Raw genomic sequence first — 57194 nt, 5'->3', positions numbered from 1 at the left:
ACGTGGGGTAGCCGGCGGTGCTCTCCACCGTGAAGCCGGAAGGGCAGCTGGACGGATACGTGCAGTAGCCGGTGCATTTGACGGGCAGGGGCCCCGGCAGGTCCACGCACTCGTACTCTCCGCGGCCCTGGATCGTCTGGCGCCGGGTCTCGAACCCCCCTGACGTCACCGAGGTTCGGCTGCCGAGCTCTCGATACAACACGTAGTCGTTCTTGAACGACTCGTCATTCGTGCAGAGGCCGCCGTTGCAGTGGGCGACCGCGGCGAACAGCCCGGACTCCTGGCCTTCCAGGAGATAGCGCTCCCCCGCGATCTCGACCGCATGGTCTTCACCACCCAGCTCGCCGATCAAGCCCGCCTTCGCCGCGGCGATCTCGTCGGGCGAGCCGATCGACACGCCGGCCACCTTGATGGGCCGGCCGCCCTCGTCTCGTTCGACCATCACCGGCCCCATCTCGAGCTCTTCGGCCCGCCTGGCGACCCACCCGAGCGCGTCGTGCTCGCTCGCGAAGCGCAGCCCGCCGTCAGCCGAGGGCTGGGCGAGAGGGGCGGCGTCGTCCGCCTCGGTCGACGCGGCGGTGCAGCCCATCATGAACGCCGCGGCGAACAGGGGCGCGGCTCGGTACGTTCGGCGAGGATTGTTGGCGAGAAGCCTGTGAGTTCTGTCGGTCATGGCGCGATCCTTTGTGGCCTTGGGTGTCTGAGGAAATTTCAGCTCGACGCTGAGCCCGGGCGTGTCCCGGCGCGGGGCGATGTGGGTTGAAGCGATGTCGGGCACCTGGAGTTCGCCGAGCGACGTCTCCGGCGGGTGTCCTCGTTCCCCACGGCCGGCGTCCAATCACGCTCCGTGCCACGCCCGCGTCGAGGGCCCACGACCTGGCCAGGCGCTCCGGGGACACGACGCCGCGCGGCGTGAGCGCGGGAGGGCCTGCGCTGGTTTGCTCAAGTTGAGCAGGGACTCGCGCAATCGGGGCGGCGTTGCGCAGGAATGGCCAGGCGCACGGGGCACAGCGGCGGAGACATCCGCGCGGCACGAAGGCACGTTACACAGGGCGCCAGCCCGCGACTGATGATCGGGATGCGGGGCGGAGGTCCCGAGGGGCGCGCGGCGATCACACCTCTTCGGGCGCGCGGCCGGCGCGCTCCTTCGGGCGCGCGGCGAGCCGCGCCTCTTCCAGCACCCCGGGCAGCCGGAGGACGCGCAGGGGACCCTCGGACGAGACCAGACCGGCGAGCGTCGGGTCGGTCATCACCTCGTGGAGATCGCGCTCCGCTTCGTCGACCGTGCAGCGCCGCCGCACGAGGCGGACGACCTGGGAGTAGTCCACGTGATCCGGATCGTGCGCGAGCCCGAGCGGTTGCCACAAGGTGTGCTGGCCATACCTGTGGGCCGCTCCCGGGTCGAACCAGCCGTAGTTGGCGGCCCGGTCGGGGTGGTCCGCGAGGCGGTTGGTCAATACCCAGTGCTTGCCCACGTTCTCGATGAGCCCGGTCCTCCCCGCGACCTGCTCCTCGAGGCGGCGGTGGTGCTCCAGCATGCGGGAGGTGTTCGCCATCGAGGCATCCGGGGCGCCGATGCACGGCGGGATCCGCACGGTGGCCTGCTCCCACACGAGGTCGCAGAGGCGCGTCGTCAGCATCGCGCACTCGAGCAGATCCGCGATTCGCTGGGTCGTCCGGGCCGAGACGTTGACGCGGACGGAGTCCTCCGCGTCGCCGATACGGAGCGCGTCGGCGCTCACGAGGAACGTCGCGCGGCGCTCGTCGAGCTGGCTGTACACCGGGACCCACGAGATCGGCGCCAGGTGGCCGGCCTGCACCGCTTCGAGGATGGCCTCCTCGCGCGCGGCGCACGCGTGCTCTGGAAGGCCTGCGACGAAATCGGTGCCTCTCAGGACGTCTGTCATGCTCCCCCTCCCGCGAGCGCGACCGCGGCGCTCCAGGGGGAAGCGTGAACGGAAGCGGACGCGGCAGGAAGAGGTTTCGCGCTCTCGCCTGCGGCGTGCCCACGGCCGCGCGCAGCTGCGCCGCTTTGCGCTGTCCGTCCGCTCGCCCTAAGCTCCGCCCCATGTCGCCCTCGGCGAGTCGCCTCTCCCCGCGTCCATCCCGCGCTTCGCGCTTCCTCGTCGCCGCCTGCACCGCCGTCCTTACCGCACAGGCCGCCGGCTGCGGATCGAGCGCCGCCCGGGGGCCCGACGCGGGCGCCGAGATCGCGTCGATCGACGCGCGCCTGCGCGGCAGCTTCCGGCTCGTCCGGTTCGAGCCCGAGGTCCCGCTCGAGCCGATGCTCGCGTCGATGCTCGAGTTCCAGTACGCGCACCTGGTCGTCCGCTTCGACGGAAAGCGCATCCTCGCCGACTCGCCCGGCCTCCACGTGGACCGCGCCTACGAGATCCGCGATCCCGCGTGGGATCGGTTCAAGCTGGTCTCCTACGACGAGGCGGGGGTCGCCTACGAGGCGCTGTGCGAGTTCTCGGACCAGGGAGAGCTCGTCGTGCACGCGCAGACGCCGCCCTGGAAGGGCGTCGCCACGCTCCGGCGGGCGCAGTAAGTCTCTTCAGTTGAGAAAATCGAACCGGCTCCGGCAATGCGCTGAATCCACTCGCCGGATGAGAATTTGTGGCCCGTTGGCGTAATGCTCCGGCGGCCGTTCTGCGCGCGCAGCTCGGCGTTCTTGACCTTGCGTCACCGCCCCGGCGGCTCTAATCCGTCGCGCACGGCCTGACTGTCGGCTCATGGCGAGTCGACTCCACAGGGGAGACCTCGTGTCGCAACGCGGTGAAGGCGCGTCGGGTGATCCGCTCATCCGGCGCGCCCCAGGTGACGCCCAGGCGCTTCCGGTCCCGTCGCGCGGCCGGGCAGCGGTGGACGGAGCGGCGCGAGCGCTCCCGGCAGCGAGCGCCTCGCTCGCCGAGCTCGCCCAGCTCGCGTCGTCCCAGCCTGCCTGGAAGGGCCGGCGGTCGGCTCGTCCCTGGCTCGCCGACCCGTACCTCGGTGAGCCGTTCGGCGCGCCGCTTCCTGCCGTACCCGTCAACCAGGCCGACGAGCGCCCCGCGCCGGCTCGCGGGCGAGCCCGTCGACGTCGCGCCGCAGGTGCTTGATCTGCCGCGCGAGGCGGCCGACGCCCTCCTCCACCTGGATCCCGAGCTGCGCGACCTGCTGCTCCAGGCTGCGGAGGCGGTCCTCGTGCGCGGCGAGCGTCGGCGGCGTCTCCGGGCCTCCGAGCTCGTAGACCGTGGTGCGCGACACCCGCATCGTCTCCGGCTCCTTCGCGGTGGAGGGCGGCTGCGTCACCTCGCCCCCCGACCAGAGCCTCGCGGACGCGCGCGGCGAGCGCCGGCGCCCGGGCGCGGTCACGTCGCCTTGAGGAACCTGCGGGCGCCTTCCCATACCGCACCTTCCAGCTCTGATGCCATGTCCGGGCCCAGCGTCAGCGCGTGTCGCCCCGAGGCCACGAGGACGAGCTCCGTCGCGCGGAGGAGCGCGACGGACAGCCGCGCCACCGGTCCGCTCGGCGGATCGACGGACCACGCGACGGCCGTCTGGGTCAGCCGGTGCGAGCCCGCGATCGACGGCCTCGACTTGAGCCTGAGCGCCGGGAGCGGCCTGTAGGCCCCTTCATCGATCACGAAGGTCGCCGTCACATCGACGCTCGCCGCCTCGCCCCCTGGCCAGCCTGTCGCGATGCGGTGAAGCACCTTCGGCCACCCTCCGACGGCGCGGCTGGAGCCCTTGATCCGCTGCGGGATGGACCCTTCCGGCATCATCTCCCAGCGCAGCTTGAGCTGGGCGCTCGTCTCCTCCCCGGGGACCGGACGGAGATCTCCGTAGAGGTACAGGGGATCCACCTCCGCGGTTGTCCCCGTCGGGAGCGCGTAGAAGTAAGCGGAGTAGTCGACCTTCGTCCCGCTCTTCCCCGCACCCGGGATCGCCGACATGCCCGTGGCCTTGACGAACCTGCCCCACTCCCGCGGCGAGGCGCTGGCGCGGAGCACCGCCTCCAGCGAGTCGAGCGTGACGCCGCGCCCGCGCTTCCCCGACTCCGGCGCCGACCCACCTCCGGCACTGCCCTTCACCCGCGCAGCACGTGCTGACACCGGCATGTGATACACGTGGCCATTGTATCTACGGAGAAAAAATTATCACTCGGAGGAGACATTTTGTGATTTTGGTAGGTTAGTGTATGTCTTTGTGGTTTGTTTGGCGGTAAGTGCTGCCCTCAGGGAGCGACTCGCGCGCCCTCTACTTTCGCTCACGCGGCGGGGCCGGGGCCCGTGGGGGCGATGTGGCCTTCCGGTGGGGTTCTCGTCGCGTCGCCGTGGAGTCGCCACGTCCGCCGAGGCGCGCTGTCCGCCTATCAGAGCGGGTGTTCGGTTCGCCGAGAAGCGTTGCGCATCGAGTCATGACGCCCGCGGATCTGCCCGCGCGGCCCTGGGCGCCTGTCCTGCGACGAGGCGGCGGCTCGTCCGGTCCCATGGAGTGGTCGCACCCTGAAGCGTACGCTCGCACACGAGACGAACCGCGAGATGCCCGCAGACAGCGGATCTGGTGCGTCACGGTGCGTCGACGGGACAGGAGGACGTGCGCTGTCGGAGGCGCTGCGCGTGCCTTCCTTGTGCTCGAAGTTCACCCGGCGGGGTCGTCCTTTGATAAGATAGCTAGGACGGACGTAACTGTCCACACGGCGTGCCAAGGGAATCACCGGATCATGAACGACGGCGAAGCGGATGTTCTCGCTACGATGCGAGCGGAATTGGAGGTGCTCCGCTGGCGCAACGCCGAGCTCGAGCGGGAGCTCGCCGAGAAGCAGCGCGTGGAGACCGCCCTGCGGGAGAGCGAGGCGCGCTACAGGGGCATCGTCGAGGACCAGACCGAGCTCATTTGCCGCTTTCGGATGGATGGCACGCTGACCTTCGTCAACGACATCTACTGCCGGTACTTCGAGAAGACGCGGGAGGAGCTGGTCGGCCACCGCTTCATGCCGATGGTCCCCGAAGAGGACGGGCCGCACCTCGCCCGGCAGTTCGCGAAGCTCGGCCCCGAGAACCCGATCGTCCACACAGAGCACCGCGTCATCCTCCCGAACGGCGCGGTGCGCTGGATGCACTGGACCAACCGCGCACCGCTCGGCGAGGGGGGGCCGCTCGCCGAGTTCCAGGCGATCGGCGTCGACGTCACCGAGCGCCGGCACGCCGAGGACGAGGTGAGGCGCCTCAACGCCGAGCTCGAGCTGCGCGTGGCGGACAAGACGAAGCGGCTCGAGCAGATGGTCCGCGAGCTGTCGACCCCGCTCATGCCGGTGGCGGATCAGGTCATCGCGGTGCCGCTGATCGGCTTCCTCGACAGCGACCGCGCCGCGGCGACGCTCGAGACAGTGCTCAACGGGGTCGTCACGCACAGCGCCAGGACGGTGGTCCTCGACATCACCGGCGTGGGGGTCATCGACTCGCAGGTAGCCGACTCGCTCATCCGGCTGGCCAAGGCGGTGAACCTCCTCGGCTCCCAGGTGGTGCTCACCGGCATCCAGCCGCGGATCGCGCAGACGCTGGTCGCGCAGGGCGTCGGTGTGGGTGGCGTCGTGACGCTCCGGACGCTGAAAGAGGGTATCGCGTTCGCCCTGCGGCGCGGGCTCACCGCCCCTCGACCTTCGGCCCGCCAGGGCAGCTAGCTCCGAGCCCCGGAGATCCCGCCAGGGATCACCGCACCACGGAACCAGAACAACCGCGGAGCGGACGCCGAGGCTCGGCGCGCAACATCGAGGAAACAAAGGAAACAAAGCGAGTGCCGCTCGCGCTGCGCCTGCTCGTTCGGGCTCACCGGACAGCCGGCGTGCGCCGGAGGGGGCGCGCCTGCCCACTATCCAGTCTCACGTGCGATCGTGTAGCCTCATCGACGATGGCGCACACGCAAACGACTGCTCAACCCGACGTGCATTCGGCTGCTCACGGCGCGAAAGCCAGCGAGGGCTTTCAGCAGATAGGAGGGGACATCGACTCGCGCTACATCAACGAAGATATCGCGCCCGTGCGCTTGGACCAGCGCAAATGGGGGATGAAGGACATCGCTGCGCTGTGGGTCTCCATGTGCGCCTGCACCCCGACGTACATGCTCGCCTCGGGCCTGATCGCCGAGGGGATGAGCTGGGGGCAGGCCGTCCTCACGATCCTCCTCGGCAACGTCATCGTGCTCATGCCCATGATCCTCAACGCGCACGCGGGCACGAAGTACGGCATCCCGTTCCCCGTCTACTGCCGGAGCGCCTTCGGCATCCGAGGGGCGAACGTGCCCGCGGTGCTGCGCGCCCTCGTGGCCTGCGGCTGGTTCGGGATCGGGACGTGGCTCGGCGGGTGGGCCATCTACAAGATCGTGGCGGTCTTCGTCCCGTCGATAGAGCAGATGCCGCCGACGCCGCTGGGCATCAACGTCGCGCAGCTCGTCTGCTTCCTGCTCTTCTGGGGCGTCAACATCTGGATCATTCGCATGGGCATCGAGTCGATCCGGATCCTGCTGAATATCAAGGCGCCTCTCCTGATCGGCCTCGGCCTGGCGCTGCTCCTCTGGGCCTATAGCCGCGCCGGCGGGTTCGGCCCGATGCTCGAGAAGCCCTCGTCCTTCGGGGTGGGGCAGCCCAAGGAGGGCCAGTTCTGGGTCTTCTTCTTCCCGGCGCTCACGGCGATGGTCGGCTTCTGGGCCACCCTGGCCCTCAACATCCCGGACTTCACTCGCTACGCGCACTCGCAGCGCGATCAGGTCATCGGGCAGGCGATCGGCCTGCCGCCCACGATGGCGTTCTTCTCGTTCATCGGCGTCGCCGTCACCTCCGCCACGGTCGTCATCTACGGCGAGACGCTCTGGGATCCGGTCGTCGTCATCACCCGCTTCGAGAACCCGGTCGTCTTGATCATCTCGCTCGCGGCCCTCTGCATCGCCAACCTGGCGACCAACATCGCCGCGAACGTCGTGAGCCCGGCCAACGATTTCTCGAACCTCTGGCCGTCGCGGATCTCCTTCCGCACCGGCGGCCTCATCACCGGGATCATCGGGATCCTGATGCAGCCGTGGCGGCTCGTCAGCGACCCGACGGGGTATATCTTCACCTGGCTCGTCGGCTACTCCGCGCTGCTCGGGCCCCTCGGCGCGATCCTGATCGCGGAGTACTACGTCGTCCGCAGGACCAACCTCGATCTCACCCAGCTCTACAAGCGGGAAGGGATCTACTGGTACGCGGGCGGGTGGAACCCCGTCGCGATCGTCGCCCTCGTCCTCGGCGTCTTGCCCAACTTGCCTGGCTTCTTCGGCACCATCAAGGTCGCGACGGTCTCCAAGGCATGGATGGATCTCTACAGCTACGCCTGGTTCACGGGCTTCGCCATCTCGTTCGTCGTCTACGTCGCCCTCTCGCTGATTCGCCGCCCGGCCAAGCTCGCCGCGGCCTGACCCTCATCGCCTCGCGCCGAGGCGCGCGACCCCACCGCCCATCCAACTCGGCATCAGCGCCGTCGGCCGCGAACGCCGCATCTCCCCCGCGGCGCGCGCCCCCGAGACGCCCTCTGCCTCGGGAGCGCCGCCGGCGCCTCGCCGGCGCGCGCCGCCCCGACGGGTCGCTCTTTTTTTGTAGGCGAGCATTCATCTCGTGATCAACGACGAGACTCGCCGATGGCAACAACGTTGTTGTGGGTCGGGGCCCCACCGTGGGAGACCTGTGGTGTGTTGTGGAGCGCTCCCGCCGCCGAGGCGCTCCGCGCTTTAAAAGTGTCTTGCCAAACAACGTGTGTTGATTCCATTCGTCTGTCTCTTGCTCCGTGGGCGCCTTTCGATGGATCATGAAATGTCGCTCTTCTCCCGCCTTCGAGGTGCCCATGAACAAGATCGTCCTCTGGTCGCTCCCGGCTCTCGCCCTGGCCGCATGCGCTGATAACGGCACGCCTGTCGACGAAACCCCGACCGTCGCGGGCGCCCCGATCACGGTCGCCGCCGCCCGGCCCTACTCCCTCTTCGAGAGCGGCCAGGTCCGCCCTCTCGCCCTCTCGCCCGACGGCTCGATGCTCTTCGCCGTCAACACGCCTGACAACCGGCTCGAGATCTTCAAGGTCCGGAGCGGCACGCTCGAGCACCGCGGCTCCGTCTCCGTGGGACTGGAGCCGGTGGCTGTGGCGGCCCGCAGCGACGACGAGGTCTGGGTCGTCAACCACCTCTCCGACAGTGTGAGCGTGGTCGACGTCTCGAGGCCAGCGAGGCCTCGCATCGTGCGCACCCTCCTCGTCGGCGACGAGCCTCGCGACATCGTCTTTGCCGGCGCCGGCAAGAGCCGCGCCTTCATCACCACGGCGCACCGCGGCCAGAACAGCCCTGTCGATCCGGCGCTCACCACGCCGGGCGTGGGCCGCGCCGACGTCTGGGTCTTCTCGGCGGCGGGCTCGAGCCCCGCGCCGCTCAACATCATCACCCTCTTCAGCGACACGCCGCGCGCGCTCGCCGCCACGCCCGACGGCTCACGCGTCTATGCGGCGGCCTTCCACTCCGGAAACCGCACCACGGTGATCGAGACCAACGTGGTCAACCTGGGCCTCGGCCTGCCCCCGCCGACCACCAACGCCGCCGGGGTCGCGCAGCCCTCGGCGCCCCTCATCGTCAAATTCGACGGGACGCACTGGGTGGACGAGCTGAATCGATCCTGGGACGACAAGGTGAACCTCTCGTTGCCCGACAAGGACGTCTTCGTCATCGACGCCCTGGCCAACCCGCCCGCGCCCGTCGAGGGGCCCGGGGGCGTGTTCCGCGGAGTCGGCACGGTCCTCTACAACATGGCCGTCAACCCGGTGAGCGGGCGCGTCTACGTGGCCAACACGGAGGCGTTCAACGAGAATCGCTTCGAGGGCCCCGGCGTCTTCGCCGGCCACACCGTGCGCGGCCGCTTCAACCACAACAACATCACGGTGATCGATCCCGCGACGGGCGGCGTCGCCCCGCGGCACCTGAACAAACACATCGATTACAACGCGTGCTGCGCGCCGGTCCCGAACGCCGAGAACCGCAAGAGCCTCGCGCTGCCCACGGGCATGGCCGTCTCCAGCAACGGAAAGAAGCTCTACGTCGCCGCGCTCGGCTCGGACAAGATCGGCGTCTTCAACACCGCCGCGCTCGAGGCCGACACCTTCGTGCCGAGGCTCGCGCGCCAGATCCCGGTCTCCGGCGGCGGGCCGACCGGCGTGGTGCTGGACGAGGCGCGAGGGCAGCTCTACGCCCTCACGCGCTTCGACAACTCCATCTCGATCATCGACGTCGGCGCCAGGGCCGAGATCGCGCACGTGCCCATGTACAGCCCCGAGCCGGAGAGCGTGGTCCGCGGCCGCCGCTTCCTCTACGACGCGTCGTTCACGTCGAGCCACGGCGACTCGGCGTGCGCGAGCTGCCATGTCTTCGGCGATCTCGACAGCCTGGCGTGGGACCTCGGCGACCCCGACGCGGTGAACACGCCGATGCCAGGCCCGTTCGTGCTCGATCCGGCGATCTTCGGCGCGCCCCGCGAGTTCGCCGCGCTCAAGGGGCCGATGACGACGCAGAGCCTGCGCGGGATGGCCAACCACGGGCCGATGCACTGGCGCGGAGACCGCACCGGCGGGAACGACGCGCCGAGCGCGCAGCCGGACAGCGGCACCTTCGACGAGGAGGCCGCGTTCAAGAAGTTCAGCGTCGCCTTCGTCGGCCTGCTCGGGCGGGACGCGCCCATCCCCGCGGCGGACATGCAGGCGTTCACCGACTTCACCATGCAGATGATGTATCCGCCCAACCCCATCCGTCAGCTGGACAACTCGCTCACGGCCGATCAGGCGGCGGGCAAGGCCTTCTTCACCCTGCCGCCCAGCGAGGGCGGCGCGTGCGCCTCGTGCCACGTGCTCGATCCCACGGCCAACGCCGAGCACGGGGTCGCGTTTCCCGGCTTCTTCGGGACCGACGGGCGCTACACGTTCGATTTCATCTTCCAGAGCTTCAAGGTCGCCCAGCTCCGCAACGTCTATCAGAAGGTGGGTATGTTCGGCATGGTGCAGAACCCCCGGTTCAACAACCGGAACTTCGAGTTCCAGGGCGATCAGATCCGCGGGTTCGGCTTTGGCCACGACGGGACGATGGATACGATCTTCCGCTTCCACGATCAGAACGGCTTCAACGAGGCGCCGGGGATCGCCGGCTTCCCGCCGGGCGCGGCGGGCGACGTGCTGCGCGGGCAGGTGACCGACTTCCTGCACGCCTTCGACAGCAACCTGGCGCCCATCGTGGGCCAGCAAGCGACGCTCGCCGGCACGGGGGACACGGCCGCCGAGCTGCGGGTGGATCTCCTGATCGCGCGCGCCGACGCGGGGGAGTGCGATCTGGTGGCGAAGGTCCGCATGCACGGGGAGGAGGCGGGCTTCCTCTATCAACAGGGCGCTGGCACATTCCTGCGGGACAGGGCGGCGAGCGCGGCGATCAGCGCGGCGGCGCTGCGCGCGATCGCGGCGTCGGGCAAGGCGCTGACCTTCACCTGCGCGCCGCCGGGCTCGGGGGTGCGGATGGCGCTCGACCGCGACGGCGATGGGGCGCTCGACGGCGACGAGGCGGACGCGTTGACCGACCCGGCCGATCCGGCGAGCGTGCCCTGAGCCTGGGGCCGCGGCGCGCCGCCTCGCGCGCGGTCATCTTCCCCCGATGACCGCGCCGCTCACCGCGTGTCGAGGAGGGCAGGGGGCCCGCCCCGCGCCAGCCGGCGCTCGCCGCCCCGACGCCGGAGAGCCAGCCAGATCAGGTGATGGTGAGTCGGACGCTCCCTGCCTCATCCTCTGCTCGCTGGAGCTGATGGGCGAGCATGCGCCTCCAGGGGATCTCCCCGAGGAGGATGTCGTCGATCGCCCAGGTGAGGTGCTCCATGGCGGCTCCCAGGGCCTTCATCCCGTTCGTGAAGATGAGCTCCGTGTCGGGCGTGGTGAACGGCCGCGGCTCCAGGGCCCCCGCGGCGGCGATCGCGGGCGTCATCAGGACCGGGCCCGCGGCGATCACGTCGGGCAGGTGCTCGACGCGGGTGCCGGCCCGCCGGGCGCCGGCCACGCGTCGCTTCACCGCCTCCGCCGGGTTTCCCTCCAGGGCCTTGTCGACGCGGAGGTTCAGCGCCCAGATGGCCGCGTACCAGGGGTTGCGGATCGCCGGAAAGCCCCTGTCCCGCTGGATGGCCCCGTCCTCCAGCGAGATCCTCGGCGCGATCATCTTCAGCGGCACGGGGGCGCGCGTCAGCCGCTTCACCGCCGCTACCTGGCGACACGCCTTCACGACGGACTGCCCCTGGCTCTTCGCGGGCACCTTCGCCTGCGCATACAGCGTGTGCTTGACCTCGATGTACGCCAGGACGGCCTCGGCTGGCACGCGCTCCCGGATCGCGAGGTCGCCGCCCAGCCCGCGCAGCGTCGGGAAGCGCGCGGCGTCGTAGATGATGATGTCCTCGCCCTGCTTGTCCCCCGTGACATCCACCACCCAGCCGCGACAGACGCCGGCGCGCTCGGGGAGGAACTTCCGGAGCGCATGGCACATCGCGATCTCCAGCTCGGGACCGAGCTCGAGGGTCGCGAGGGCGCGGAGCTTCCGGAACTCGTCTTCCAGGTGCTCGACGATCTCCTCGGACCAGCCGTCGTAGAACCCGCCGCGCGGCGGGGCCTCCGCGAGGCCGCCCGGCGCGGCCCCGCCGCCGCGCTTCGACGCGGCGATCCCTGGCCGCGTGGTCGTCTTCGCGCGCTTGCCTGCCATCTTCACGTCACCCCCGCCGAGGCTTCCTCGCAAGCCACGCCCGGTCTCCCCACGGGCACGTGAAATCCAGTGGCTTCGTCAGGATCCAGAGCACCGGCAGCGGCGGCGGCGCCGGGGGCGTGGGCCCCGCGCCGTCCGTGAAATAGATCACGCCGGAGACCTTCCGCGCCGCCAGGAACTCCGGGGCGAACACCGGCCGCAGATCGGTCCCGCCGCGGCCGCCGACCTCGTCGAGCCGCCCGTCGAACGCGTACACGCGACCGATCTCCACGTCGCACTCGACCACGGTGATGCGCGCCGACTCGCTCATCACCTGCAGCTGCCGGGCGATCTCCGAGAGCTCCTCGCGCCGCATGCTCATCGACGTGTCGATCGCGACGAGCACCGACGGCTTCGTGATCGCGCGGGGCGCGTACGTCCTGCCCGGGACCTCGCCGACGCGGCCCGGGAAGCGCCGGTTCGGCCGCGCGTACGTGTGCACCGGCGCGCGCTCCCTCGCCACGAACATCCTGAGCGCTGTCTTCCAGTCGAGCGGGTGCGCGGGCGGGCCCAGCGCGTCCGTCAGCTCCTCGATGAGCCGCCCCGGCGTCTTGCCCGCGAGCAGCAGGCCGGGCACGTCCGCCGGATCGCCGTCGTTCGCGAGCGCGTCCGCCTCCTCGGCGGCGCGCAGCAGGAGCTGCCGCGTCTGCTCCACCGCGCCCGGCTCCCGCGAGGGGCGCCGGAGCACGCGGTGATCGTCGACGGCCTCGCCGCCGCGCTGCGGGAGCTTGCCCTCCCGCGCCGCGCTCACGAGCAGCTCGTAGCGCTCGAGCGTGCTCTGGCCGCCGCGCAGGCCGATCGGGGCGTAGGGCTGCCAGCGGATCGGATCGGGCAGCGGCTCCTCGATGTACTCGTTGGCCGACATCTCCAGGGCGAGGTCCATGAGCTCCGGCTCGTCGGCGCCCGCGAACTTGGGGTGGCACAGGTGCCCGAGCGCGACGTGGTGCACCTCGTGGAGGAGCACGCCCCGCAGGAACACGGGCTCGTCCATGAACGACTCCACGTTGACGTGGAGGAAGAAGCGGCCATCGAACAGCGAGACGGCCATGCGCTTGACCGAGGGATCCGCGACCGGCGCGAGCCGCGCGAGGATCGCCGCGTAGCAGGGGTACCGCTCCAGGAAGCCGGGATCGCGCACGAAGGCGTCGAGCCACGCGGCGAGCGCGTCCTCGGGCACCTCGCCGCGCCCCGCGGTCTCGCTCATTGCGGCCGGACCGGCGTGACGCCGTGCTTCTTCAGCGCCGCCGCGAGCCGGAGGGCCCAGCGCTCCGGCAGCTGCGCGAGCAGCTGGCCCAGGCACACGCGCGCGACGTTGCTCCGCCGCACGTCGACGAGCTTCGCCTGCTGCGCGAGGTGCGCCGACAGCGCTGTCACGACGAGCCCCACGCGGTGCTGCCGCAGCGGATCGGCGCGCCACGCCAGCACCTTCTGCTCGGCGGCGCTGCCCGCGTAGTTCTGGAGCAGCTCCTCGGGGCGGACGTCGATGAGCTGCGTGGCCGTCGCGTTGCCGCCGAGCGCGTCCTGGAGCCGCTCGCGGTGGTCGCCCGGCAGGTCGGCGAGCAGCGCCTCGAACGCCCCCAGCGACAGCTTGCGCTGCGCCGCGAGCACGCCGACCTCCGGCCCCTCGAGCAGCGGCGCGAGCCGCGTCGTCACCTCGTCGAACCGGTCGGTCTCTCCGCGCTCGCGCGCCGCGCGCAGCACCTTGCCCGCCGGCGAGCTCGGCCCGTAATCGGCGAGCAGCGCGCGCAGATCGAACGGCAGCCGCGTCGACCAGGTGTCCTTCGACGCGAGCAGGAGCTCGACCCAGCTCGGGGGCAGGTACCCGCCCAGGGCGTCGCGCAGGAGCACGCCGTCCGCGAGCTCCTCGGGGCGGAGCGCGCTCAGCACGTGCGACGCATAGGTCCACGTGCGCGGGGGCACGTCGTCCAGGACGCGCTCGTGCCCCTGCGCGAGGGCGATCACGCCCGGGTGGAGCCCGTTCACCTGCGCCCAGGCGAGCCAGGACGCGCGGTCCGCGCGGACGTTCAGGTGGAGGAACCGCGCGCGGAGCGCGCGATCGAGGGGGGTCACCTGGTAATCGGCCGACTCGGGGTTGACGGCGGCGAAGCACACCCAGCCCGCGGGCAGCTCGTACTCGTGCAGCCGCCGGGCGCTGAGCAGCTGGAGCGCCGGCTGCTGGATGTACCGCTCCGCCCGGTTGAGCTCTTCGAGCATCAGGATGCCGGCGCCGTCCTGGGGCAGCACCGACGGCGCCGCGTAGGTGGTCCGGCCGTCCCGGATGACCGGCAGGCCGACGAGGTCGGGCGGCTCGAGCAGGCTCAGATCGAGCACGACGGTGGCGATGCCGAGCCGCTCGGCGAGCTGCCGGACGAGCTCGCTCTTGCCGATCCCCGTGGGCCCCTCGAGCAGCACCGCGCGGCGCGCGCGGTAGGCGAGCTCGAGCACGGCCTCGAGGCGCGGCCCGAGCGGGATGGGCGCGGAGCGTCCCTCGAGGAGGTTCGGTGAAGTCGCCGGGGTCGGCCTGCCCGGCGCGTTGCCATCGGATCTGGGCTTCGTCACGGAGGAGAGGGGGTGCCGCGCGAGGGCGCGAAGAAAGGACCGCCGGGGCCCAGGAGGCTCGGCCCTTCCGTACCCGACGGGCTTCCGGCGCGCTTCGTCTTTCTTGCCGGGTCGCCCCGAGCTCTAGCAGCCGCTGCGCGACCTGTCATTCACCACCGCCCACGCGACGGGGCGGGCCGCGGCGCGCTCAGGCGCCAAGGAGCAGCCCGAGGGCGGCTGCGAGCGCGGCGTCGCTCCACGAGGACAGCCCGCGGGGCAGGAGCACGGTCGCGTGATGAGGCTGGCCTTCGCAGCGCCGCGATCCCTCGTAGGTGCGCCCCGTCCGCGTGAGCTTGTAGCTGCAGCGCCCGATCGTGCCCGTGAGCTGCCGCTCGTCCAGCCGGTAGTCGGAGAGGGCGCCAGCCAGGAGGCCCTGCGCGCGGAGCCCTGCCTCCGCCCGGGTCACCGAGAGCTCCAGCGGCATGGCGCCGACGATGCCGGCCGCGCGCTGGCCCGTCGCGGTGACGTTCACGGTCCGGTTGAACGCCACGCCCCGGACTGTCTGCCCGTCGCGCCCTCTGTCGGCGGCGTACACGCCGAGGTTCACGTCCGGGCCGACGACGCGCCCCGGTTCGAAGTCGGCGCTGACGAGCTCGCCCCGGGCGGTCAGCAGGATGAACTCGTTCGGCCCCGCGGCGCGGAAGATGTCCTCGCGCGCAGGGGATTCGGCGCCCGGCGCCGTCCCGCACGCTGCGGTGAGCGACAGCGCGAGTAGCCAGTGAGCGCGCCCGGGGAGAAGGTTCATCCGCATCGCAACACCTCGCCGCCCGATCGGGTGTGCCCGATCGGCCATGCGCAACGTGATGCCGGTGATGCCGGACCGGTAGACGCCTGTACCGCCGGGAGCGCGCTTCACGGATCCGTTCCTGATGCCATCGGCGACGCCCCAGGCGAATCCGTCCCGAGGGCTCCTCCCACTCCGCCCCCCTCAGCTACATGCCAAGCCGAGCGGCGGTCTCCCGCACAGGAGACGGGCCCAGATCGGCGTTTTCGGCGCGCAAGCGCACTCCGGTGCGCTGAGCACCGAAAACGCCGAGGTGGGCCCGTATCCGAAGCGGGCGACCGTCGCTCGCTCTAGCGGGGGAGAACGAGGGGGGCGCAGGTCGAGACGCCTGCGCCGACGATGCGGAAGCCGATGTCCGTCATGTAGTCCGTGTCGATCGAGCCGTCCGACGGTCGATAGCGGCTCACGTTGGTGGTGCGCGACGGGGACCCGAGCTCGCTCGGGGCGGTGTAGAAATAGAAGTCGCCACCCCAGAACGAGAACGCCCAGGCGCTGGGGGTCTCGATGCCCGGCAGGTCCGTGGTCTCGATGATCTCGCCGGTCTCCTTGTCGATCTCGGCGAGCTGAACCGGGGTGGTCGTGAAGAAGCCGAAGAGGCGTCCATCCCCGGTGCCGGTGAGCTCCGCCGAGATGTCGCGCATCGAGCCGCTGAACTCGCCGACCGGCGTCACGGACGCGCCGTCGATCCTCCCCAGCCCGATGCCCGGCGTGCCCGTGGCGCCCGCCACGAACAGCTCCTCGGTGTCCGGGCGCGAGAGGTCGCTCGAGAAGCCCATGCCGAGCCGGGACCACCCGTCGGAGAGCGTGGCCCCGGAGGGCTCGCAGCTCGCGTCCTCGGTGCTGACCTTGAACAACGTCCCCTCGCTGTCGTCGGGCTCCACGTAGTTGACCCACGCCACCGCGTTGCGATCGATCGCCATCGAGTTCGGATCCATGCCGGTCCGGCACCCCAGGACACCAATCTTCGTGAACTCCTTACGATCGGGCCTGAAGCTGTAGAGCTCGTTGTCCTGTGAGAGCACATACACGAGGGATGCTCGCTCGATGCACCCGTTGTCAGGGGCCCCACTCCCGTTGCCCTCATTCCCGACGCCTCCGCTGTTCCCGCCGATATCGGTGCCGGAGCCAAACGGGTCGTCCTGGCCGCCCGCGCCGCTCCCTTCACCGCTCTCTTCGCCGCTCTCTCCGGCGCCCGAGGACGGGTCGGTCTCCGTCGCGGACGTGCCGCGGTTGGACGCGCTGCAACCGGCCGCGGCGAGCGCGATCCAGAAGCACCATCGTGCGATTCGCATATCCGCTCTCCCTTTCGCGTGATTCGCTCTTATAGCCGCGAAGCGCGCTCACGGGTACACGAAGTCGCACCCTCGCTCAATGGGGCGTCCAGGTCGAACAGCCCTTGGCGGGCGGGGTCATCAGTAGATAGGGATGACCTCGTCTGACTGGCAGCAATAGTAGGCCAGGCTCTCCGGTGTCACCTGGCCCATGGCGACTCCTCCGGTCGGGGCGCACCTGCCTGGGTCGTCCCTGATCCATCGCGCCTCCATGCTCTCGAGCCGCAGATCCGGCCCCGCGACGCACTTCGGCCCGGCCATCGTCACCGTCTCTGCGCCGAGGAGCTCGCGACAGCTGCCGTCCTCGTAGACCGAGACGAGCGCGGTGCACGTGGCGTCCTCGAGCTCCTCGCACACGCAAGGCGTGCAGCTGCGCGTGTCGTCGAAGCCCTCGGCGATCGCCAGCAGATCGGGATACGGCTCAGGGCACTCCGGCGTGTGCTGGAGGAGATAGCGGATGCACATCGTGAAGCCCCCGGACCGCTGCCTGGGGGCCGCGACACACATCATCGAGGGATTTCTGCACTTGTTCTCGTCGGCCGCGCCGGTGCACGCGCGCACCCGGGTGCTCGCGGGGGCGGCCAGCTCGGGCGGCGCTCCTCCGGGATCGTGCGTCGGGGCGCAGACGCTCACGGTCGGCGCCGGGATGAGGAGCGAGCCGAGCTCGCCCGAGGTCGCCGCGGCCGGCGCCGTACACGCGCCGCTCCACCCCTCGGGGGCGGCGAACGACGTGGACGCCGTCCCGTCGCACGTGGCCGAGGCGCTCCCCAGAAGGCCTGAAGGCAGCTCGCAGGAGGGCTTCGTGCAAACGCACGTCGGACACCTGTGCTCGCCGCCGAATCCGCTGTAACCGTCGAACAGGAGATCCGGCGCCTCCACCGGGCACTCCGGTGGGGACGTCCCGCCGGTCGCGTCGCCCCTCCAGAGCAGGATGGGAGCGTCGAACCCGAGGGACGGCGGCGGCACGCACGCGCCGTCGCACACGGGGCACGGATCATTGCACTCGTGAGCATCCAGGCTGAAGCACGGCTCGTCGCACGAATAGATCTGGACAGCGCCGCCTTCCCAGCAGCCCGCGAAGCTGCCGGCGCCGGCGAGCGCGAGCGCGATGCCGAATGGGTCCTTCCTTCTCCTCATCGTGATGGTCCTTCTCTCGCGTGTCGCGTTTCGGCTCTTCGGCAGGGGCGCCGCGACGATCGCTCGGCGCTGCCCCAAGCCTCTCTCTTCCCGCTCCTTCACGCCGGCGAGGCGACCCGACCGGGGGCGCGCGGCGCCCTTGTCACTTCGGAGCCAAGGAGAGCTCGCACTTCTATTTCATACTTGGGCAGGCGAGGACAAGGAAGCCGAATCTGCCGTGAAGGCGCGATGACTCGAGTGTATATCGAGTGTATTTCGATAGGCCCCGAGAAGATCTCAGCATTTGTTGGTCGTGCGCTTTTCGTGAGAATCTCACCGCGGAGGGTGGAAGGCAGGTGGCGCTGCCGCGCTGCCGGCGGGAATCGGGCCGCGCCGGTCGTGGCGGGCGGCGCGCGCAGGGAGGTGCGGGCAGCGCGCGCGGCGGCGGGCGAGAGCAACCTGAGCAGCCGAGGGCCTCGCGCGGCTCCGGAGCGTCCGTGGCGGAGCGACACAGCGACGTTCCCTGCGCCGTGCGTTCAGTGAGGAGCTGACGCTTGTCCAGATCCATACCATACCGTATGGTATTGTTTGAAGGTGAGGCCACGATGGATCCACTTCTCTCGAGCGCGGCGGTCGTCGTCCCGCTCATCGTGCTGGTCGCCGGCGTGTCCCGGCTCGGAGCGCCGCGCGGCGTGTCGCCATGGAAGCTGCTTGGCCTGCTCGCGATCCTGTGCGCGGCCGGGGCGCCGGGCGCGGGGGTCCCACGGCGGGACGTGCTTGCCCTGGCATCGAGCGGCGCCCTCGGGGTGCTCGCGGCGATTCACGTCTACTGGGGCCTGGGAGGCGCGTGGCCCGGGGATGCCCGGCACGAGAAGGTGGAGATGGTGGTCGGCTTGCCCAAGGGGAGTCCCTTTCCTTCCCTCGGCGCATGTCTCGTCGTGGCGTGTCTCCTCGCGTCGTCTGCCGCGCTGGTGGTGGCCCAGCGGTACGGCGGCGGCGGTTCGCCGACGCTGCTCCGGCTCGGCGCGTGGGCCGTCGCGCTGGTGCTCGGGGCGCGGGGCGTCGGCGGTTACCTCGAGGCTCGCCTTCGGCCCGACACGCGCGCGCTGCCGTATCACCGGCTGAACCGCCTCGTGTACTCGCCGCTCTCGCTCACCCTCGCCGCCGCTGTTGCGGGCGCCACGCTCGACTGACCCGCATGGCGCGCACCTCGAGGAACGACTGGCTCGACCAGGGGCTCGACGCGCTCCGCGACGGCGGCGAGGGCGCGCTGACGATCGACGGGCTCTGCGCGAGGCTCGGGCGAACGAAGGGCTCGTTCTATCATCACTTCGAGGACATCGCGGCGTTCCTCGCGGCGCTCCTCGCTCGCTGGGAGGAGCGGCAGACGTCGGCGCCGATCCACCACGCCGAGGCGGGCGGGAGCCCCGAGCAGAAGCGGCAGCGGCTCTCCGCGGTCGTGCGCTCGCTCGACGGCCGCCTCGAGCTCGCCGTGCGGGCGTGGGCGCTCCGAGACGAGCGCGCCGCGGCCGTGCTCCGGCGGGTCGACGCACGCCGCGTCGAGTACCTCGCGTCCCTGTACGCCTCCGAGGGGCGCGCGCGCGGCGCCGCCTTGCTGCTCGCGCGGCTGGAGTACGCGGCCTTCGTCGGCGCGCAGATGCTCTTCTCCGACCTCTCGGTCGAGGGCGCGCGCTCGCTCGGGCTCGCGCTCGATCGCGCGCTCGATCTCCTGGCCAAGGACGAGCGTGTCGCGCGTCCGCCGGGCGCGACACGGAGGCGGCGAGCGACCTGAGGCCTGGCGGCGCGGGCGCGCCTATCGCTGCGACCGCTCGAACGCGTCCACTGCGTCGAGCTGGGGCCGGAGCAGCGCGCGCTCCTCGTCGGAGAGCGGCGCCTCGCCGATCTCGTCGCGCAGGGCGCGGGCGCGCGCCTGTTCGCCCAGGGCGACAGCGAGCTCCAGCCGGGCGGCGAGGGCGCGGGCGCGCTCGAGCGGGTCGTCCGGCCCTTTCCGGGCGAGCGCCACGTCGAGGACCTTGGCGGCCGCGGCGTCGTCGTTCCTGAAGTCGCGCAGCCGCGCCGCCGCGCGCAGGGCCTTGCCCAGCCTCGAGTCCGAGCGCGACCCGGCGGCCCCCTCGTCGTAGTCGTCCGGCGCGTCCCGCCGGATGAAGATCACCGAGTTGCCCGCGACGTCGACCACCGTGAAGCGGCTCTGCCCCTTCTTCATGCGCGAGATCCTGGGCAGGCCGGAGATCGGCAGCTTGCCGTACGCCCGCCGCAGCCCCTCCGCGAACGTCTCGTGGAGCCGCTCGACCTCGGGGACGATCACCAGGCACGTGCTGTACGCTTGCCTGGGATCCAGCCCCTTGAGGCCCACGAAGTGCAGGTGGACCTCCCCGCGGCGCGTCGCAGCATACACGTTCGGCGCTGTCTGCTGGTGGGTGACCTCGAAGCCCAGGGCGCCGTAGAACGCCAGGGTCTCGGGCAGCGACACGCACGGGAGCACGGGAATCGTCATCGCTTCGCTCATGGGATCACGCCTTTCGAGCGGGTCGCGCAGGCGACGCCGCGTCCTCTTCGAGCACACGTCGGGCCTGTCGCAGCGCATCGAGGGTCGCGTGCAGGCTCGACAGATCGAGCCGCTTGCCGATCCGATCTGCCCACGCGGCGTGGCGCGCCTCTACCTGCTGCAGGGCCTCGCGCCCTGCCGCCGTCATCGCGATGAGCTTGGCCGTGCGGTGGTGAGGGTTCTCCACATACTCGACGAACCCCTCGCGCTCGAGGGCGTCGGCTATCTGCTGCACGCCCTGGCGGGTCAGCCCCATCGTCCGAGCGACGTTCGAGACCGGCGCCGGGCCGTGGTCCACGACGCCGAGCACCTGCCAGCGCGCGCTCGTGAGCCCCGCCGGCCTGGCCAGGGCGTCCCCGGCCTCGAGCGCCAGACCATTCAAGCGGAACACCTCGATCACCAGCTCGCTGAGCGCGGTCGCCTCCGCGGTGAGCCTCGTCATTGGAAGCAACTTGTCATATTGACAGTTATTTGTCAAAATAATCGTTTTGCCAACGTCCTCGGCCTGGCTTGCATCTCAAGGAGCTCGGCGCGGTAGGGAGGCCCGGCGGGACGTCCAAGGCGCGGATCCCATGCCAGGTTTGAAGTCTGAGATCTCAGAATTGAAAGGTGTCGGGGGTGTCCTTAAGGGTAACCCCAGGAACAGAGAAGGGGATAGCCTTGGCCCGTGTCCTGCTAAGTACGGACGTCAGAGCGCCCGTGACGGCTTCCCCCCCCCGCCGTCGAATGGGCGCTCTGTTTTTTGTCTCGCCGGATCGGGCGAGGGGACGCGAGGGGACGCGCCGCCCATCGATGTGGCTGACGGGCGCCCTGCGAGCGCGGGGATGCGCGTCCAGGGCGCGTGGGTGGCCGAGCGTGGATTGGACTCCCTGGCTTCCGCCGAGCCGATGGATTTGCTAACTCCGGGGCGCCACGGGGGAGGTTCTCCCGGCTGCCCGGCGGCGCATTGACGACATCCGCGTGAGATCCCCAGGCGCACTCTTCTCCCTCGCGCTCGCGGCCGCCGCCACCTTGCATGCGGGCGAGGCGCGCCCTCAGGCTGCAGGCCGCCCGGCCGGTGAGTCGGCAGGAACCGAGGCGGCGCAGGCGCCCGGCGTGGCCCCGGCCGAGCCGCCGGCTCCCGTGGTCACCGACGGACAGGCCGTCGCGCCCGCCGGGATCGAGGTCACCGTCGAGGGCAACCGGGCTCCGCCAGGCTCCGTCTCGCTCACGCGGCGCGACGTCCGCGAGCTGCCCGGCGCGCTCGGCGACCCCTACCGCGCCATCGAGATCCAGCCCGGCGTGACCTCCATCGCGAGCGGCATGCCGTACTACTACATCCGCGGCGCGCCGCCGGGGAACATCGGCTACTTCTTCAACGGCATCCAGGTCCCGCTCCTCTTTCACGTGGGCGCCGGCCCCAGCGTCATCCCGGCCGCGATGGTCCAGCGCGTCGAGATGCACCTCGGCCCCTATCCCTCGGACATCGGGCGGCTCGCGGGCGCGGCGATCGAGGCCGAGAGCGCGCCGCCGTCCGACGTCTGGCGCGGGGAGGGGAGCCTCCGGTTCGTCGACCTCGGCGGCGTCGTGGAGGGGCCGATGGACAGCGACACCCACGTCCTCGTGGGAGGGCGCTACGCCGCCGGCGCGGCGCTCACCTCGGCGCTCGTCCCGAGCGTCGACGTGGGCTACGCCGACTACCAGGGCCGGATGACGCACCGGCTCGGGCCGGAGGAGCGCTTCACCGTCTTCGCCTTCGGCGCGTACGACTACCTCGCCAGCATCGGCGAGGAGGACGGCGCCGAGGCGACTGACGTCCTCCTCGACAGCGACTTCCACCGCCTGGACATGCGCTACGACCGCGACGACGCCGCCTCGGGCGCGCGCGTCAGGTCGGCGCTCACCCTCGGGCTCGACCGGTCGCGCGGGGTCGGCGTGGAGAGCGCCGAGGCCTGGAAGCTCAACGCGAGGGTGAGCCTCGCCCGGCCCATCCTCGCGGGGCGCGCGCTCGTGCGGGTGGGCGTCGACGCCGCGGTCGACCGCTACGTGGTGACGCCGCGCCCCAGCGCTTCGGACGGCGAGCCCGGAGGCGGCGCGTCCACCGAGGAGGACACGCCCGCCGAGGGGACGGCCCAGCTCGACGAGAGCTTCCCCGAGCTCTTCCGCAGCCGGCTCGACCTCGCGCTGGGCGCGTGGGCCGACGCGCTGCTCGTGCTCGACGAGCGGTCGACGCTCACGCCCGGCGTGCGCGTGGACCACTACACCTCGCTCGGCAAGAGCGCGCTCGCCGTCGACCCGAGGATCGTCGGCCGCTTCGGCGTCGGCGACCACGTGCGGCTCATCCCGGCGTTCGGCCTCGCCTCGCAGCTGCCCGGCCTCGCCCCGCTGCCGGCGCTGCAGATCGGCGGCATCCCGGGGGGGCTGCAGCGCAGCCTGCAGTCGAGCTTCGGCGTCGAGGTCGACGCGGGCCCGGTCAACTTCAGCGCCACGGTGTTTCGACAGGCGACCTTCGGCCTGAGCGATCCGATCGGGACGGGCCGCGGCACGACCCTCAGCACGGAGCGCTTCCTCACGCGGAGCCTCGGCGACACGTACGGTCTCGAGCTCGGGGCGCGCGGGGCGCTCCGCCGCGACATGTTCTTCCTGGCGTCGTACACGCTGTCGCGCTCCACGCGCACGCGGGGCAGGTCGATGATCCCCTCCGCCTACGACCGGACGCACGTGGCGCACCTCGCGCTGCTCTACGACCTCGGCGCGGGCTGGCGCGCCGGGATCCGCCACGTCTTCTACACCGGCTTTCCCGCCGACGAGGCCGCCCCGGGCCGCCTCCCGCGCGAGCACCCGGACCGCATCGCGCCGTTCTACCGGCTCGACATGCGGCTGTCGAAGCGCTGGGCGCTGGGCGCGCGGAGGTACCTCGGCCTCGTGCTCGACGTGCAGAACGCGACGCTTGCGAAGGAGGTGTTCGACGTGAGCTGCGATGACAGCGGGTGCACGCCGCGGAAGATCGGGCCTATCACGATGCCGGGGCTCGCGATCGAGGGCGGTTTCTGAGGGGAATCTGAGGGGAACGCGGCCAGCGACGCCGCGGCAGACTGGCTGATCCGGCGGCTACGGGAGCTGCCGGTGAAGCACCTCGAAGAGCTGCTTCAGCATGAGGTACGTCAGCCCCCAGACGACCCGCTCGTCCACGAGCAGGCACGGGAGCTGGAGGACGTTTCCCTCGTGCGTGTACGCATAACGCGAGGTGCGCTCGCCGCGCGCGAGCGGCCCGAGCGGCGTCCAGAGCGCCTCGGCCACCTCGTCGCTCAGGGTGAGCTCCGGCGTGGAGCGCAGCGCGAAGACGAACGGGGCGACGATCATCCCGGCGCGCCGCCCGCGCGCGACCGCCGGGACCTCGGGGAGGCGCGCGAGCAGGGTCCCGTGCGCCGCGAGGTCGATCCCCACCTCCTCCCGCGTCTCGCGGATCGCGGTGGCGAGCAGGCTCTCGTCCGCCGGCTCGCGCCGCCCGCCCGGGAGCGCCATGTGCCCCGACCAGGGATCGGCCGGGTGATCGGCCCGGCGGATCAGGAGGAGCTCGGCTTCCCCGGGCTCCCGGCCCTCCGCAAGAGGATCGAGCGCCGTGCCCAGAGGCCCCGCCGGCGCCCGCAAAATAGCGGCGACCGCGGCCTGGCGCTCCTGCGTGAGCAGGTCGAGCGCGGCCTCGCGCGCGTCGAGGCGGGCCATGATGGCGGCGAGGTCGTAGGAGGAGAGCACCGTGGGCAGGATAGCATAATATCTATCGCTATTTAGCGCGCGGCGGCGGCGCTCGGGGATCGCGCTCGCGGCGGGCCCGGACTCAACACTCAAGCCGCGCAGGCCGCTCGCCGGGCCTCGGCCATGGCGTGACGCGCCGCGGCCCTCCGTGCGAGCACCGTCAGGGAGCCGCCGTGGCGAAGGTGTCCCACGCGTCGCAGAGCTCTCCCTTCAGACCGGCCTGCGGAGCGATGTCGCGATCGAGGGTGAGGCTCTCGTCCCCCTCCGCCTCATACCTCGGCCACGCGACGGCGCCCTCGCCGTTGGGGTCCCCGCTCGCCGCGTGGCGCGACCAGTACCCCATGATTTGCTGCGACATCTCGAGCTCACCCTCGGTCAGCGGCTCCGGCAACACCAGCGTCGGGTTGCCGAACACGAACTTGATCTCGGCAGAATGGAAGGAGCCGAGATCGCCGAGCAGCGAGCTCTCGGGCGCATAGGTGAAATGATAGAGATACGTCGCTGCGCCGCCGCCCGCGATCGCGCGCGCCGCCCGCCGCGTCGGGCACACGAACATCGAATCACCCAGCGCCGCGATCGCCGCCGCCTGCGCCGAGCCGTAGGTCTCGCTCGGATAGAGCGCCACCACCTCCTCGCCGTGGCCCGGGGCGAGCGTCTCGGCGAACGCCTCGAACGCGGCGTCGTCGGCGACCGCCGCGGACTCCCCCCAGAGCGTGACGAAGAGCGTGCCCTCATCCGCGTTGCTGCCGAGGATCGTCGGCACCTTCTCGAAGCTCCCGGCCTCGAGGAGCTTGCCCGGCGTGTCGGGGAGGTTCCATCCGTCGACGACCGGGAACCACGTCGGGCCGGCGCCCTCGAGGAAGGCCGCGCCCCGCGGCAGCGCGCTCATGATCTCCTGGGCCGACTTGCCGCGGAGGCACTCGAGGACGGAAGGCGCGTCGGTGCAGCCCAGCGCCTCGACGAACTCTTGGCCCTGCGCGCTGGCCGTCGCCTCGTCCGCGGCGGAGTCGCACGGTCCGCTCTCGATGATGGCGGTATGGAACAGGCCTTTGCTCCTGGGCGACACCAGGTGCATGCAGACGCTGATGCCGCCCGCGGACTCGCCGAGCAGGGTGACCCTGCCAGGATCCCCGCCGAACGCGGCGATGTTGGCCTTGACCCATTCGAGCGCGGCGCGCTGGTCCTCCAGGCCGTACGCGCCCGTCGAGGGGTGATCGGGATCCTCCGACTTGAGCTCCGGGAGGGCGAGGAACCCGAGCGGGCCAAGGCGGTAGTTGAAGGTGACCACCACCGATCCGGTCGCCTCGGAGAGCGCCCGGCCGTCGTAATCGGCCTCCCCGCCGCTGCCGAGCTCGAAGCCGCCGCCATGAATCCAGACGAGGACGGGTATGGACGAGGACGCCGGGCGCTCGGGCGTCCAGACGTTCAGGGTGAGGCAGTCCTCTCCCGAGCTCTCATTGAAGCCCGGGGTGAGCAGGTTCAGCTGCGAGCAGGGGATGCCCACCTCGACGGCAGGCCGCGGCTCGGTCCACGGCTCGTGCGGCGCGGGCGATCTCCAGCGCAGCTCCCCGACCGGCGGCGCGGCGTACGGGATGCCCAGGAAGGTGCGCGTCGCGCCGACGAGCGCGCCCTCCACCGGACCCGCCTCCGTCTCGACGAGCGGCGCAGTCGCCTCGCCGCCGGACCCACCGGCGCCGCCCGAGCCACCGGCGCCGCCCGAGCCACCGGCGCCGCCCGAGCCACCGGCGCCGCCCGCGCCGCCGGAGCCCTCCAGAGCCGGCTCGCTCGAGCTGCAGGCGGCAGCGAGCAAGCCAAGAAGAATCATGTGCGACAATGAAGGTCGAATGGGCATGATCGTCTCCGTCAAGAGCAAATCGTGAATGCAGGACCGTGCGAAGAGGAGAGCGCGGCGCCGAGGACGTGGGTGGCGATGAAGGCCGCCAGTCGGCGGAGCGACGTTCTGTGCACGCGGAATTCAACCATGAAGCGCGAGCGGTGGTGCTGGAATCTGACGTCGCTGTCTGAGAAGCTCCCACGGTGACAGCTTCGTGCCGTGGGGCAGGGCAACCTTGACACGGCGAAGGGCGCGAACTCCTTCTGTGCCCATGGCAACTCATCGAAAAGACGGGATCGCGGGCGGCGCTGGGCGTCGAGGGGCTTCGGCGCATGCGTACCAGGGCCGCGCGGCCCGCATCGGGAGATCAGGCTGCTCCGGGCTGCTGGCCTGCATGGTGATGGCCGGGAGCGCGTGCAGCTCGGATCCGGACCCCGGGGGGGCCGGGGGGACCGGCGGCACGGCCGCGTCCAGCGGGAGCGCGGGCGGCGAGGGCGCAACCACGGCGACCGGCGCGGGGGGAGAGGGGGGTGGAGGCGACATCACGCCGGTCATGCCCGATATCCACCCCGAGGTGTTCGGCACGTTCGACACGTCCGAGCTGACGGTGTTCGCGTTCAGCCAGGTGGAGGTGAACGAGGCGGATCCCCAGGTGCTGGAGCTCGCCCCGGACATGGTGCCGAGAGCGTGGCAGCGCTGGCGCGACACCGGAATCCAGGCCGACGACTATGACGCCGAGTACCTGGCGAGCTGCCGAGAGCGCGGCATCCGCTTCGTCGCGGGCAGCACCGCATCCATCGTCTTCGAGGACGAGGTCGACAGCGAGGAGCAGTTTCTGGAGCAGACCACGCGCAACGCCGCGGGCGAGCTCGTCGCCCACGACCAGATCGTGCCAGGCGCCCACCGGTCGAGCATGGCGTCCCCGAGCTACCGCGCGCGGCTCGTCGAGATGGGCAAGCTCCAGATCGACCTCGGCGTCGACGGGCTGAACTTCGACGAGATCAACGGAGGCTACGGGGGCGCGGAGTACGACGGCAACGAGGGGTTCGACGACCACCATGTCGCGGACTTCGGCAACTATCTCTGTCGCAAGCACGGCGGCCGTCCGGACGGCTGGCAGCAGGGGTTCGATCTCCTCCCCGAGGACGGGCTCGATTGCGGAGGGGCGCCCGAGACCGCCGGGAGAGGCTTCGATTTCCGCGGTTACCTCCAGCGCGTGAACGCCACGGCGAAGCCCTTCGACAGCGGGAACGAGCTGCTCGTCGAGGAGTGGGGCCGGACCGTGGGAAACCGTCCAGACCCGCAGCTCGGGACCTTCGTCGAGGTCTATCCGGCGCTCGTCTACTGGCAGGAGGTGGTGCTCGAGCTCCGCCGCTACGCGCGCGAGCAGCACGGCCGCGAGATCTTCATCTCGTCGAACGGCATCGTGCCGTTCGTCGACATGCAGAGCGTGGGCCTGTACGACTGGAACATCGACGGCGACGGCCCGCGCGGCATGAACTGGGTGCCTGTCGTGGAGGGACACCTCGACGGGACCGTGTCGTTCCAGACAGCCCTGCGGGGGCTCAAGGCGCGCTCGAAGCGCGTTCAAGAGCTCGTCGGCGGCAAGGAAGTCCCGCTGATGCTGTTCCTGGACTGGCCGAACGACATGATGAACCGCTACTACGGGCTCCCGCTGGAGGAGCGGAAGGACTATTTCCGCGTCTTCGCCGCGGAGGCCTACGCGAACGGCCTGTACTTCGCCCTGCCGCTGCACACGACAACGGACGAGAGCACGGCGACCGCGCTCGAGATGATGGAGTTCTTCGCGCGCTTCCGCGACTTCTACAAGTCCCACGAGGACCTGGTCCACGGAGCGACGGACGTCCCAGGGCCCGTGACCCTCTCCTTCGAGGAGTGCGCGTCCGCCGAGCAGCCCGAGGCGTGCGCGGGCGAGAAGAAGATGAGCCACAACCTCGTGCGCCTCGCGGACGGCCGCACGGTGCTCCACGTGATCAACCACGAGTACAGCGCAGGTGTGGTGGAGCAGGCGGGAGTGACGGCGAGCTTCCCCATGGACGCGAGCCCGACGCAGGTCACTGTCGCGTCGATCGACTTCGAGGAAGATCGCGTGGTGCCCTTCTCGTACGAGGACGGCGTGGTCACGGCCGTGGTCGGGGCGCTCCCGGCCTCCGTCGCGATCGTCGCGGAGTGAGCCGGGCAGCGCTGTCCACCCAGAACGCCTGGGGGGTCGTTACTGGCCTGTGACGTAGAACACGCCGCGCAGATCCTCGGTCGCGGAGATGGCGCCCGGCTCGCCGCCCGGGGAGCGCCAGGAGGTCACGCGGAACTGATAGTACATGCCCGGATCGAGGGGACCGCCGTACTCGACCGAGACCTCGTCGACGCCGCTCGATCCCGGGATGCTCGGCCCAGCGCACGTCGGGTCGTCCCCGAGGCACCACACGAGGTCGCCATAGGCGTTGTAGACGACCACGGTATAGAAATCCTCGCTGGAGTCGTCTCCCCACCGGAGCGTGGGCGCGGCCGTCACCGGCTCGGGATCCGTCGCGCCCGGGCCGATCAACGGCAGCGACTCGGTGATCTTGAACGAGGTCGGCAGCGAGACGTCCTCGCCGGGGCTCGGCATCTCCACGGTGACGAGCTGCGTGCCGGCGATGTTCGGATCGGGATCGCGGACGAGGCTGTCGTTCTCGAACGCGGCCAGCACCACGTATTTGCCAGCGGGTACGCCGGAGATGCTGAACTCACCGCTCACGTCGGGCGGCCCGCTGAGCGGCGTGCGCAGCCCTCGCGGCACCTCCCCGCGGACGAAGGTGTCGTTGAACGTGGACGCGACGACGACCACGACGCTTGTGGTCGAGCCGCCAGGAGCGTCGACGATGTTGAGCGTGCCAGTCAGGGTGCCGAGGGCGGCGTCCGAGCGCGCCAGATCCACGCCCGTGACCGCCGTGTCACCGACCTCCGCGGCCTTCGGATCGAGCGCGAGCCCCGCCGCGTAGCCGCTCACCGAGTAGCCGCCGGCCGGCACGTTGAAGATGGTGTAGGCGCCGCCGCGATCGGTCACCGCGCTGAACCCCTTGCCGCCCTCGTCCTCGGCCACGACGAGCACGCCGCCGGACTGCTCGTCCGCGAGCACCGAGCCCGAGATGCTCGGCAGCCCCCGCTGGTCCTCGGGCAGCGGGATCAGCGCGATATCCGTGAGCGCGGTCTCGATGCTCCACCCGTCGTCGCCCGACGTCGCCTCGCTGGAGGCGATCGGCAGGGCGGTGCGGAGCCCACCGGGGAAGGGCTGGTGGTCCTGCGCGCTCGCCCGCAGCGTGAAGATCACGTCCCCGATCGGCGCGCCGTTCTCCGTGCGGGGCACCGGCACCTCGAGCACGTAATTCCCTGCGGCGTCGGTGATCGTCACGTCCGTGATCGCGGTCGCCTGATCATCGAGCGCGAGCACGAGCGCGCCCTCGATGCCCGCGGTGCTCTCGGAGTCGAAGACGGTCCCTCTCGCCAGCACGGGCGGATAACACGCATGGTCGCCTGCGACGAGCTCGGCGCAGGTGAGCCCGCCCGCGCACAGCGGGGCCTCCGGATCGCACGCGCCGCCTTCGGCGATGCCACAGATTCCCCCTCCGTCTCGCGTCTTGCCGCAGACCGCGTCGTCGAGGCAGAGATCGGGGCCCGCTGGATCGCACGCGCCGCCAGGCGGCGTCTGGCAGGTTCCGTCAGCGCCGCACGTCGTGCCTTCTGCGCAGAAGTCCTTCGCGTCCCCGGCGCAGGGGCCTCCGAGCGGAACTCGGCATGTGCCGTCGTCGCCACAGACGGCATCGCCCAGGCAATAGTCTGTGCCGCCCGCATCGCAGCCGGCGCCCGGCGGCGCATAACAGATGTGGTCCTCGCCGCCCTCGGCGCACACGAGGCCGCTCGGGCAGCCGTCATCCGGAGCACATTCATCGCCGGCCTTCTCCGGGTCAGGCCCGCAGCCCAGCGCGACGAGCGGAAGAGCGACGGCGGCGGCCTGCGCGGCCAGACGAGCGTACTCGGCAACTTTCATTGAAGTGTCCTCCCTCTTGTAAGTTGAAATGCGACGCGGTCGCCAGCGCGGCTCAGCGCTCTCTCGCCCGGGCAATCTGGATGACGTGAGGTGATTGCCACTCTCGCCCTGGGTCAACGAGCTGGCCAGCACATGCCCCCTGCAGTGCCCGGGCGATCCGTGGACGGCTCAGCTTTTATATTGTCCGAGGAAGTGCCACTTTCCGGGCCAACGACCACGCAGGCCGACACGCGCGCTCGAGCGACGCCAAAGGTGTGTCCGGCGGCGCGCCATGCCACACAGCAGCGCTATTGCGCGAGCGGCGGCGCGTGCTCGTCCGTGCGGGTGGCACCGGAGCGCGGCTCGACCGACATCTCGCCGGTGAGCACCGTCAGCGCGACCTTGATGGCGATCGTGAGCACCATGAACCCGACGGCCCAGACGCCCGCCGTGATCTTCCACTCGGCCATCGAGGGCACGTACTCGACGAGCTCGTGCAGGGTGCTCGGCACGAAGCCCGGGATGATGAGGCCCATGCCCTTCTCGATCCAGACGCCGGCGAAGGCGGCGACGCAGGCCGCGTTGAGGTAGGCGCGGCTCCCGCGGCTCGCCGGCAGGTGCAGGAGCGCCGCGGAGGTTACGTTCAGCGCGACCGCCGACCAGATCCACGGCACGAGCGCGCTCTTGCCGTGCAGGCCGAAGAACAGGTAGGTCACCGCGGTGCTGTGCGTGCCGCCGGTGTAGAGCGACGTGAAGAGCTCCGAGCCCAGCATGAACAGGTTGAGCAGGACGGTCACGCGGAGCACGGAGGTGAGCGTGCGGATCGGCCCGTCGCCCACGCGAAACCGGGTCAGCCGGGCGACGAGCTGGAGCAGCAGGATCACGAAGGCCGGGCCGGTGATGAAGGCAGAGGCGATGAAGCGGGGGGCGAGCAGCGCCGAGTTCCAGAAGGGGCGGCCGCCGAGGCCCGCGTAGAGGAACGCCGTCACCGTGTGGATCGACACCGCCCAGCCGATGGACAGGAACACGAACGGCAGATACCACTTCCTGTCCGGCTTCCTGCCCAGGTACCTCGTGTAGATGAGGTAGCCCGAGATGTGCAGGTTGATGAACAGGTAGCCGTTCAGGACGATGACGTCCCAGGTCAGCATCGAGATCGGCCAGTTGAACCGCCCGAGCCCAGGCAAGATGTGCCAGAACCTGTCCGGGCGCCCCATGTCGGCCACGATGAACAGGAGGCACACGACGATGGCGGCGATCGCGAGCAGCTCGCCGAGGATCACGACGTCGTGCATCTCGTGGTCGTCGTAGAGATACGCCGGGATCACCATCATCACGGCGCCCGCCGCGAGCCCCACGCCGAAGGTGAAGTTCGCGATGTAAAGGCCCCACGAGACGTGGTCGCTCATGCCGGTGACCCGCATGCCCTCGGCGAGCTGGTGGGCCCAGGCGTTCGCGCCCACGAGGGCGATCGCCGTGAGCACGGTCATCCAGAGATAGAAGCGCCACGAGCCCTCGAAGCTCTGGCCGATGACCCGGAGCAGGAAGCGCGGGTAGGTGATGGCGTGCGTGTCCTTGCCCATCGTGGCTCCGCTCGCTCAGACGTCGAAGAAGTAGAAGAAGCGCGGCCGCGTGCCGAGCTCCTCCTTGAGGATGAAGATCCGCTTGTTCTCGAGCACCCAGCGGATCTCGCTCTTCGGATCCAGGAGGTTGCCGAAGACGCGCGCGCCCGTGGGGCAGGCCTCGAGGCAGGCCGGCATCCGGCCCTCGCGCGTCCGATGCAGGCAGAAGGTGCATTTCTCCACGACGCCCTGGGGCCGGATGCGGTTCGACAGGTAACCCTGGTCCGGGTTGATCTCGTCCGCGGGCACCTCGGGCTTCGTCCAGTTGAAGCGCCGCGCGTGGTAGGGGCAGGCGGCCTCGCAGTAGCGGCAGCCGATGCACCAGTTGTAATCGACGGCGACGATGCCGTCGGGCTCCTTCCAGGTCGCCTGGACGGGGCAGACCTTCACGCAAGGCGCGTTGTCGCACTGCTGGCACTGCACCGGCAGGTAGTACTTGCCCTTCGCGGGCACGGCGTGCTCGTACGTCGCGTCGCCCTTCTCCATGTCGAAGCTGCCCTGATCCATCTCGAGCACGCGAATGTAGGAGTTGTTCGTGCGCCGATCGTGGTTGTTCTCCACGTGGCACGCCTCCACGCACTTGCGACAGCCGATGCACACGCTCAGGCTGAGCGCGTAGCCGAACTGCACCCCTTCCTGCGGGCGGACGTCGCGGATCGTGACCTCGCGGCCGTACTCCTCGCGCGTCTCTCGCTCGAGGCGGTCGATGACCTCGGCGAGCTCTTCCCTCGTGAGCTCCTTGTAGTGGCGCTGCAGGAACTGATCGAGCGAGAGGTCCTTGCTCCACGCGCGGAGCGGCTCCATCGCGTGGGCGAACGCGGAGGCGCCGAGCGTGGCTCCGAGCACCTTGAGCGCGACGCGCCTGGATGTCTGGGTCATCGGTGGGCTCCTTCTCCTGCGCCGCGCGCCTCCACGAAGCGGTCGCGCGGGGGCAGGACGGGCATCGACGGCTGGAACGCCGGCACGTGCGGATCGTGGCAGTCGACGCAGTGGTTGCGCACCCGCGCGCCGCCCGCGTAACTGCCGTTCATCCCGCCATGAGCCCCGTTCGCGTAGTCGCGGAGCTGGGGGCCGTGGCACTGGGCGCAGAGCTGCATGGCGTCGCGCATCGGGAGGAGCGCGCCATCGGCCTTGCGCAGCGTGTCCTGCTCGCCGATCACATGGCACGAGGCGCAGCTCAGCCCGCCGTGCTCGAACCTCAGCCCGACGTGGAACTCGTCGAGCTCCGCCGTCGAGGTCGGCAGCGCACCGGGTCTGCGGAGCGAATGGCACGTCACGCACGCCGCGCGGATCGGCCGGCCCAGCGAGTCCCGCTTGTCCGTGGCGACACCGGAGAGCTTGTCAGGGTGGTGGATGCTCGCGGAGGCGATCGGCGTCGCGTCGAGCGCGGGGCGCAGCCCGAGCGGCTGGTCGCGACCCTGGCAGCCTGCCGCGTGCGCCACGCAAAGGAGTCCCAGCATCGCGGCGGCCCCGGGAAGATGAAGAGAGGAGTGCACGGCGCGATTCACATCGCACGCCACGTGCCATCGCGCGCGTCCGGGGCGGCGCCGCGGCCCGCGGCTCCGCGCGGTGCAGGGCGCGCGTCCGGACGCACCGTTTGCGCTGCCCCGCGGTCCGCGCGCGCCAGGGATCTCCGGTGAGGCGCAGGGCGCACGCCGCGATGGACGGGCCTCCCGGCGACGATCTCGCGTGGCGTGGACCTTGCGATGTGGCGCTCGACCCGCTCGAACACATCCACCCGATCAACCCCAACCAGGCGTTCCGATGCCCCTCAGTGCTCTTGTCATCACGCTCTCCGATGAGCCCAGCGCGCGAGCGCGGGCGTGTCGCTCGCTCGCCGCAGAGGCGGCGCTCTCGCTCGGTCCGCCCTGTGGTTCGAGGCTGCCCGCGATCGCCGAGACAGCGACCCTGCTCGCGGGCGAAGAGCTCGTGGAGCGGATGCTCTGCACCGACGGGGTGGACTTCGTCGACGTGGTCTCGGTCGACTTCTCGGATCTGGAGCCATGATGGATCGCCGCGATTTTCTGAGGTGCTCCGCGATGGGCGCGGCGACCGTGGCCGCCAGTCGGCTCGCGCTGGGCAAGGACGGCGTCGCCGCAGCCCAGGCGGCCCCCGGGGCGGGGACCGCCTCCGATGTGGTCTGGAACAAGGCGCCGTGCAGGTTCTGCGGCACCGGCTGCCACGTGCAGGTGGGCGTGAGAGGGGGCCGCGTGGTCGCGGTCGCGGGCGACCAGAGCGCGGACGTCAACAAGGGCCTGCTCTGCGTGAAGGGGTATCACGTCGGCCTCGCCCTCTACGGCAGAGACCGGCTCACGAAGCCGCTGCTCCGCAGGAACGGCAAGCTCGAGCCCATCGGCTGGGATGAGGCCATCGCGATCGTCGCGCGGCGCGCGATGCAGAACCCGGCGGGGTTCGCGCTCTACGGCAGCGGCCAGTGGACTATCCCCGAGGGGTACGCGGCCAACAAGCTCGTGAAGGCGGGGCTCGGGAACAACCAGATCGACCCGAACGCGCGCCTCTGCATGGCCTCTGCGGTGACAGGCTTCCTCTCCACCTACGGCGTGGACGAGCCGGCCGGCTGCTACGAGGATCTCGACAAGTGCGATGTGCTCCTCATGTGGGGGAACAACCCGGCCGAGATGCACCCCGTGCTCTTCTCGCGCGTCGTCGACCGGCGATCGAGGGGCGAGCAGGTGCTCCTCATCGATCTCACGACGCGGCGCACCCGCACCTCGGCCTTCTGCCAGCACACGCTGTATTTCAAGCCGAACACCGATCTTGCGATCGCGAACGGCATCGCGCACCTGCTCGTCGAGCGCGGGACGTTCGACCGGGCGTTCGTCGACAGGTTCTGCAACTTCCGCAAGCGGACGGAGCACCCCACCCTCGAGGGGCAGCCGATGAGCTTCGAGGAGTACAAGATGGCGCTCGCCGAATACACGCCGGAGCGCGTGGAGGCGATCTCGGGCGTCGCCGCGAAGGACATCCGGATGCTGGCGGATCTCTTCGGGCGCCGCGATCTGCGGATCACGAGCCTCTGGTGCATGGGGATGAACCAGCACACCCGCGGCACCGCGATCAACGATCTGGTGCACGGCGTGCACCTGCTCAGCGGCCATTTCGGCAAGCCCGGCGACGCCCCGACCAGCCTGACGGGTCAGCCGTCGGCCTGCGGCACGGTGCGCGAGGTCGGCACGCTCGCCCACGGGCTCCCCGGCGGTCTCGTCGTCACGAACGCAGAGCACCGGAAGGAGGCCGAGCACCTATGGAACCTGCCCGAGGGGCGGATCAACCCGAAGCCCGGCTACCACACGGTCGAGCTCTGGAAGCGCTTCTCGACCCCGAAGGAGCAGGGGGGCGACATCGACACCATCTGGGTCATGGTGACCAATCCAGGCCAGTCGTTGCCGAACACGAACGAGCTCTTCGACGCGAGCCGCAAGATCCCGGGCAAGTTCCTGATCGTGTCCGACGTCTACCCGACGGCCACGGTGCGCGCCGCGGACCTCGTCCTGCCCTCGGCCATGTGGGTCGAGAAGAACGGGATGTTCGGCAACTCCGAGCGCCGTACGCAGCAGTGGTTCAAGATGGTCGAGCCGCCCGGCGAGGCGCGGGACGATGCATGGCAGATCATCGCCGTGGCGCGCAAGCTCCACGACATGGGCTTCGCCGGGATGAAGGACAAGGACGGCCGTTTCCTGTTCGACATCCGGAAGGACGGCAAGGAGGTGCCGGTCTGGGACTACAGGCATTACCACGACGTCAACGTCGACGAGCAGCTCTTCGAGGAGTACCGCGAGTTCAGCCGGTTCAAGCACAAGGACCTGGCGCCGTACCGCGAGTACGTCAAGGCGCGGGGCCTGCGCTGGCCCGTCGTCGAGCAGCCCGACGGCTCGTGGCGCGAGACGCGGTTCCGCTTCGCGAGGTTCGACGACCCTTATGCCACGAAGGAGGAGATCCAGTTTTACCACTCGGTGACCAAGGACGACCGGGCGCTCATCTGGTTTCACCCCTACGAGCCGCCGCCCGAGTCGCCCGACGCGGAGTATCCCTTCTGGCTGTGCACGGGCCGCGTCCTCGAGCACTGGCACACGGGGTCGCTCACCATGAGGATACCCCAGCTACAGCGGGCGATGCCGCAGTCGTACCTGGAGATGAACCGCGAGGACGCGCGGACGCTAGGCGTCGGCGACGGCGAGGTCGTGATCCTGGAGAGCCGGCGTGGCGCGCTCGAGCTGCCTGTCTGGATCGAGGGCCGGGGCGCGCCGCCGCCTGGCACGGTGTTCGTGCCGTTCTTCGATGAGACGGTGATGGTGAACCGCGCGACGCTCGAGGCGTACGATCCGCTCTCGAAGCAGCCGGACTACAAGAAGTGCGCGGTCAGGATCCGCCGCAAACCGCAGGGCAAGCGGGGAGAGGCGCGATGAAGGACGCCCGCGGCCTGCACGTCGGCCTCGCCGCGATCGTCGCCGTCGCGGCGGCGGGCTACTTCTCGGGAGTCCGCGGCACGGAGCAGGGGGTCGCCGAGCTGCGCGGCGATCCCCCTCCGCCCTCGGCGAGCGTCGAGGCGCGCAGCTACGCCGACATGCGCGAGCGCGCGCACGGCCCGAACGCCGGCATGTACGAGGGCGCATTCGCCCGGCTCGAGGCGGCGGACGCCGATCTCTACGCGCCTGTCGAGCAGTCGGAGGCCGATCGAGAGGCGGCGCTCGAGCGGCGCGCTTCCCGCCGGGCTTATGACGGCGCGCCGCCCACGATCCCGCATCGCATCGAGCAGCTCGGCGCCCCGGATTGCCTTTCGTGCCACGAGCGCGGGCTGCGCGTCGCGAACCTCACCGCGCCCAGGATGAGCCACCGTCGCTACGAGAGCTGCACGCAGTGCCATGTCGTCGGCGCCGACCCGAGGCCGCTCGCGGAGACGCCGCCTCCGCCCGACAACACCTTTGCTGGCATGCCGTCGCCGCGGCGAGGCGCCCGCGCCTACGAGGGCGCGCCGCCCACGATCCCGCACCCGACGCTGATGCGCTCGGAGTGCGCGAGCTGCCATGGCGTCCATGGCGCCCTCGGCATGCGCTCGACCCACCCTTACCGGCAGAGCTGCACCCAGTGCCACGCGCCTTCGGCCGAGCTGGATCAGCGCGCGCCCAGGCCCCTTTCGGCGTGGCCGCCGCCGAGCATGGGAGCGGACAGGCCATGAAGCTCCCCTCCACGGAGGAGACGGATGTCGGTCCCGAGATCCCGCTGCCGCCCTTGCAGGAGGCCGTGCTCGACGACGCGACCCTCGATCAGCTCTTCTTCGACCTCGCCGAGGCCGCGGAGCTCGTCTCGGTGTCGCTCAAGGCCGGTGCGACCTCCCGCGCGGGGGATCTCCAGCGGGCCGGCAGCGCGGGCGGCGAGCTCGCCCTCGCCCGCCGCGCGCTCGGCGACGGGACCGCGCTCGGGGTGCAGATCCGTTATCGCTTCGCGGGCTCGGAGTGGTGGGACACGCTGCTCCAGGTCCCCTCCGGCGTGCGCCTCGTGCGCGTCCGGATCGAGGACGCCCTGGGATAGCGCGCCGCGTACGGGTGGCGCCGTCATTCGATGACCAGAGAGCGACTCAGAGGCCGACGGTAGCCCGGAAGAGCTGGCCGTGTCCCTCGATGGCGTAGCTCCCCGACGAGAACGGGACGAAGATCGAGCCACCCTGGCGGAGCTCGCGGGCAGCGCCGCGCGCGTCGACCAGCGAGGCCTGTCCCCGGGTGCAGAGGACGATCTCGGGGCCTCGGCGGTCATCGGTCCTCCAGGGGGCCGCGGCCTCGAGGTCGATGCGGGAGAGCCGGAACTCCGGCGCTGGGGTGTCATAAAAGGATTCCACGCCCACCCGGCGCGGCACGACGGGCTCGACACGCCACGGCGCGAAATCGAGGACGCGAACGAGCTCGTCGACGTTGACGCGCTTCGGCGTGAGCCCGCCGCGCAGCACGTTGTCGGAGCTCGCCATGATCTCGATCCCGACCCCTTGCACATAAGCGTGCAGACGGCGCGGCGGCAGGTACAGCGCCTCGCCCGGCTCGAGGTGCACGTCGTTGAGCAGGAGCGCGATCACGACGCCGACGTCGCCCGGGTAGAGCTCGTGCAGGCGGAGCGCCCAGCCAGCGGCCCGCGCGAGCCATCCGCCCGCCTGGGCGCGCTCCCGGCACGCCTCGACCACCGAGGACACGAGCTCGCGCCGGGCGGCCGGCTCGAGCGCGAGCAGGCCCTGGACGAGCCGCGCGACCGCGGCCGCGTCGATCACATCGGCGCCGCGCGGGACGAGCGCGTCCCCTGGGCCTCCGGCGAGGAGCTCGAAGACCTCCGGCAGCGCGGTGGCCGGCCGGAAACCGCAGAGGGCGTCGAACGGGGTGAGCGCGCAGATGAGCTCGGGTTTGTGGTGCGGGTCGCGGTAGGTGCGCTCGGGGGCGTCGACCGGGACGCCGGCGGCGTTCTCCGCGTCGAACCCGCGCCGCGCCTGCGCTTCGTCCGGGTGTGCCTGCAGCGACAGCGGCTGGTCGGCCGCGAGCACCTTGAGCAGAAAGGGGAGCCGAGCGCCGAAGCGTTCGCGCGTCGGTCCGCCGAGGAAGGCGTCTGCGTGCTCGGAGATCGCGTCGATCAGGCGCTCTCGGCCCCCGTCGAGCTCGATGCACGAGGAGGCTGCCGGGTGGGCTCCCATCCAGAGCTCGGCCTGCGGTTTGTCGGAGGGGCGCTGTCCGAGCAGCGTCGCGATGGCGTCCCGGGAGCCCCAGGCGTACTCCTGAACACGGTTCTCGAGCGAAAACATTGGGATAGCGCGCTCCTGCAAGGCGCCACCCTACCTCATGGCACCGGAGAAATCAGCTCTTGAGCGGGCGGTGAGGAGGCGCCGTTCCGGCTTTACGAGGTCGTGCGAGCGCTCTACGCTCGCCGGATGACGATGCGCCAGGACGACGCGAAGTTCACGCCCATCCTTGCGAGGCTGCGCGACGCCGCGCTGGCCTATCCCGAGGCCGTGGAGGAGTTCCCCTGGGGCGACCGTGTCGCCAAGGTGCGCGGGAAGATCTTCGTCTTCCTCAACACCCACGAAGGGAAGCTCGTTGTCACGGCGAAGCTCCCGCAGTCGGGCGAGGCCGCGCTCATGCTGCCGTTCGCGGAAGCCACGGGGTACAACCTCGGCAAGAGCGGCTGGGTGACGGCGCGCTTCGGGCCGAAGGATCGCGTGCCCGGGGCGATGCTGCTCGAGTGGATCGAGGAGAGCTATCGCGCGGTGGCGCCGAAGCGAGCTTTGCAGTCGCTGGATGGCGCGGCGCCGACGCCCGGGAGGCCAGGGAAGCCAATCAAGACGAGCGCTCCAGCAGCGCGTGCTGCGGCGAGCCAGCGAGAGGCGCACGCGACGGCCGCTGCCGCGGGGAAGGCTGCGGCGGAGAAGGGGACTCCCGCCAAGAGGGCTGTGGCGAAGAAGGGGGCTCCCGCCAAGAAGGTGGCAGCGGCGAAGGGAACTCCGGCAAAGAAGGCTGTGGCGAAGAAGGGGTCTCCCGCCAAGAAGGCTGTGGCGGAGAAGGGAACTCCGGCGAAGAAGGCTGCGGCGAAGAAGGGGTCTCCCGCCAAGAAGGCGGCGGAGAAGGAGAGCCGGCGAAGTCCATAACGCTTGTGAACGAGGCGGCGCCAGCGGACGCGGCCAGCGCGCCCGGCCGGTGAGGCTGAGTGCGTTCGTCGCCGCCCCCGCGCGTCGAGACGGACTCTACACGCCGACGGAGGAACATCGATGCGCCACCGCGAGCCATCCAGGGATGCGTCGTCCGAGCCGCAACCGCAACCCGCCAGGCCTCCTTCGTCCCCACCACGCTGGCGCCGGCTCCGGTTCGTGGTGCTCGCCGTCGCCGTGCTCTACCTCCTCGCGGTCGCGTCGATCTGGCTCGCCCTGCCCATCGTGGGCGACCGATGGTGGCCAGGGACGCTCTTTCTCTTCGGCCCGCGTCAGATAGTCGCCGTCCCTCTCCTCGTGATCGTGCCCGCCGCGCTCCTCGTGCAGCGCCGCGCTCTCCTCCCGGCGGCGCTGGCATCGGTGATCGTGGCCGGGCCGATCCTCGGTTTCTCGTTCTCGCTCCGGGCCCTTTCCGGAGACGCCGACAGTCCCGATCTGCGCGTCGCCTCTTTCAACACGGGGAGCCGCGCCATGAACATCGATCGACTCAAGGGCTTCGTGGCCGAGACCCGGCCCGACGTGCTCGCGCTGCAGGAGTGCTCGGCGTCGGAGCCGGAGCTGAACGCGGCATTTCCAGGATGGTCCGTCCACGTCGATACCGGGATGTGCCTTGTGAGCCGGCACCCTCTCCTCAAGGTCGAGTCCAGGGATCGCCGCGACGTCTGGAATCAAGGCGGCCACGGCGCGATCCTCCGCTACGCGATCGCGCTGCCGGACGCGCTGCGGCCGAGCTCGGAGGAGCCGCGCGGGACCCGTGTCTTCAGCTTCCTCAACCTGCATCTGGAGACGCCCCGCGAGGCGATCGAGGCGCTGATCCACGGCCTGTGGAAGCAGGCAGCGGAGCACGACCGCGTCATCGCATTGCGTGTCTGGGAGTCCGAGCTCGCGCGGCAGTGGGTCGACGAGGCGCCCTATCCGGTCGTCATCGCCGGCGACTTCAACATGCCGGTCGACAGCGCCATCTACCGGCGCTTCTGGGCAGGCTTCGAGAACGCGTTCTCGCGCGCCGGCCTGGGGTTCGGCGCGACGAAGCGGACGCGCTGGTTTGGCGTCCGCATCGACCACGTGCTCGCCGGGCCTGGCTGGACGACAGAGCGCGCATGGATCGGCCCGGATCTCGGCTCGGATCACCTCCCCATCGTCGCCGACCTGCGCTGGAGCGGTACCCCGCGCGAAGGGCGCGCGGAGCGCTAGCGCGGCGTCGCCGCGAGGACGAGCGGGGAGGCTCGAGTCTGCCCGTCATGCGCGCGCGGGGCGCGGGCCGCACAGCGGGCGCAGCGCCTCGCGCTCGGCCGCGGACAGCACCGTGATGGGATACTTCGGATCGCCGCTCGCGCGATCGAAGAACGGATGCGGCCACGCCTTGCCGCGGAGCTTCCAGCCGAGCAGCTTCCGGGCCACGTGCGCGAGGAAGCGCACGCTCGGCCTCAGCGACCCGGGCGGCGGCTCGCCGATGGCGAACTTGCCCAGGATCGCGCCGCGCGGCGCGCCGAAGACCTCGTCGCACGGGCGCGCGCCCGGCGCTTGCTGGAACAGCTCGGTGACGATGCCGATGAACGGCAGTCGCGGCGTCAACGTGTTGCCGAGCGGCGTCTTGCAGCAGCTCGCGTACCAGCGATAGAGGCCCTTGGGCGTCAGGCGCGCCGCGGCGACGAGCTCGCTGCCGCGGTCGAAGGAGACCGCCGAAGGAGCCACCTGCACGATGTCCGTGCCGCCCTGCTCATCGAGCAGGTCGGCGCGGCCGAGATGGTGCAGGAACGCCTGACAGTCGTCGCAGTAGCAGACGGCGCGGTTCACCGCGTCCGGCGATGCACCGCGCAGCCATCCATGGACCTTTCCGCAGCGACACTGGAGCTCGACGTCTCTGGACATCCGGCTCGCATAGCACGGCTCGACGCGCGCCGCGCGCGCTTCTGGTCGTCAGCGGTCGAGGAAGTCCATCAGCCAGGTCATGGCCGGCCGCATGGTGCCGTTCGGCTGCTGGAGGCCCGTGTTGGCCCTCCGGGTGGAGACAGGGGCACGTCGAATTCACTGGCCCGCGACGGAACGGCGTGCGTGCCGTCCGCCCTCCTGAAGCTGCAACGAGGATTCGATGGTCGAGCTATGCGCTCAGGGAGATACCGTTGCTCCCGCGCCCCGCGGGCGCGAGGTCAGAAGCCCGGGCGGATGTGTGGCCCGCGAGCCGCGCTCACCCCGCGGGGTGTGTCTCGGCGTCCGCGCAGCAGCGGAAGCCGACCTCGTAGCCGTAGTCGTCTTCCTTGTGAAAGGTCGTCATCGGGCGGCACTGGCTCCGGATCGGACCCCACCATCCGCCCTTGAGCCCGCTGCGGTAGGGGGCCTTCTGATCGGTGCGCACCACCCACTCGTTGACGTTGCCGTTCAGGTCGAAGACGCCCGCCCACGAGGCGCACTCCGCGCGCCCGCCGGCCGGCTCGCGGCCGTCCAGGCGCGCGAGCTCGGCGGCGCACCGCGCGTTCTGCTGGCACGCTTCGTAGTGGAGCAGCCGCTGCGAGTGGTCTGGAAAGCGGTAGTCTCGGTCCTGATTGCACGTCTCGGCATTCCGCTCGTAGCCGTAGACGTAAGGCTGCGATTCAGGGCCTTCGCAGGCGAAATTGAACTCGGCCTCGGTGCAGAGCCGCTTGCCCTCCGCCGCGCAGAGCCCGGCGGCTTGCTCCCACGAGGTCAGCGTGCGCGGCAGCGCGCCCGGGACATTCGGGTACTCGTACCGGTCCATGCAAAACGAGAGGTGCTCTGTCTTCTCAGCGACGCACCGCGACGGCTCGCGGAATCGCAAGCATCGGGCGGCAACCCCCGGCTCGCCGTGGCGCTTTGTCCATTCGGGATGGTACTCGAGGCATTCCTGCACCACGGCGCTGCAATACTCGCCCTCCACCCGCACCATCCCGTCGGGGCAGCCCTGGGTCGAGCCGGGCAGCGCGATCGGCACCTCGATCATCGCCGGCTGGTCCAGCGGCTCGTCGTTCTCTGTGGCCGGAGGCTCGACCGGCAGCGGGTCCGAGTTCTCCGCCTCCGTCGCCGGCGTCTCGACCGGCAGCGGGTCGGACATCTCCGCCGACTGCTCGGGAATCTCGACGTGCCGGGCGTCGCCTCCACCTCCGCCCCCGCTCCCGCCGCTGTCCGAGGGACCGGTGCAACTCGAGGTCACAACGCCAAGCAGTGTCAGTACCGTGAAACCCAGGATACGCACGTTAACCTCTTCCCACGTTTGGCTACATCAGCCTACAGGCGTGGGCCAAAATTGATGCTGACCCGGGCTCGCCTCGATTTCTCGCGAGCGTCGGGAGCCATCCGGAGGCATTGCAAAATCTCGGCCTGCCTCCGCACCCCGAAAAACCGGGCTACGGGGCTGTTGGCCGCGGCTTTGTCCCGTGGCGTGGCCGCCCGGTGGTCCAGGATGGCCGGCCAGCGCGGCCACCCCGGCCCGTCGGCCAGCGCGCGAACTGCGTGCCCTGCGTCCTCTTGCGCGGCGGGTTGGTCGCCGGCCGCCGTGGGCGATCCGCGGGCGTCCGCTTGAATCTGGCGGCCACGCCGACCGCCGGGTGCTCGGGCCCCAGGGCGAGGCGAGGTGGCTCGGCGTGCGCCGCGGGCGCTGGCGCCGGCGCCGACGGCCGAGCGATGCGAACGGGCACCGCGGCGCCAAGGCGCTCGACGGGGATGCGTGGATGGATCGGGCTCGGAACCAGTTCGCCAGGGCCGCTTTATCGAGTTTTGCAGAGGAGCGGGCGTGAGCGCAAGAATGGATGGGGTTACGCTACGTCATGGTGAATTGCACGAGGTAATGAGTTGCCCATTGCGGGCGTCGAGGCCGGGGCCGCCGCTTCTACGCGGGGTTCCCCTCGTCGTCCCACGTGGAGAAGCCGTGCGCGTCCGGATGATGGGTCTTCACCACGCAGAAGCGCTGGCCGGTCGGCGCCTCGAGCACCCACCACGTCGAGGCCTGCGTGACCCGCTTGGCGCCGAGCCGCTCGAGGCGGCGCACCTCGGCTTCGACGTCGTCGGTCTCGATGTCGAGGTGAACGCGGCTCCCGTGCTTCACGGTCTGCACTTCGACCGAAAGATCGCGCGCAGACGCGTCCAGGCGGACGTAGGCCTCGCCGTCTTGGCCGCGCGATCGCATCCCGAGCGCCGCGCTCCAGAAGCGGGCGGCGCCATCGAGATCGTCGGTTCGGCAGTCGATGATGAACCCAGCCAGGCGACTCTTGTGCATGCGATCTGTTAGCACGGCTACCACGGTGCAGCGGCGACGCGACGCGCCCAGGTGAGATTGCTGCCCACGCACCAGTCGATGTGGTGCGTCGCCGTGGTCAGAGGTCCAGCGTCGGCTCCTGGAGCATCAGGCTCACGTCCGCCACGCCGGGCAACGCCTGCAGGCTCGTCACGAGGCCGGCCCGCATGTCGGGGTGGCGAACGCGGATCTGGTAGGCGTGCTCCATGACGGTGCCCTGCGCCGCCTCGCGCAGGGTCACGAGCGAGAAGGTACCGCAGTGCTCGCGGAGGATGCCCGCGATCGGACCGGCGATCTCCGCGCCGGCCTGGCCGGCCGGCGCCACGAACCGGAGCAGCCCGTCCGGCTGCCGGCGCGACCCGTAGCCGGTGACGTGGAGCAAGAGCGTCGCGACGCCGAACATCGCCGCCCCCGCGATCGCCGCGCCGTAGGCCCGCGCGCCGCTCGCCATGCCGATGGTGAGCGACGCGAAGACGAACACGACGTCGCGCGGGTCGCGCATCGTGGTGCGGAACCGGATCGCGGAGACGCCCCCCGCGATCCCGATGCCGGCCGCGATGTTGTTGCCGACGGCGAGCATGAGCGTGCATGTGATGATGCTGCCCAGCGCCATGCTCTGGACGACCGTCCGCGAGTACGAGAGGCCGCGGAACGTGAGCATGTAGACGCCGGCGATGCCCTGCGTGAGCCCGAAGGCGACGAGCAGGGCGAGGAGCGCGTCGCGCCACTCGACGGCCTCGCCGTGCGAGAGCGCCGCCAGCCAGTCCATCATTGCCACCCTGCGACCCGGGTTGCCCGCGCTTCCGGGAGCATCAGCTGCGCGGTGACGCTGTAGCAGTACTTGGAGAACGAGTGCCGGACGAGTTCGAGGCGCCGCACGAGCGCCACCATCCACGCAGGCGGCCTGCGCTCGAACTTGAGCTCGAGGACGCAAACGGGCTCCGGCGTCTGCGTCTGGACGGGGTGATCGACCGGGCGCCACCCGCCCTCGGAGGCGTCGAGATCCAGCAGTTCCCTGCGCTGGCAGACGATCTTCCGGTCAAACGTCAGGCGCGCGTAGGTGTCGAGGGTGCTCTCGTACGCCTCGCGCTCATAGTCGACAAGGAGCATCGGCCTGAGGTCGTGGCGGTGGAACGCACCGATGAACTTCTCCGCGGCCTTCCGCGCGCCCGGCGGGAGGCGATCGAGCGAGGCGGGGCGGCCGGGCGCGAGCAGTTCGCGCCACTCGCTCGCTGGCACCGCCGCGCGCGACTTGATGATCACATCCTGGACGCGCCGCTTCACCTCCAGGAAGGCCGGGCTGGTCTTCCCGGGATAGGTGCGCACCCGCAGCTTGAAGCGGTCGCGCTGCTCGCGGGCGTTGGCCCAGTAGAGGTCGAACCCGCGGGTGTCGAGGTAGAGCGACCGGATGCGGTACACGCCGCCCGGGCCGGCATACCGGTCCAGCCGGCCGATCGCGCAGGCGGTGGCCCGGATCGCCGGGACCAGACGCTCCGGTACCAGGTATTTGAACTCGTATCGTTCGATGACGTCCAGGACTCTCGCCTCCTCGGTCGTCAAGGGCAAGCGCGCCGCGCTGCTACGCGTCGCAAAGTTGTTACGGTAACCACGCAATAATGACACAAATTTCGCCGGCGTCCGCAAGCGGAATCCATGGCCGCTCCGCGAGATCTTTGCGCTTTCCCTGCAACCTGCGCGCCTGCGGCAGCGCTGCTGGGGGAGCGCCCGGCGCGGCTCGGGGCCTGCGCGGGCGCTGCTCCTTGCGGTGGGCTGACAGGGGCTCGGGGCCGGCGCCAGCGGGGCGGGCCTTCGGCTGCCGGGGTGACGCGGGCCGGCGCGCTCCCCGCGAAGCGGGCGGAGGTCGCTGCCTGTTTGTGCCACGAGCGCCCAGCTCATGATCGCGTCGTCATGAGTCGATGTCGTGAGCGGTTCCTCGCCGGCGGCGACGCCGTCGCGACGCACCACGCTTGCGCTCATCGACGCGCGGTGTCGGCGCATGTGCCCGGCAGCCAGCGCGTCGATGTCGCTTTCGGCTCGGCTGGCGCGCTCGATCGGTTCGGCTCGGCGGTGTCGCCCTAACCGGCGCGAACCGCGCCGCGTCTCGGCCGCGCAGTCTCTTCCGACCCCCGATTGACCCGATCGATCTCGCGCGAAGTTGTTGAAGGCCGCCTGGATCCAGGCGAGATCGTCGAACGACCCGGATGCGTCAGGTACCCGACCTCCTCGCCGTCCTCCAGCAGATCGTGCGGCGGGCCATGGCCGTCCTCCCGCACGCGCCGCGCGGGAGCCTGCTGCTCCGCGAGGGCGACCGCTTCGTGGCCCGAGCGCTGGTCGGGTTCGACGCGCCACCTGGGGTCTCCTCGCGCGTTCCGGTCGGCGTGGAGGTCGAGGGGGGCGCGCCCGGCACGGCGGCGCCTTCTGACGGCGCGCACGCGAGCCGCATCGTCGATGCGCGGGCGTGGTACCGGACGTACCTGCCTTTCGCGCTCGGGGCGCGCTGCGGCGTCCCCGAAGGCGCCGGGGTGCTGGTCGCGCCCATCCAGCTGTGCGGCGAGCCGGCCGGCTATCTCGCCATCGAGCAGGCCACCATGGAGTCTCCGGGCGAGGAGCGCCGCGCCACGATCGAGGTCCTCGCGGGCACGGCCGGAGATGCGCTGGAGCGGCACAGGCTCTATGACGACAAGGCGAGCGCGGCGCAGGAGATCCGCCTGTTCGAGCGGCTGCTCCACGCGGTGGGCACGACGCTCGCGCTGCACGACCTCATCGAGACCATCGCTCACGGCATCAAGAGCGTGCAGCTCGATCCGAGCTGGAACACGGTGGAGATCTGGCTGCTCGAGGAGGACCGCGTCGGGGACGGCCCCGGGCTCGCGCAGGGCGACCTCTGCGCCCGCGTCTACCGGGCCCCGGCGTCGGAGCCGACGACCTACTTCCAGAACATCCGCGCCGGCGCGGACAGCGCCGCGCGGCCCCTCGGCGTCTCCATCGACTGGCGGACCGGCCATGGCGGCGACGGCGACGGCTCTCAGCGCGCCCTGCTCGATGAGGCGATCGACCGGCGCATGTCCGGCATCATCGTCGCGCCCAGCAACCCCGAGAGCGCGGAGGAGGCGTTCAGGCGGGCGGCCGAGAGGGACATCCCGGTCGTCGTGATCGACACGCCTCCGATCCCCGGCAGTCGGGCGTTGCTCTACATCGGGACGGACAACGTGGCGTCGGGCAGGCTGGCGGCCGAGGTGATGAAGCGGCTGCTCCCGGGCGGCGGCGTCGTCGCGTCCCTCGGCGCCGTGGGGCTCGCGCTGAACATCCGCGAGCGCGTAGATGGCTTCTGGGCGGCGGCGCTCGGGTCGAACCTCACGGTGCTGCCGACGATCCCGTGCGACTGGGATCAGGAGGCCGGGACGAGGCTCGCCACGGTGGCGCTGGAGGGGCGATCCGACGTCGCGGGCGCCTTCGGCGCCGCGGCGGACAACGGGCCGTCCTGGGGCCGCGCGGCGCGAGCCCTCGGCAGGGCCGGAGATCTCAAGGTCGTCGGCTTCGATCTCGTCGCCCGCACGGTCGCCCTGCTCCGGCAGGGGGCGATCCACGCGACGATCGTCCAGCGCGAGGACGACATGGGCTTCCGCGCCATCGAGACGATCCACCGGATGATCACGCGCGGCGTCGGGCCGACCCTCGCCGAGCTGCCGCCTTCCCGTGTCCTCCACACCCGCGTCGATTGCGTCACCCTCGAGCAGACGCCGTGGTCCACGACGCTGAGCGATTACCTCTCTCTCGAGGCCGCCCGCCGGGCCGCGGCCGGGAACGGCGGTCGGATCGCGCCCGTCGCCCCTGCCATCGAGGTCATGATGATCGGGCTCTCGCCCCCCTCGAGCTCCGTCGTCGAGGACCAGGTCTCGATCCCGGCGCGCTCGCTCGTGCGCCGCGCGATCGCGTCGGGCCGCCCGGTCGTGATCGACCCCGCCGAGGGTGGCGCGGAGGCCGCCCTGCCTGCCGCGCACGACGGCGCGCGCACGGCCATCGCGGTGCCGCTGCAAGGCCGCGGCAACGTCCTCGGCGCCCTCGTCCTGAGCAGCGCTCGCAGGGAGGCGTGCGGCGCGGGCGACGTGGCGTTCCTGGTCCGCGTCGCCGGCACGGTGGCGATCGGCGTCGAGAACGCCCGCCTGCTCCGCCGCATCTCCGCGCGGAGCGAGGAGCTCGAGCGCGCCAACCTGCAGCAAGCGGCGATGCTCCAGACGATCCGCGAGCTCTCGAGCCCCGTGGTGCCCATCGCGGACGGCATCCTCGTGATGCCCGTCGTGGGCGTCATGGATGCCCAGCGCTCCGGCGACTTCATCGCGTCGATGCTCCGCGAGATCGACGCGAAGCGCGCGCACGTCGTGCTGATCGACGTCACCGGCATGGCGTTCGTCGACGCGACGGCGGCGTCCCGGCTCGTCGAGGCGGCGCAGGCGGCCGCGCTGCTCGGCGCCGAGGCGGTGCTCGTCGGCATCCGGCCGGAGGCCGCGCAGATGATGGTCCGGCAAGGCCTGGACGTCGGCTCGATGGTGACGCACGCCAACCTGGCGAGCGGCTTCCGCCATGCGCTCTCGAGGGTGCGCCGCCGCGAGGCGAAGCGCGGCTGACCGCGCGGCGGCTACTCCGCCCCGGCGGGCGGCGCCTCGATGGGGCGCGGCTCGGCGGTCTTCGCCTCGCCGGCGCGCCCGGCGCGCCGCTGCGCCTGGGCGACGTGCACCACCTGGTCGAAGACGACGGCCACGAGGATGACGGCGCCGATGATGATGAACGTCCAGTTCGGGTCGAGGCGCCAGACGCGCGGCACGCCGTCGTCGCTGTGGCGGATCTGGAACATGTTGATGCCGTTGTCGATGACCCGCATGAGGGCAGAGCCGATGAGGACCCCGAGCGCGCTGCCCTCGCCGCCGCGCAGCGAGCAGCCTCCGAGCACGGCGGCTGCGATCGCGTAGAGCTCGTAGCCAATCCCGACCTGCTGCGACATCTGGCCGATGTAGGACGCGTAGCAGACGCCCGCGATCCCGCCCGTGGCCGACGAGATGACGTACGTCGAGACCTCCACCCGGCGCACGTCGATGCCCGAGTACTCGGCGGCATCGCGGTTGCCCCCGATCGCGTACATGTAGCGCCCGAGCACGGTGAAGTGCAGCACGTACGCGCCGGCGGCGAGGACCACGAGGAAGATGACGAGCGGGTAGGGGATGAGCGCGTCGCCGGAGACGCGCAGCAGCCCGCCGTTGGCGAGGCCGAGGAACGGCGAGTCGCCGAAGCTCAGCGTGCCGCCCTCAGCCACCGTCTGCGAGACGCCGCGCACGAGGAGCATGCCGCCGAGCGTGACGACGAACGGCTGCAGCTTGAGCCGCGTGATGAGCAGCCCCTGCGCGAGCCCCACCAGCACCGCGGCGGCGAGCGCCGCCGGGATGCCGACCCAGAGCGGGTAGCCCAGGCACCCCATCCCCGAGGACGAGATCTTGGCGAGCAGGACGCCGGTGAGGCCGATCACCGAGCCGATCGACAGGTCGATGCCGCCGGTGATGATGACGAACCCCATGCCCATCGCGAAGATGCCGAGCATCGCGATCTGCCGCGTGGTGTTGACGACGTTCGATTGCCCGAGGAAGTCGGGGTTGGAGATCCAGAGCCCCGCGCACATCACGAAGAGCACGAGGCTCATGCCCAGCTCACGTCTCATGCGGTCACCGCGCTTTCCACGTCCCCTTCCGCGCCCCACGCGCTCCCCGTCATCAGCGCGGCGACGCGCTGCTGCGTCAGCCCTTCGCGCGGGAGCACGCCCGTGATCCGGCGCTCGTGCATGACGACCACGCGATCGCTCATGCCGAGCACCTCCTCCATGTCCGAGCTGACCATCAAGAGCGTGATCCCTTCCGCGGCGAGCGCGGCCATGTGCCTGTAGATCTCGGCCTTGGCGCCGACGTCGATGCCGCGCGCCGGCTCGTCCAGGAGGAGGACGCGAGGGCCCATCGACAGCCATCTCCCGAGGACGACCTTCTGCTGGTTGCCGCCGGAGAGGTTCACCGACCGCCGATCGAGCGTCGGCGTCTTGATGCGGAGCCGGTCGACCTCGGCGCGCGCGGCGCGGCGCTCGGCGGCGCGGTCGAGCCAGAAGGCGTCGCGCGTCGTCCGCGGCGTGTAAGGCTCTCCTGCGAGCGTCATCGTGCCGCCGAGCGCTTGGGTCGCGCCGAAGATCGCCTGCATCAGCTCGGTGCGCCCCGAGCCGACCAGCCCCGCGAAGCCGAGGATCTCCCCGCGCAGCGCCGTGAAGCTCACGCCCGCGGGCGCGCCGGGGACGACGAGGTCGCGGACCTCGAGCGCGGGCTCCTGCCGCTGGCGCGGGCTCCTCTCCGGGAAGTAGCGGCCGCTGAGCTCCCGCCCGACCATCATGGAGACGATCCTGTCGTGCGTCGCCTCGGCCCGCGCGAGCTCGCATCAGCTCCTGATGGATCAGCGCGACCGAGGCGCTTGGCCGCGCGCACCCCGCTCAGCGACACGGGCGACCCGTCGAGGAAGATCTGCCCCTCGCCGGGCGGGCAAGCGCCGCCGAGGATCTTCATGAGCGTGCTCTTGCCGGCGCCGTTCTCTCCCACGAGCGCGAGCACCTCGCCGGCGCAGAGCGAGAGCGACACACCTGAGAGCGCGGTGACGCCCGGGAACCGCTTGACGATCCCGCGCATCGCGAGCAGGGGTGGGAGATCGGGAGTCGACGTCATCGGTCGGGACCGCGGGGCTCGATCGAGGGGGGGCGCCCCCGATCGAGCCGCCGGATAAGGAGGCTATTTCTTCAGCTCCACGAGCTTGGCCTTGAACTCCGCCACGTTCTCCTTGCGGATCACGTCGACGCCGGTGTCGACCATCTTGTCCTTGGGGATGGCGGCCATGGCCGCGTCGCCCTTCGTCGCGAGCTCGTGCATCCACTTGCTCGACAGGTAGCCGAACTGGAACGGCTTCTGCACGACGGTGCAGGCGACAGTGCCGTTCTCGATGCCGCTGAGCGTCGCGTCCTCCTCGTCGAACACGGCCGGGATGACCTTGCCCTTCTTCCCGAGCGCCTCGACGGCCGCGATGATGGCCGGCCCGTTGTACGACCAGAGTCCGGTCGCGACGTCTCGGCGACCCTGTTGAGCACGGCGACCTGATCGTTCGGCGCCAGGACGGTCACGGCGACGGCGTCGTATCCCTGGCTGGCGAGGCTCTCCAGGATCTGGTTCTGCTCCTCGGGCGTGCCGTTCGGCGGCGCCTTGATGTCCACTTGAATCTTCGCCTCTTGCTCGTACTTGTGGACTCCGGCCCCCGCGATCCGCCAGAACTCGCTCGTCCCGCTCGTCACGAAGGCGAGCTTGACGACCTTGGCTGTCGTCGGGGCGCTCTTGCCGTCGCCGTCGTGGCCCTTGGCCGCGTCGTCTCCGCCCCCCTGAGCGCAGCCGGCGATCCATGTCATGGACACCACGGCGAACGCTGCAAACGCTAGCTTCCAGAAACGATTCTTGTTTTTCACGGCAGTTCTCCCCGCCTTGCCTGCGAAAAGCGTGTCGAAGTCGATGTCGCTGAGCCGCGACACAGGAATCCCCCGAGGCGAGGTTAGCGGACGTACCCCGTCGATGTCGCGCCTCGCGTGAACGACCCAAACGGAAAAGTCGGAGGCAACGTGTCCGAGTTTCGAGCACCTCAGGGTCGCGGGTCGTGTGCGAACCCACCTGCTCCAGGGAGCGGGGGCGACATGAGCTCATGATGTGGGGGTGCAGCGTGGCGTTTGATCCGCGGCGGCCCACCCTGGGGAACCGCGGCCCGGGGTGACCTGACGGAGGGCCCTGCTGGAGATGGGCTCCCGGAGGTCGAGGCGCCTCAGGGACATCGCGGAGCGGCGGCTATTGCGAGCAGCGCTGAGGATCCGACTGGCATTGACACTGATTTCTACGCTCGGTGTCATTCCATTCGCAATAGCCGCACAATGCGTGCCTTTGGCTCTTGCAGTACTGGTCGCACGCCGCGCCCCCGAGGAAGCCGAAGTCGCAGACGTGAGGGGAGTCAGACCAGGACACCGCAGTGGCGAGGTCCCCCTGCGGCGCGCGGCTGAGGGCGCTCTGGGCCGGGATAGCCTCTGACGGGTCTCCGTCCTGCGGTGTCTCGTGGTAAGATGAGCTGTCGACGACACAACCGGTGAGCGATCGCGCGCCAAGTGCGGTGCATGTCCACAGCGCGGCATACTTGAAGATGATCTTGCTCGTCATTTTCGGCCCTGTCCTCCCCTGGTGCTTCGCTGATTCCGTGTTTCCACACGAACGCCGTCATCGCCTGCACGAGGTGCTTGCGCGGGCGTTGGCCGTGTCCATGCGGCGCCGTGGCCGCGACAGGCAAGCGGGAGCGCCCTGATCGACGGCAGCGCGTTCGTAAGGGGGCGGCGTCTGGCCCTGACGAAGGGGATGGCGGCGTCTCAGGTGAGCTCGTGTGGCCTGAGCGCTTGTACTTGGCGGACGGCGCGGTGGTGGAGGCGCCCGTGGGATCCCGAGGGACTCGGGGATCAACGACGGTCAGGGAGATCGCGAGATGGAGAGCGTGAGAGCGCCGCCGTCCGAGCGGGGATCGACCCGCAGGCCGGCGCGATGAAGCAACTCGTCGACGAGCCTGGCGGCGAGGTCCTACCGGGCAGCGCGCTCTCCTGGCGGCTCATGGTCGTCGTCGGCCTCCTGCGTGCGGCGCGATCACTCGGGGCACGCCGCGGCGCAAGCCGCGCCGCCGCAGTCGACGCCGGTCTCGTCGCCGTTCTTCACGCCGTCGGTGCAGGTGGGCGCCTCGCAGATGCCGCTCCAGCACACGCCGCTCAGGCAGTCTGCGCCGGTCTCGCAGCCACCGCCCACCGGGCAGCGCGGGCACCATAGCTTGCCGCAGTCGACGCCGGCCTCGAGGCCGTTCTTGATCCCGTCGCTGCACGTCGGGATCATGCAGCTTCCGTTCGTGCACACGCCGCTCTCACAGTCCGTGGCGGTTTCGCAGCGCTCGCTCGACGGGCAGGGGCGGCATGAACCGCCGCAGTCCAATCCTGTTTCGCGGAGCCCGTCATCTCGCGCACCGTTCACGCAGTGCTCCGGCACGCACCAGACACCATCACACGCGAGCCCGCCAGGGCACAGCAGCGTCGGGTCTGTGTCCACGCACTGCACGCACGCGCCCTCATGGCATCGTCCGGCGCCCGAGGCGGGACATGCGACGCCATCCAACAGGAGATGTCGCGGCTCGTCGATGTCGCAAGCGTCGAGGGTGCACTGGTTGCCGTCGTCGTAGGGGTCGACGGCCGCTACGCTGACCACGCGGCCGTCGGCCGTGCACTCCTCGACCTTGCAGTCGCCGCGGATCTGCGAGGCGATCGGGCCTCGCTCGATCTCCACGACGCACGCGCCGTCCGCGCACCTCCCGACCCCGCACCGCGGGTCCGGCGGGCCGGGGCACTCCGCGTCGCCCTCGCAGCTCCCGGGCGGAACCGGCACCCCCGAGCACTCCTCCGTGCCCTCGGCGCACTCGTCGCAGGTCCGGCACTCCTCGAAGCAGTCCGGCGTGTCGTCGCCGCGCGCGCAGCAGATGACCTTCCCCGGCTCGCCACACTCGCAGTGCTCATCGATGCAGATCGTGCCTGGCACATTCTGCTGGTCCGACTGGCAGTGGTCCGTGGTCGCGCACCTTCCACCCACGTAGGGCCCGTCGCCGCACGCAAAGAAGGTCGCCGAGGTGATGAGAAAGAGCAGAGCAGCAGCACAACGCGCGATGGGTCTACCCATGCGTCCAGTCCTCCGGCACGAGGCTGTGGCGCCGGCACCCAGGCGGCCCCAATCCGCCGGGGTGTCGTTTGCCAGGTCGTCTCGGGGCGCAGTATGCCGCGGTCAGGCGGCCGCCGTCACGCAAGTTTTCGCAAGATCGCGCAGCGTGCGAAGCGTCCTTCGATCAGAGCAGGGGCAAGGTCGAAGCGCACATCAAAACGTGCTCGTCAACGTAAGCCCCTTGGCCGACACCGTGATCTCTGCCGGCCCGCGCGGATAGAACGCGTAACCGAGCGTGGCGGCCAGGACGGCCCCTCCCGCGATGAGGCCGGCGATGCCCACGCCCCGGTAGGCGATCGCGTCGTCGTAGGCCGACGCCGACTGCTGGCAAACCGGCTGGGTCAGCCGGAAGCAACGGTTCGGCCCTGCGGAGAGCGCGGCGGTGTCGCCCGCGTCGTCCTTCTTCTCCGCGCCGACGAGCATCACGCCGCCGATCGCCGCCAGGGTGGCGGAGAGCCCGAAGCCGCCGGCGACGAGCTCCGGCCGCGGCCCGGGCCGGGGAGGCGGGGGGGCGATGGGGGAGGCGCGGGGGCCGGGGGGCGGCGCCGGCGCGCCTGCGGGCGCCGCCGGGAGGCCTGGGGGCGGCGCAGGGACGCCGGCGGGCCGGGCAGCGAAGGTGAGCACGACTTCCCGCGCCTCGCCGCGCGGCACGTCGATCTCGGCCGTCGCGACGTTGCCGTCCAGCACGGCGCGCACCACGTGGTGGCCGGGGGCGACGGGAATGGGCTTGTCGCCCTCGAGCTCGGCGGGCGCGCCGTCGATCGTGATCTTCGAGCCCGCGGGGGCGACCACGTGGAGCTCGCCGGCGAGCTGCCGCGCGCGGGCCAGGTCGCTGAGCCGCGACGCGACGAGCGCGCGCTCCGCGGGCGTCCTGGGCGCGCGCATGATCTCCTGGCAGAGCGACAGCCAGCGCACGGCGGCCGGCGCGTCGCCGAGCCGGAGCGACAGCGCCCCGATGTTGCACGCGGCGACCTGGGCGCGCTCCAGCTGCCAGACCGCCATCCACAGGTCGCGCGAGTCGGCGAGCCGATCCTCTCGAGCGGCCGCGTTCGCCTGCGCCATGAGCCGGGCGACCTCCGAAGGGGCCTCGGCGCGACCCTCCGCCGCGCCGGCCAGCAGGGCGATGCACAGCGGGAGCGCGGCGACGCGGCGTGTGTTCCTTAGCACGGGTGCGGATCTCCTCGGCCGAGCCTCGGTCTGAAGGGCCGCTCCGGAGCCAGGGCCCCGGGCGACGGCCCCACGTACCAGAAGGAGGCTGTCGGTGGAAGCCCCGGAAGCCGCCGGGTTGTCGGGGGGGCCAGGCGATGGAGGTTGAGCAGGCGCGATCTCGGCGCGCTGTGGGGGGCGCGCCAGATCTCTTGCCGGGATCGAGGGCTGGTAGCCCGGCGATGCTTTACGATATCCGTATCGATGTCTGGCGCGAGGTGGGGCGAGCGAGCAGCCCTACTTGACGAACACCAGCAGCTTCTTGACGCCTTCGACGTCGAACACCTTGACCGCGACGACATCGCTGACGTCGACGTCGTTGTTGCTGAGGACGTCGCCGACCTTGATCCCGTTGGCGACGTCGACGTCCTCCAGCACGCTCTGCAGGTTGAGGATCTGGAGGTTCACGATGAGGTTGTTCAGCGTCTTGTTCACGTTCACGAGCTGGTCGCCCGTGAGGATGTCATCGAGGTACACGATCTTGATGCTGTCGACGTCGATGACCTCGTCATTCAGATCCAGGACATCCGTGATCAGGACGGGGATGGCCACGAGCGCGCCGGTCAAGTTGCCGTAGTCCGGAAAGTCGGAGGCGGACGGGACTTCATAGCTCGCCAGCGCGGTGGTCGACACGCTGAGAGCGACGAGAGCAGCGCCAACGCCCGAGAGAACGCGAGACTTGAGAGGCTTCATCTTGTATGTCCTCGAAAATTGGGTTTCGGTTTGCTGTTATTTTTTTGCTCAGAGCGCAGAGCGCCGGTCTGTCATCCGCCTGTCACTGTGCTGTTCAGCCGATCGTACCGTCGGGCGGCTCGGCATCCTCCGATGCGCGCCTGTTTCGATCGAGCTCGACCTGTGGCCGCCATCCGGCGCCATCGCGCCGGTATCGAATCTGCGATGCTTCATCGAGCGGGCTCCGGTGACGGAGCCGTCCTGCACGCGAGGTGCGTAAATGCATGCGCGCCCTCTCGATGATCGTATTTGTCCGGCGCTCACGCGCTCTGCTGAAGACTATTTCGTCCTCGTGTCGCTGCTTATTCACGGGTGATGCCAGGTGTAAGTTCAATGGTAGTGTCTGGAATTGTCGAGAAATTCAGCTGTGTTGTCGAATTGTGTGGCCCAGGTGACAAGCGTGCCTCACCAGGCTGTGACAGCGAGACAATCGGCTACGCGATGCCGGCGGCCTACCGCGTGAGCGCATCAGGTGTTGTTGAGCTCGATGCTTGACGAGCTCATCCTTCAGCGCTCGACAGGCTGAAAGCAGGCCGTGTGTTGATGGAGCTGCCAATCGCCTGCGCGAGCCGACCACGCTCGTGCGGTCTCAAGACGCGGCTTGCTCTCAGGCAGCGGCCAGGGCGAGGATGCGCCGGGCGATCAGGCGAGAACTCTCACGGCGCGGGGAGGAACTCAGGCGACGAGCCCCACCCTTCTATCGCTCTCCCGCGCTCACCCCACCGCAGGCCCGGCCTTCCGCTGCGCGCTGTCGCAGACCCAGCGGACCACCCCAGGAATGACCCCCTGCGCGATCGCGCTCACCCGCGAGCCGACGTCGGGGTAGATCTCGAACCGCCCGCGCGCCATGCCGTCGGCCATGCTGCGCGCCACGGCGTCCGGCTCGAGCGTCTTCACGTTGCCCGCGATGGCCTTCGTCTCCGCCGGCTTGTACTGGTTCTCGAACGCCAGCTGCGGTGTGTCGGTGTCGGGCGGCATGCACACGCTCACCCGCACGCCGTGAGGCCACATCTCCGCGCGTAGCGCCTGCGAGAAGCCGATCAGCGCGAACTTGCTCGCCGCGTACGGCGTGTACCCGTAGATGCCGATCACGCCCGCCAGCGACGAGACGTTGAGCACATGGCCGCTGCCGCGCGCCGCCATCGCCGGCAGCACCGCCTTGCACAGGTGCACGGCGCCAAAGAAGTTCACGTCCATCATGCCCCTGAACTGATCCATCGGCAGCTCGAGGAAGCGCCCCGGCATCACCACGCCCGCGTTGTTCACGAGGTGATCGATCGGCCGGTCGGCGAGCCGAGACTCCATCGCCCGCGCCACGTCGTCCGCCCGGCTGATGTCGAGCTCCAGGACGTCGACCCGCGCGGACGGGTGCTCGCGCCGGATGCCCACGGCGGCCTCGTCGAGGAGGGCGCGGCGGCGCGCCACCAGCGTGACCGCGGCGCCGTACCCCGCGACGAGCCTCGCGAACGACAGCCCGATGCCGCTCGAACCGCCGGTGATGAGAACGCTCTTGCCCTGGAAATAAGTTCGGGTGTCCATCGCCGGCCGAACCTACCCCAGGACCGCCCGAGGCGCGAGGCGCTCGTGCAGGCCCGCGGCGGCGCGCCTCAGCGGTCGCGCCGCCGCTTCTTCAGCGCGTCCTTCAGCAGGCTGCCCGCGGCGGAGCCGAGCGTCTCGACCGCGATCATCGCGGCCGCCGCCGACACCGCCTTGACCGCCTTCCGGAGGGCACGGCGGGTCTTCTTCTTCATCGGCTTCATGACGGCTGCGCCAGCTCGACGTCGGGGTGAGCTCTCCCCGATACGCCATTGGCCAGCTTCAAACCGCCAAGCGCGCTCGCCCACGCCCTCACCTTCCGGCTCACGGCGGTCTTCGCGCTGCTCAGATAGTTTCTCGCCTCACCGCTGTACAGGCCGGCCGTGAACACCGCTGCGAGGCTCGTCGCCGCGGCCACCGGCCGAAGGACCTTCCGGCCGAGCTTGGTGAGCTTCCTTTTCTGCTTCTTGGAGAGCTTCGTCTTCATGATCCCACCAGCTCAGCAGGGGTCG

49 protein-coding genes and 1 pseudogene (1 of these 50 running past the window's edge) are annotated in these 57194 nt (G+C 70.5%); 15 read left to right on the top strand and 35 right to left on the bottom strand.

Annotation, left to right across the window (positions count from 1 at the left end; all coding sequences use genetic code 11):
• Both WMF39_RS25755 and WMF39_RS25750 read right to left on the bottom strand, forming a co-directional pair.
• Positions 1–673 carry the 5' portion of a hypothetical protein gene (locus tag WMF39_RS25755; protein ID WP_437739126.1) on the bottom strand. 284 nt of this gene lie to the left of the window's left edge, so only the first 673 of its 957 coding nucleotides appear in the window; the start codon lies at positions 671–673; the stop codon falls past the left edge of the window.
• A 439-nt stretch (positions 674–1112) separates the two neighbouring features.
• Positions 1113–1907, bottom strand: coding sequence for a hypothetical protein (locus WMF39_RS25750; RefSeq protein ID WP_437739125.1), 795 nt, complete (start codon positions 1905–1907; stop codon positions 1113–1115).
• 161 nt (positions 1908–2068) lie between these two features.
• On the opposite strand from WMF39_RS25750, the gene WMF39_RS25745 reads away from it, so the two are divergent.
• Positions 2069–2551 (top strand): hypothetical protein, encoded by a 483-nt coding sequence (locus WMF39_RS25745; RefSeq protein ID WP_437739124.1) that lies wholly within the window; start codon positions 2069–2071, stop codon positions 2549–2551.
• A 479-nt stretch (positions 2552–3030) separates the two neighbouring features.
• On the opposite strand, the gene WMF39_RS25740 is transcribed toward WMF39_RS25745, so the two are convergent.
• Both WMF39_RS25740 and WMF39_RS25735 read right to left on the bottom strand, forming a co-directional pair.
• The gene (locus tag WMF39_RS25740; protein ID WP_437707273.1) at positions 3031–3357 is read right to left on the bottom strand and encodes a hypothetical protein; all 327 of its coding nucleotides are present in this window, start codon (positions 3355–3357) and stop codon (positions 3031–3033) included.
• Positions 3354–4103 (bottom strand): hypothetical protein, encoded by a 750-nt coding sequence (locus WMF39_RS25735; RefSeq protein WP_437739123.1) that lies wholly within the window; start codon positions 4101–4103, stop codon positions 3354–3356. Before WMF39_RS25735 ends, WMF39_RS25740 begins: the two co-directional genes overlap by 4 nt.
• A 638-nt stretch (positions 4104–4741) precedes the next feature.
• On the opposite strand from WMF39_RS25735, the gene WMF39_RS25730 reads away from it, so the two are divergent.
• The 3 genes from WMF39_RS25730 to WMF39_RS25720 all read left to right on the top strand — a co-directional run bounded on the left by WMF39_RS25730 (position 4742) and on the right by WMF39_RS25720 (position 10640).
• Positions 4742–5668, top strand: coding sequence for a PAS domain S-box protein (locus WMF39_RS25730; protein WP_437739122.1), 927 nt, complete (start codon positions 4742–4744; stop codon positions 5666–5668).
• A 227-nt stretch (positions 5669–5895) separates the two neighbouring features.
• Positions 5896–7437 (top strand): NCS1 family nucleobase:cation symporter-1, encoded by a 1542-nt coding sequence (locus WMF39_RS25725; protein ID WP_437739121.1) that lies wholly within the window; start codon positions 5896–5898, stop codon positions 7435–7437.
• Positions 7438–7859: 422 nt separating this feature from the next.
• Positions 7860–10640, top strand: a complete 2781-nt coding sequence (locus tag WMF39_RS25720) for a hypothetical protein (RefSeq protein WP_437739120.1) — start codon at positions 7860–7862, stop codon at positions 10638–10640.
• A 139-nt stretch (positions 10641–10779) separates the two neighbouring features.
• On the opposite strand, the gene WMF39_RS25715 is transcribed toward WMF39_RS25720, so the two are convergent.
• From WMF39_RS25715 to WMF39_RS25690, 6 genes are all read right to left on the bottom strand, one after another.
• Positions 10780–11772, bottom strand: coding sequence for a DUF6602 domain-containing protein (locus tag WMF39_RS25715; RefSeq protein WP_437748030.1), 993 nt, complete (start codon positions 11770–11772; stop codon positions 10780–10782).
• A gap of 7 nt (positions 11773–11779) precedes the next feature.
• Entirely contained in the window at positions 11780–13015 is a 1236-nt protein-coding gene (locus WMF39_RS25710; protein WP_437739119.1) for a vWA domain-containing protein, read from the bottom strand.
• Positions 13012–14370 carry an AAA family ATPase gene (locus WMF39_RS25705; protein ID WP_437739118.1) on the bottom strand — a complete coding sequence of 453 codons (1359 nt, stop codon included), beginning with the start codon at positions 14368–14370 and terminating at the stop codon, positions 13012–13014. The genes WMF39_RS25710 and WMF39_RS25705 overlap by 4 nt, the downstream gene beginning before the upstream one ends.
• Positions 14371–14557: 187 nt before the next feature.
• Positions 14558–15265 (bottom strand): hypothetical protein, encoded by a 708-nt coding sequence (locus WMF39_RS25700; protein WP_437739117.1) that lies wholly within the window; start codon positions 15263–15265, stop codon positions 14558–14560.
• 218 nt (positions 15266–15483) lie between these two features.
• A complete protein-coding gene (locus tag WMF39_RS25695; RefSeq protein WP_437739116.1) occupies positions 15484–16485 on the bottom strand; it encodes a hypothetical protein in 1002 nt (333 codons plus the stop codon).
• Between the two features lie 120 nt (positions 16486–16605).
• Entirely contained in the window at positions 16606–17661 is a 1056-nt protein-coding gene (locus tag WMF39_RS25690; RefSeq protein WP_437739115.1) for a hypothetical protein, read from the bottom strand.
• A 584-nt stretch (positions 17662–18245) separates the two neighbouring features.
• On the opposite strand from WMF39_RS25690, the gene WMF39_RS25685 reads away from it, so the two are divergent.
• Positions 18246–18833, top strand: a complete 588-nt coding sequence (locus WMF39_RS25685) for a DUF3995 domain-containing protein (protein ID WP_437739114.1) — start codon at positions 18246–18248, stop codon at positions 18831–18833.
• A 5-nt stretch (positions 18834–18838) separates the two neighbouring features.
• Positions 18839–19432, top strand: a complete 594-nt coding sequence (locus tag WMF39_RS25680; protein WP_437739113.1) for a TetR/AcrR family transcriptional regulator — start codon at positions 18839–18841, stop codon at positions 19430–19432.
• Between the two features lie 21 nt (positions 19433–19453).
• Here the strand turns inward: WMF39_RS25680 and WMF39_RS25675 are convergent, their stop codons facing one another.
• The gene (locus tag WMF39_RS25675) at positions 19454–20167 is read right to left on the bottom strand and encodes a hypothetical protein (RefSeq protein WP_437739112.1); all 714 of its coding nucleotides are present in this window, start codon (positions 20165–20167) and stop codon (positions 19454–19456) included.
• Positions 20168–20171: 4 nt separating this feature from the next.
• On the bottom strand, positions 20172–20648 hold the full coding sequence (locus WMF39_RS25670; protein ID WP_437739111.1) for a MarR family winged helix-turn-helix transcriptional regulator: 477 nt from the start codon (positions 20646–20648) through the stop codon (positions 20172–20174).
• Positions 20649–21166: 518 nt separating this feature from the next.
• On the opposite strand from WMF39_RS25670, the gene WMF39_RS25665 reads away from it, so the two are divergent.
• Positions 21167–23239 (top strand): TonB-dependent receptor plug domain-containing protein, encoded by a 2073-nt coding sequence (locus WMF39_RS25665; RefSeq protein ID WP_437739110.1) that lies wholly within the window; start codon positions 21167–21169, stop codon positions 23237–23239.
• A 57-nt stretch (positions 23240–23296) separates the two neighbouring features.
• Here the strand turns inward: WMF39_RS25665 and WMF39_RS25660 are convergent, their stop codons facing one another.
• On the bottom strand, positions 23297–23941 hold the full coding sequence (locus WMF39_RS25660) for an NUDIX hydrolase (RefSeq protein WP_437739109.1): 645 nt from the start codon (positions 23939–23941) through the stop codon (positions 23297–23299).
• Between the two features lie 160 nt (positions 23942–24101).
• Positions 24102–25766, bottom strand: coding sequence for a carboxylesterase/lipase family protein (locus WMF39_RS25655; RefSeq protein WP_437739108.1), 1665 nt, complete (start codon positions 25764–25766; stop codon positions 24102–24104).
• A 280-nt stretch (positions 25767–26046) separates the two neighbouring features.
• Here WMF39_RS25655 and WMF39_RS25650 point away from each other — a divergent pair, with 280 nt between their 5' ends.
• Complete coding sequence (locus tag WMF39_RS25650; protein WP_437739107.1) at positions 26047–27969, top strand: hypothetical protein; 1923 nt, start codon at positions 26047–26049, stop codon at positions 27967–27969.
• Positions 27970–28008: 39 nt separating this feature from the next.
• Here WMF39_RS25650 and WMF39_RS25645 read toward each other — a convergent pair whose 3' ends face one another.
• The 4 genes from WMF39_RS25645 to WMF39_RS25630 all read right to left on the bottom strand — a co-directional run bounded on the left by WMF39_RS25645 (position 28009) and on the right by WMF39_RS25630 (position 32884).
• Positions 28009–29823, bottom strand: coding sequence for a carboxypeptidase-like regulatory domain-containing protein (locus tag WMF39_RS25645; protein ID WP_437739106.1), 1815 nt, complete (start codon positions 29821–29823; stop codon positions 28009–28011).
• Between the two features lie 287 nt (positions 29824–30110).
• On the bottom strand, positions 30111–31385 hold the full coding sequence (dsrP, locus tag WMF39_RS25640; protein WP_437739105.1) for a sulfate reduction electron transfer complex DsrMKJOP subunit DsrP: 1275 nt from the start codon (positions 31383–31385) through the stop codon (positions 30111–30113).
• Positions 31386–31400: 15 nt separating this feature from the next.
• Positions 31401–32303, bottom strand: coding sequence for a 4Fe-4S dicluster domain-containing protein (locus WMF39_RS25635; RefSeq protein ID WP_012237337.1), 903 nt, complete (start codon positions 32301–32303; stop codon positions 31401–31403).
• Entirely contained in the window at positions 32300–32884 is a 585-nt protein-coding gene (locus tag WMF39_RS25630; RefSeq protein WP_437739104.1) for a hypothetical protein, read from the bottom strand. The genes WMF39_RS25635 and WMF39_RS25630 overlap by 4 nt, the downstream gene beginning before the upstream one ends.
• 304 nt (positions 32885–33188) lie before the next feature.
• Here WMF39_RS25630 and WMF39_RS25625 point away from each other — a divergent pair, with 304 nt between their 5' ends.
• The 4 genes from WMF39_RS25625 to WMF39_RS25610 are packed head-to-tail and all read left to right on the top strand — an operon-like array spanning position 33189 to position 36974.
• Positions 33189–33431 carry a hypothetical protein gene (locus WMF39_RS25625; RefSeq protein ID WP_012237335.1) on the top strand — a complete coding sequence of 81 codons (243 nt, stop codon included), beginning with the start codon at positions 33189–33191 and terminating at the stop codon, positions 33429–33431.
• On the top strand, positions 33428–35851 hold the full coding sequence (locus tag WMF39_RS25620) for a molybdopterin-dependent oxidoreductase (protein WP_437739103.1): 2424 nt from the start codon (positions 33428–33430) through the stop codon (positions 35849–35851). The genes WMF39_RS25625 and WMF39_RS25620 overlap by 4 nt, the downstream gene beginning before the upstream one ends.
• Positions 35848–36621 carry a nitrate reductase cytochrome c-type subunit gene (locus tag WMF39_RS25615; RefSeq protein ID WP_437739102.1) on the top strand — a complete coding sequence of 258 codons (774 nt, stop codon included), beginning with the start codon at positions 35848–35850 and terminating at the stop codon, positions 36619–36621. The genes WMF39_RS25620 and WMF39_RS25615 overlap by 4 nt, the downstream gene beginning before the upstream one ends.
• The gene (locus WMF39_RS25610; RefSeq protein WP_437739101.1) at positions 36618–36974 is read left to right on the top strand and encodes a hypothetical protein; all 357 of its coding nucleotides are present in this window, start codon (positions 36618–36620) and stop codon (positions 36972–36974) included. The genes WMF39_RS25615 and WMF39_RS25610 overlap by 4 nt, the downstream gene beginning before the upstream one ends.
• A gap of 46 nt (positions 36975–37020) precedes the next feature.
• Here the strand turns inward: WMF39_RS25610 and manA are convergent, their stop codons facing one another.
• Positions 37021–38220 carry a mannose-6-phosphate isomerase, class I gene (gene manA, locus WMF39_RS25605; RefSeq protein ID WP_437739100.1) on the bottom strand — a complete coding sequence of 400 codons (1200 nt, stop codon included), beginning with the start codon at positions 38218–38220 and terminating at the stop codon, positions 37021–37023.
• A gap of 126 nt (positions 38221–38346) precedes the next feature.
• Between manA and WMF39_RS25600 the strand changes: the two genes are divergently transcribed.
• Complete coding sequence (locus WMF39_RS25600; RefSeq protein WP_437739099.1) at positions 38347–39060, top strand: MmcQ/YjbR family DNA-binding protein; 714 nt, start codon at positions 38347–38349, stop codon at positions 39058–39060.
• A gap of 219 nt (positions 39061–39279) precedes the next feature.
• Positions 39280–40314, top strand: a complete 1035-nt coding sequence (locus tag WMF39_RS25595; protein WP_437739098.1) for an endonuclease/exonuclease/phosphatase family protein — start codon at positions 39280–39282, stop codon at positions 40312–40314.
• Between the two features lie 45 nt (positions 40315–40359).
• Here the strand turns inward: WMF39_RS25595 and WMF39_RS25590 are convergent, their stop codons facing one another.
• From WMF39_RS25590 to WMF39_RS25570, 5 genes are all read right to left on the bottom strand, one after another.
• Positions 40360–40992 carry a DUF6151 family protein gene (locus tag WMF39_RS25590; RefSeq protein ID WP_437739097.1) on the bottom strand — a complete coding sequence of 211 codons (633 nt, stop codon included), beginning with the start codon at positions 40990–40992 and terminating at the stop codon, positions 40360–40362.
• Between the two features lie 316 nt (positions 40993–41308).
• Positions 41309–42286, bottom strand: a complete 978-nt coding sequence (locus WMF39_RS25585; protein WP_437739096.1) for an SUMF1/EgtB/PvdO family nonheme iron enzyme — start codon at positions 42284–42286, stop codon at positions 41309–41311.
• A gap of 675 nt (positions 42287–42961) precedes the next feature.
• A complete protein-coding gene (locus WMF39_RS25580; protein ID WP_437739095.1) occupies positions 42962–43348 on the bottom strand; it encodes a VOC family protein in 387 nt (128 codons plus the stop codon).
• Between the two features lie 97 nt (positions 43349–43445).
• Positions 43446–44138, bottom strand: coding sequence for a DUF4956 domain-containing protein (locus WMF39_RS25575; protein WP_437540792.1), 693 nt, complete (start codon positions 44136–44138; stop codon positions 43446–43448).
• Positions 44135–44932, bottom strand: a complete 798-nt coding sequence (locus tag WMF39_RS25570) for a polyphosphate polymerase domain-containing protein (protein WP_437739094.1) — start codon at positions 44930–44932, stop codon at positions 44135–44137. The genes WMF39_RS25575 and WMF39_RS25570 overlap by 4 nt, the downstream gene beginning before the upstream one ends.
• Positions 44933–45567: 635 nt before the next feature.
• On the opposite strand from WMF39_RS25570, the gene WMF39_RS25565 reads away from it, so the two are divergent.
• Positions 45568–47991 (top strand): substrate-binding domain-containing protein, encoded by a 2424-nt coding sequence (locus tag WMF39_RS25565; RefSeq protein WP_437739093.1) that lies wholly within the window; start codon positions 45568–45570, stop codon positions 47989–47991.
• An 11-nt stretch (positions 47992–48002) separates the two neighbouring features.
• Here WMF39_RS25565 and WMF39_RS25560 read toward each other — a convergent pair whose 3' ends face one another.
• The 11 genes and pseudogenes from WMF39_RS25560 to WMF39_RS25510 all read right to left on the bottom strand — a co-directional run bounded on the left by WMF39_RS25560 (position 48003) and on the right by WMF39_RS25510 (position 57169).
• Positions 48003–49073, bottom strand: coding sequence for an ABC transporter permease (locus WMF39_RS25560; protein WP_437739092.1), 1071 nt, complete (start codon positions 49071–49073; stop codon positions 48003–48005).
• Positions 49070–49783, bottom strand: coding sequence for an ATP-binding cassette domain-containing protein (locus WMF39_RS25555; RefSeq protein WP_437739091.1), 714 nt, complete (start codon positions 49781–49783; stop codon positions 49070–49072). The genes WMF39_RS25560 and WMF39_RS25555 overlap by 4 nt, the downstream gene beginning before the upstream one ends.
• On the bottom strand, positions 49780–50109 hold the full coding sequence (locus tag WMF39_RS25550; protein ID WP_437739090.1) for an ATP-binding cassette domain-containing protein: 330 nt from the start codon (positions 50107–50109) through the stop codon (positions 49780–49782). Before WMF39_RS25550 ends, WMF39_RS25555 begins: the two co-directional genes overlap by 4 nt.
• A gap of 63 nt (positions 50110–50172) precedes the next feature.
• Entirely contained in the window at positions 50173–50415 is a 243-nt protein-coding gene (locus WMF39_RS25545; RefSeq protein WP_437748148.1) for a hypothetical protein, read from the bottom strand.
• Positions 50416–50519: 104 nt separating this feature from the next.
• Positions 50520–50837 (bottom strand): annotated as a pseudogene (locus tag WMF39_RS25540) (substrate-binding domain-containing protein); the annotation flags it as partial.
• 1261 nt (positions 50838–52098) lie between these two features.
• A complete protein-coding gene (locus WMF39_RS25535; RefSeq protein ID WP_437739089.1) occupies positions 52099–53169 on the bottom strand; it encodes a hypothetical protein in 1071 nt (356 codons plus the stop codon).
• Between the two features lie 192 nt (positions 53170–53361).
• On the bottom strand, positions 53362–54375 hold the full coding sequence (locus WMF39_RS25530; protein ID WP_437739088.1) for a hypothetical protein: 1014 nt from the start codon (positions 54373–54375) through the stop codon (positions 53362–53364).
• A 276-nt stretch (positions 54376–54651) separates the two neighbouring features.
• Positions 54652–55047: a hypothetical protein gene (locus WMF39_RS25525; protein WP_437739087.1), complete on the bottom strand. Its 396-nt coding sequence runs from the start codon at positions 55045–55047 to the stop codon at positions 54652–54654.
• A gap of 813 nt (positions 55048–55860) precedes the next feature.
• A complete protein-coding gene (locus tag WMF39_RS25520) occupies positions 55861–56685 on the bottom strand; it encodes an SDR family oxidoreductase (protein ID WP_437739086.1) in 825 nt (274 codons plus the stop codon).
• 68 nt (positions 56686–56753) lie between these two features.
• Positions 56754–56906, bottom strand: a complete 153-nt coding sequence (locus tag WMF39_RS25515) for a hypothetical protein (protein WP_437739085.1) — start codon at positions 56904–56906, stop codon at positions 56754–56756.
• A complete protein-coding gene (locus tag WMF39_RS25510; protein ID WP_437739084.1) occupies positions 56903–57169 on the bottom strand; it encodes a hypothetical protein in 267 nt (88 codons plus the stop codon). Before WMF39_RS25510 ends, WMF39_RS25515 begins: the two co-directional genes overlap by 4 nt.
• Between the last annotated feature and the right edge of the window lie 25 nt (positions 57170–57194).

This window comes from Sorangium sp. So ce1504, assembly GCF_051521635.1.
Lineage (GTDB): Bacteria > Myxococcota_A > Polyangia > Polyangiales > Polyangiaceae > Sorangium > Sorangium cellulosum_B.
The sequence above is the reverse complement of the archived record's forward strand: the minus strand, read 5'-3'. Positions and strand labels throughout refer to the sequence as shown.

Coding starts and splice junctions, on each gene's coding strand:
- WMF39_RS25685 (WP_437739114.1), top strand. CDS start 18,246: ATGGATCCACTTCTCTCGAGCGCGGCGGTCGTCGTCCCGCTCATCGTG.
- WMF39_RS25610 (WP_437739101.1), top strand. CDS start 36,618: ATGAAGCTCCCCTCCACGGAGGAGACGGATGTCGGTCCCGAGATCCCG.
- WMF39_RS25590 (WP_437739097.1), bottom strand. CDS start 40,992: ATGTCCAGAGACGTCGAGCTCCAGTGTCGCTGCGGAAAGGTCCATGGA.
- WMF39_RS25735 (WP_437739123.1), bottom strand. CDS start 4,103: ATGCCGGTGTCAGCACGTGCTGCGCGGGTGAAGGGCAGTGCCGGAGGT.
- WMF39_RS25575 (WP_437540792.1), bottom strand. CDS start 44,138: ATGATGGACTGGCTGGCGGCGCTCTCGCACGGCGAGGCCGTCGAGTGG.
- WMF39_RS25535 (WP_437739089.1), bottom strand. CDS start 53,169: ATGGGTAGACCCATCGCGCGTTGTGCTGCTGCTCTGCTCTTTCTCATC.
- WMF39_RS25695 (WP_437739116.1), bottom strand. CDS start 16,485: ATGCGAATCGCACGATGGTGCTTCTGGATCGCGCTCGCCGCGGCCGGT.
- manA (WP_437739100.1), bottom strand. CDS start 38,220: ATGTTTTCGCTCGAGAACCGTGTTCAGGAGTACGCCTGGGGCTCCCGG.
- WMF39_RS25650 (WP_437739107.1), top strand. CDS start 26,047: ATGGCAACTCATCGAAAAGACGGGATCGCGGGCGGCGCTGGGCGTCGA.
- WMF39_RS25615 (WP_437739102.1), top strand. CDS start 35,848: ATGAAGGACGCCCGCGGCCTGCACGTCGGCCTCGCCGCGATCGTCGCC.
- WMF39_RS25565 (WP_437739093.1), top strand. CDS start 45,568: ATGCGTCAGGTACCCGACCTCCTCGCCGTCCTCCAGCAGATCGTGCGG.
- dsrP (WP_437739105.1), bottom strand. CDS start 31,385: ATGGGCAAGGACACGCACGCCATCACCTACCCGCGCTTCCTGCTCCGG.
- WMF39_RS25510 (WP_437739084.1), bottom strand. CDS start 57,169: ATGAAGACGAAGCTCTCCAAGAAGCAGAAAAGGAAGCTCACCAAGCTC.
- WMF39_RS25680 (WP_437739113.1), top strand. CDS start 18,839: ATGGCGCGCACCTCGAGGAACGACTGGCTCGACCAGGGGCTCGACGCG.
- WMF39_RS25645 (WP_437739106.1), bottom strand. CDS start 29,823: ATGAAAGTTGCCGAGTACGCTCGTCTGGCCGCGCAGGCCGCCGCCGTC.
- WMF39_RS25710 (WP_437739119.1), bottom strand. CDS start 13,015: ATGAGCGAGACCGCGGGGCGCGGCGAGGTGCCCGAGGACGCGCTCGCC.
- WMF39_RS25560 (WP_437739092.1), bottom strand. CDS start 49,073: ATGAGACGTGAGCTGGGCATGAGCCTCGTGCTCTTCGTGATGTGCGCG.
- WMF39_RS25620 (WP_437739103.1), top strand. CDS start 33,428: ATGATGGATCGCCGCGATTTTCTGAGGTGCTCCGCGATGGGCGCGGCG.
- WMF39_RS25670 (WP_437739111.1), bottom strand. CDS start 20,648: ATGACGAGGCTCACCGCGGAGGCGACCGCGCTCAGCGAGCTGGTGATC.
- WMF39_RS25655 (WP_437739108.1), bottom strand. CDS start 25,766: ATGATTCTTCTTGGCTTGCTCGCTGCCGCCTGCAGCTCGAGCGAGCCG.
- WMF39_RS25520 (WP_437739086.1), bottom strand. CDS start 56,685: ATGGACACCCGAACTTATTTCCAGGGCAAGAGCGTTCTCATCACCGGC.
- WMF39_RS25715 (WP_437748030.1), bottom strand. CDS start 11,772: ATGGCAGGCAAGCGCGCGAAGACGACCACGCGGCCAGGGATCGCCGCG.
- WMF39_RS25745 (WP_437739124.1), top strand. CDS start 2,069: ATGTCGCCCTCGGCGAGTCGCCTCTCCCCGCGTCCATCCCGCGCTTCG.
- WMF39_RS25550 (WP_437739090.1), bottom strand. CDS start 50,109: ATGACGTCGACTCCCGATCTCCCACCCCTGCTCGCGATGCGCGGGATC.
- WMF39_RS25720 (WP_437739120.1), top strand. CDS start 7,860: ATGAACAAGATCGTCCTCTGGTCGCTCCCGGCTCTCGCCCTGGCCGCA.
- WMF39_RS25750 (WP_437739125.1), bottom strand. CDS start 1,907: ATGACAGACGTCCTGAGAGGCACCGATTTCGTCGCAGGCCTTCCAGAG.
- WMF39_RS25625 (WP_012237335.1), top strand. CDS start 33,189: ATGCCCCTCAGTGCTCTTGTCATCACGCTCTCCGATGAGCCCAGCGCG.
- WMF39_RS25690 (WP_437739115.1), bottom strand. CDS start 17,661: ATGAGGAGAAGGAAGGACCCATTCGGCATCGCGCTCGCGCTCGCCGGC.
- WMF39_RS25675 (WP_437739112.1), bottom strand. CDS start 20,167: ATGAGCGAAGCGATGACGATTCCCGTGCTCCCGTGCGTGTCGCTGCCC.
- WMF39_RS25580 (WP_437739095.1), bottom strand. CDS start 43,348: ATGCACAAGAGTCGCCTGGCTGGGTTCATCATCGACTGCCGAACCGAC.
- WMF39_RS25555 (WP_437739091.1), bottom strand. CDS start 49,783: ATGATGGTCGGGCGGGAGCTCAGCGGCCGCTACTTCCCGGAGAGGAGC.
- WMF39_RS25730 (WP_437739122.1), top strand. CDS start 4,742: ATGCGAGCGGAATTGGAGGTGCTCCGCTGGCGCAACGCCGAGCTCGAG.
- WMF39_RS25725 (WP_437739121.1), top strand. CDS start 5,896: ATGGCGCACACGCAAACGACTGCTCAACCCGACGTGCATTCGGCTGCT.
- WMF39_RS25630 (WP_437739104.1), bottom strand. CDS start 32,884: ATGCTGGGACTCCTTTGCGTGGCGCACGCGGCAGGCTGCCAGGGTCGC.
- WMF39_RS25635 (WP_012237337.1), bottom strand. CDS start 32,303: ATGACCCAGACATCCAGGCGCGTCGCGCTCAAGGTGCTCGGAGCCACG.
- WMF39_RS25600 (WP_437739099.1), top strand. CDS start 38,347: ATGACGATGCGCCAGGACGACGCGAAGTTCACGCCCATCCTTGCGAGG.
- WMF39_RS25515 (WP_437739085.1), bottom strand. CDS start 56,906: ATGAAGCCGATGAAGAAGAAGACCCGCCGTGCCCTCCGGAAGGCGGTC.